The organism is Methylibium sp., assembly GCF_965279545.1.
Lineage (GTDB): Bacteria > Pseudomonadota > Gammaproteobacteria > Burkholderiales > Burkholderiaceae_C > Methylibium.
The window spans coordinates 1,802,290-1,857,375 of the sequence record NZ_OZ257250.1 but is presented as its reverse complement, the minus strand read 5'-3'; the positions used below and the strand labels follow the sequence as shown (position 1 = coordinate 1,857,375).

Annotated in this window: 57 protein-coding genes (2 of these 57 cut by a window edge); 31 read left to right on the top strand and 26 right to left on the bottom strand. The window is 68.9% G+C overall.

Annotated elements, in window-relative coordinates:
• Window positions 1-680, top strand: partial view of a TIGR00266 family protein gene (locus tag ACQY9S_RS08630; RefSeq protein WP_428424841.1) — the 3' portion only. 133 nt of this gene lie to the left of the window's left edge; 680 of the gene's 813 nt are visible here — the last part of the coding sequence; its start codon lies off the left edge, out of view; it ends in the stop codon at window positions 678-680.
• Window positions 681-686: 6 nt separating this feature from the next.
• Here the strand turns inward: ACQY9S_RS08630 and ACQY9S_RS08625 are convergent, their stop codons facing one another.
• The 3 genes from ACQY9S_RS08625 to ACQY9S_RS08615 form a co-directional block, all read right to left on the bottom strand.
• Entirely contained in the window at window positions 687-2,504 is a 1,818-nt protein-coding gene (locus tag ACQY9S_RS08625) for an aminopeptidase P family protein (protein WP_428424839.1), read from the bottom strand.
• A 127-nt stretch (window positions 2,505-2,631) separates the two neighbouring features.
• A complete protein-coding gene (locus tag ACQY9S_RS08620) occupies window positions 2,632-3,972 on the bottom strand; it encodes an NAD(P)/FAD-dependent oxidoreductase (RefSeq protein ID WP_428424837.1) in 1,341 nt (446 codons plus the stop codon).
• A complete protein-coding gene (locus ACQY9S_RS08615; protein ID WP_428424835.1) occupies window positions 3,969-5,348 on the bottom strand; it encodes a TAXI family TRAP transporter solute-binding subunit in 1,380 nt (459 codons plus the stop codon). Before ACQY9S_RS08615 ends, ACQY9S_RS08620 begins: the two co-directional genes overlap by 4 nt.
• 231 nt (window positions 5,349-5,579) lie before the next feature.
• Between ACQY9S_RS08615 and ACQY9S_RS08610 the strand changes: the two genes are divergently transcribed.
• Complete coding sequence (locus tag ACQY9S_RS08610; RefSeq protein ID WP_428424833.1) at window positions 5,580-6,863, top strand: EAL domain-containing protein; 1,284 nt, start codon at window positions 5,580-5,582, stop codon at window positions 6,861-6,863.
• 66 nt (window positions 6,864-6,929) lie between these two features.
• On the opposite strand, the gene ACQY9S_RS08605 is transcribed toward ACQY9S_RS08610, so the two are convergent.
• From ACQY9S_RS08605 to cspE, 13 genes are all read right to left on the bottom strand, one after another.
• Window positions 6,930-9,554, bottom strand: coding sequence for a diguanylate cyclase domain-containing protein (locus tag ACQY9S_RS08605; RefSeq protein ID WP_428424830.1), 2,625 nt, complete (start codon window positions 9,552-9,554; stop codon window positions 6,930-6,932).
• 113 nt (window positions 9,555-9,667) lie between these two features.
• A complete protein-coding gene (locus ACQY9S_RS08600) occupies window positions 9,668-10,018 on the bottom strand; it encodes an FKBP-type peptidyl-prolyl cis-trans isomerase (RefSeq protein ID WP_428424828.1) in 351 nt (116 codons plus the stop codon).
• Between the two features lie 75 nt (window positions 10,019-10,093).
• Window positions 10,094-10,774 carry a DUF1345 domain-containing protein gene (locus ACQY9S_RS08595; RefSeq protein ID WP_428424826.1) on the bottom strand — a complete coding sequence of 227 codons (681 nt, stop codon included), beginning with the start codon at window positions 10,772-10,774 and terminating at the stop codon, window positions 10,094-10,096.
• A gap of 65 nt (window positions 10,775-10,839) precedes the next feature.
• Window positions 10,840-11,367 carry a hypothetical protein gene (locus ACQY9S_RS08590; protein WP_428424824.1) on the bottom strand — a complete coding sequence of 176 codons (528 nt, stop codon included), beginning with the start codon at window positions 11,365-11,367 and terminating at the stop codon, window positions 10,840-10,842.
• A gap of 66 nt (window positions 11,368-11,433) precedes the next feature.
• On the bottom strand, window positions 11,434-13,095 hold the full coding sequence (locus ACQY9S_RS08585) for an L-lactate permease (RefSeq protein ID WP_428424822.1): 1,662 nt from the start codon (window positions 13,093-13,095) through the stop codon (window positions 11,434-11,436).
• Between the two features lie 212 nt (window positions 13,096-13,307).
• The gene (locus ACQY9S_RS08580) at window positions 13,308-13,700 is read right to left on the bottom strand and encodes a PPC domain-containing DNA-binding protein (protein ID WP_428424820.1); all 393 of its coding nucleotides are present in this window, start codon (window positions 13,698-13,700) and stop codon (window positions 13,308-13,310) included.
• A gap of 5 nt (window positions 13,701-13,705) precedes the next feature.
• Entirely contained in the window at window positions 13,706-14,254 is a 549-nt protein-coding gene (locus tag ACQY9S_RS08575) for a hypothetical protein (protein ID WP_428424818.1), read from the bottom strand.
• 378 nt (window positions 14,255-14,632) lie between these two features.
• Entirely contained in the window at window positions 14,633-14,905 is a 273-nt protein-coding gene (locus ACQY9S_RS08570) for a GNAT family N-acetyltransferase (protein WP_428424816.1), read from the bottom strand.
• A 67-nt stretch (window positions 14,906-14,972) separates the two neighbouring features.
• Window positions 14,973-15,506, bottom strand: coding sequence for a chromate transporter (locus tag ACQY9S_RS08565; protein WP_428424814.1), 534 nt, complete (start codon window positions 15,504-15,506; stop codon window positions 14,973-14,975).
• Window positions 15,503-16,093, bottom strand: coding sequence for a chromate transporter (locus ACQY9S_RS08560; protein WP_428424812.1), 591 nt, complete (start codon window positions 16,091-16,093; stop codon window positions 15,503-15,505). The genes ACQY9S_RS08565 and ACQY9S_RS08560 overlap by 4 nt, the downstream gene beginning before the upstream one ends.
• A gap of 39 nt (window positions 16,094-16,132) precedes the next feature.
• Entirely contained in the window at window positions 16,133-16,534 is a 402-nt protein-coding gene (locus tag ACQY9S_RS08555; RefSeq protein WP_428424810.1) for a DoxX family protein, read from the bottom strand.
• 87 nt (window positions 16,535-16,621) lie between these two features.
• The gene (locus ACQY9S_RS08550; protein WP_428425652.1) at window positions 16,622-17,950 is read right to left on the bottom strand and encodes an Hsp70 family protein; all 1,329 of its coding nucleotides are present in this window, start codon (window positions 17,948-17,950) and stop codon (window positions 16,622-16,624) included.
• A 119-nt stretch (window positions 17,951-18,069) separates the two neighbouring features.
• Entirely contained in the window at window positions 18,070-18,279 is a 210-nt protein-coding gene (gene cspE, locus ACQY9S_RS08545; RefSeq protein WP_428424808.1) for a transcription antiterminator/RNA stability regulator CspE, read from the bottom strand.
• 250 nt (window positions 18,280-18,529) lie between these two features.
• On the opposite strand from cspE, the gene ACQY9S_RS08540 reads away from it, so the two are divergent.
• Window positions 18,530-19,024: a cupin domain-containing protein gene (locus tag ACQY9S_RS08540; protein WP_428424806.1), complete on the top strand. Its 495-nt coding sequence runs from the start codon at window positions 18,530-18,532 to the stop codon at window positions 19,022-19,024.
• A 40-nt stretch (window positions 19,025-19,064) separates the two neighbouring features.
• On the opposite strand, the gene mnmH is transcribed toward ACQY9S_RS08540, so the two are convergent.
• A complete protein-coding gene (gene mnmH / locus ACQY9S_RS08535; RefSeq protein ID WP_428424804.1) occupies window positions 19,065-20,108 on the bottom strand; it encodes a tRNA 2-selenouridine(34) synthase MnmH in 1,044 nt (347 codons plus the stop codon).
• A gap of 39 nt (window positions 20,109-20,147) precedes the next feature.
• On the opposite strand from mnmH, the gene selD reads away from it, so the two are divergent.
• The 3 genes from selD (at window position 20,148) to ACQY9S_RS08520 (ending at window position 21,935) form a co-directional block, all read left to right on the top strand.
• Window positions 20,148-21,188, top strand: a complete 1,041-nt coding sequence (selD, locus tag ACQY9S_RS08530; protein ID WP_428424802.1) for a selenide, water dikinase SelD — start codon at window positions 20,148-20,150, stop codon at window positions 21,186-21,188.
• Window positions 21,185-21,445: an RNA-binding S4 domain-containing protein gene (locus ACQY9S_RS08525; protein WP_428424800.1), complete on the top strand. Its 261-nt coding sequence runs from the start codon at window positions 21,185-21,187 to the stop codon at window positions 21,443-21,445. Before selD ends, ACQY9S_RS08525 begins: the two co-directional genes overlap by 4 nt.
• A 184-nt stretch (window positions 21,446-21,629) precedes the next feature.
• Complete coding sequence (locus ACQY9S_RS08520) at window positions 21,630-21,935, top strand: high-potential iron-sulfur protein (RefSeq protein WP_428424798.1); 306 nt, start codon at window positions 21,630-21,632, stop codon at window positions 21,933-21,935.
• A gap of 87 nt (window positions 21,936-22,022) precedes the next feature.
• Here ACQY9S_RS08520 and ACQY9S_RS08515 read toward each other — a convergent pair whose 3' ends face one another.
• The 6 genes from ACQY9S_RS08515 to ACQY9S_RS08490 all read right to left on the bottom strand — a co-directional run bounded on the left by ACQY9S_RS08515 (window position 22,023) and on the right by ACQY9S_RS08490 (window position 28,339).
• Window positions 22,023-22,679, bottom strand: coding sequence for an RluA family pseudouridine synthase (locus ACQY9S_RS08515; RefSeq protein ID WP_428424796.1), 657 nt, complete (start codon window positions 22,677-22,679; stop codon window positions 22,023-22,025).
• A gap of 19 nt (window positions 22,680-22,698) precedes the next feature.
• Window positions 22,699-23,514, bottom strand: coding sequence for a phosphate/phosphite/phosphonate ABC transporter substrate-binding protein (locus ACQY9S_RS08510; RefSeq protein WP_428424794.1), 816 nt, complete (start codon window positions 23,512-23,514; stop codon window positions 22,699-22,701).
• 208 nt (window positions 23,515-23,722) lie between these two features.
• Window positions 23,723-25,726, bottom strand: a complete 2,004-nt coding sequence (locus tag ACQY9S_RS08505; RefSeq protein WP_428424792.1) for an alpha/beta fold hydrolase — start codon at window positions 25,724-25,726, stop codon at window positions 23,723-23,725.
• 74 nt (window positions 25,727-25,800) lie between these two features.
• Window positions 25,801-26,712: a Tim44 domain-containing protein gene (locus tag ACQY9S_RS08500; RefSeq protein WP_428424790.1), complete on the bottom strand. Its 912-nt coding sequence runs from the start codon at window positions 26,710-26,712 to the stop codon at window positions 25,801-25,803.
• A 113-nt stretch (window positions 26,713-26,825) separates the two neighbouring features.
• Window positions 26,826-27,302, bottom strand: coding sequence for a protein-tyrosine phosphatase family protein (locus ACQY9S_RS08495; protein WP_428424788.1), 477 nt, complete (start codon window positions 27,300-27,302; stop codon window positions 26,826-26,828).
• A complete protein-coding gene (locus tag ACQY9S_RS08490) occupies window positions 27,299-28,339 on the bottom strand; it encodes an LLM class flavin-dependent oxidoreductase (RefSeq protein WP_428424786.1) in 1,041 nt (346 codons plus the stop codon). The genes ACQY9S_RS08495 and ACQY9S_RS08490 overlap by 4 nt, the downstream gene beginning before the upstream one ends.
• Window positions 28,340-28,604: 265 nt before the next feature.
• Here ACQY9S_RS08490 and ACQY9S_RS08485 point away from each other — a divergent pair, with 265 nt between their 5' ends.
• From ACQY9S_RS08485 to ACQY9S_RS08450, 8 genes are all read left to right on the top strand, one after another.
• Window positions 28,605-29,270 (top strand): class I SAM-dependent methyltransferase, encoded by a 666-nt coding sequence (locus tag ACQY9S_RS08485; RefSeq protein WP_428424784.1) that lies wholly within the window; start codon window positions 28,605-28,607, stop codon window positions 29,268-29,270.
• Between the two features lie 145 nt (window positions 29,271-29,415).
• On the top strand, window positions 29,416-30,390 hold the full coding sequence (locus tag ACQY9S_RS08480; RefSeq protein WP_428424782.1) for an MBL fold metallo-hydrolase: 975 nt from the start codon (window positions 29,416-29,418) through the stop codon (window positions 30,388-30,390).
• Window positions 30,391-30,410: 20 nt separating this feature from the next.
• Window positions 30,411-30,686, top strand: a complete 276-nt coding sequence (locus ACQY9S_RS08475; protein WP_428424780.1) for a hypothetical protein — start codon at window positions 30,411-30,413, stop codon at window positions 30,684-30,686.
• A 107-nt stretch (window positions 30,687-30,793) separates the two neighbouring features.
• The gene (locus ACQY9S_RS08470; RefSeq protein ID WP_428424778.1) at window positions 30,794-32,653 is read left to right on the top strand and encodes an ABC transporter ATP-binding protein; all 1,860 of its coding nucleotides are present in this window, start codon (window positions 30,794-30,796) and stop codon (window positions 32,651-32,653) included.
• A gap of 131 nt (window positions 32,654-32,784) precedes the next feature.
• Entirely contained in the window at window positions 32,785-33,552 is a 768-nt protein-coding gene (locus tag ACQY9S_RS08465) for a hypothetical protein (protein ID WP_428424776.1), read from the top strand.
• A gap of 98 nt (window positions 33,553-33,650) precedes the next feature.
• Window positions 33,651-33,896 (top strand): hypothetical protein, encoded by a 246-nt coding sequence (locus ACQY9S_RS08460; protein ID WP_428424774.1) that lies wholly within the window; start codon window positions 33,651-33,653, stop codon window positions 33,894-33,896.
• Window positions 33,897-34,074: 178 nt separating this feature from the next.
• Window positions 34,075-34,389, top strand: coding sequence for a hypothetical protein (locus ACQY9S_RS08455; RefSeq protein WP_428424772.1), 315 nt, complete (start codon window positions 34,075-34,077; stop codon window positions 34,387-34,389).
• A gap of 158 nt (window positions 34,390-34,547) precedes the next feature.
• Window positions 34,548-35,084, top strand: a complete 537-nt coding sequence (locus tag ACQY9S_RS08450) for a pyridoxamine 5'-phosphate oxidase family protein (RefSeq protein WP_428424770.1) — start codon at window positions 34,548-34,550, stop codon at window positions 35,082-35,084.
• A gap of 10 nt (window positions 35,085-35,094) precedes the next feature.
• Here ACQY9S_RS08450 and dbpA read toward each other — a convergent pair whose 3' ends face one another.
• A complete protein-coding gene (dbpA, locus tag ACQY9S_RS08445) occupies window positions 35,095-36,516 on the bottom strand; it encodes an ATP-dependent RNA helicase DbpA (protein ID WP_428424768.1) in 1,422 nt (473 codons plus the stop codon).
• 499 nt (window positions 36,517-37,015) lie between these two features.
• Between dbpA and ACQY9S_RS08440 the strand changes: the two genes are divergently transcribed.
• Both ACQY9S_RS08440 and ACQY9S_RS08435 read left to right on the top strand, forming a co-directional pair.
• Window positions 37,016-37,501: a BON domain-containing protein gene (locus tag ACQY9S_RS08440; RefSeq protein ID WP_428424766.1), complete on the top strand. Its 486-nt coding sequence runs from the start codon at window positions 37,016-37,018 to the stop codon at window positions 37,499-37,501.
• 246 nt (window positions 37,502-37,747) lie between these two features.
• Entirely contained in the window at window positions 37,748-37,954 is a 207-nt protein-coding gene (locus ACQY9S_RS08435; RefSeq protein ID WP_428424764.1) for a hypothetical protein, read from the top strand.
• Between the two features lie 88 nt (window positions 37,955-38,042).
• Here ACQY9S_RS08435 and ACQY9S_RS08430 read toward each other — a convergent pair whose 3' ends face one another.
• Together ACQY9S_RS08430 and ACQY9S_RS08425 are read right to left on the bottom strand one after the other, a co-directional pair.
• A complete protein-coding gene (locus ACQY9S_RS08430) occupies window positions 38,043-39,065 on the bottom strand; it encodes an HpcH/HpaI aldolase/citrate lyase family protein (RefSeq protein ID WP_428424762.1) in 1,023 nt (340 codons plus the stop codon).
• Window positions 39,066-39,159: 94 nt separating this feature from the next.
• On the bottom strand, window positions 39,160-40,146 hold the full coding sequence (locus ACQY9S_RS08425) for a malate dehydrogenase (protein ID WP_428424760.1): 987 nt from the start codon (window positions 40,144-40,146) through the stop codon (window positions 39,160-39,162).
• A gap of 204 nt (window positions 40,147-40,350) precedes the next feature.
• On the opposite strand from ACQY9S_RS08425, the gene ACQY9S_RS08420 reads away from it, so the two are divergent.
• The 15 genes from ACQY9S_RS08420 to ACQY9S_RS08350 form a co-directional block, all read left to right on the top strand.
• Entirely contained in the window at window positions 40,351-41,127 is a 777-nt protein-coding gene (locus ACQY9S_RS08420; RefSeq protein ID WP_428424758.1) for a GntR family transcriptional regulator, read from the top strand.
• A 114-nt stretch (window positions 41,128-41,241) separates the two neighbouring features.
• A complete protein-coding gene (gene sdhC, locus ACQY9S_RS08415; RefSeq protein WP_428424756.1) occupies window positions 41,242-41,682 on the top strand; it encodes a succinate dehydrogenase, cytochrome b556 subunit in 441 nt (146 codons plus the stop codon).
• A 37-nt stretch (window positions 41,683-41,719) separates the two neighbouring features.
• Window positions 41,720-42,082, top strand: a complete 363-nt coding sequence (sdhD, locus tag ACQY9S_RS08410; protein WP_428424754.1) for a succinate dehydrogenase, hydrophobic membrane anchor protein — start codon at window positions 41,720-41,722, stop codon at window positions 42,080-42,082.
• 2 nt (window positions 42,083-42,084) lie between these two features.
• Window positions 42,085-43,875 carry a succinate dehydrogenase flavoprotein subunit gene (gene sdhA / locus ACQY9S_RS08405; RefSeq protein ID WP_428424752.1) on the top strand — a complete coding sequence of 597 codons (1,791 nt, stop codon included), beginning with the start codon at window positions 42,085-42,087 and terminating at the stop codon, window positions 43,873-43,875.
• 34 nt (window positions 43,876-43,909) lie between these two features.
• Window positions 43,910-44,614 (top strand): succinate dehydrogenase iron-sulfur subunit, encoded by a 705-nt coding sequence (locus tag ACQY9S_RS08400; RefSeq protein WP_428424750.1) that lies wholly within the window; start codon window positions 43,910-43,912, stop codon window positions 44,612-44,614.
• A gap of 19 nt (window positions 44,615-44,633) precedes the next feature.
• The gene (locus ACQY9S_RS08395) at window positions 44,634-44,921 is read left to right on the top strand and encodes a succinate dehydrogenase assembly factor 2 (RefSeq protein ID WP_428424748.1); all 288 of its coding nucleotides are present in this window, start codon (window positions 44,634-44,636) and stop codon (window positions 44,919-44,921) included.
• Window positions 44,922-45,000: 79 nt separating this feature from the next.
• Window positions 45,001-46,314 (top strand): citrate synthase, encoded by a 1,314-nt coding sequence (locus tag ACQY9S_RS08390; protein WP_428424746.1) that lies wholly within the window; start codon window positions 45,001-45,003, stop codon window positions 46,312-46,314.
• A gap of 76 nt (window positions 46,315-46,390) precedes the next feature.
• On the top strand, window positions 46,391-47,800 hold the full coding sequence (leuC, locus tag ACQY9S_RS08385; RefSeq protein ID WP_428424744.1) for a 3-isopropylmalate dehydratase large subunit: 1,410 nt from the start codon (window positions 46,391-46,393) through the stop codon (window positions 47,798-47,800).
• 56 nt (window positions 47,801-47,856) lie between these two features.
• A complete protein-coding gene (leuD, locus tag ACQY9S_RS08380; RefSeq protein WP_428424742.1) occupies window positions 47,857-48,501 on the top strand; it encodes a 3-isopropylmalate dehydratase small subunit in 645 nt (214 codons plus the stop codon).
• 8 nt (window positions 48,502-48,509) lie between these two features.
• A complete protein-coding gene (locus tag ACQY9S_RS08375) occupies window positions 48,510-48,806 on the top strand; it encodes a hypothetical protein (RefSeq protein ID WP_428424740.1) in 297 nt (98 codons plus the stop codon).
• 2 nt (window positions 48,807-48,808) lie between these two features.
• On the top strand, window positions 48,809-49,888 hold the full coding sequence (leuB, locus tag ACQY9S_RS08370) for a 3-isopropylmalate dehydrogenase (RefSeq protein WP_428424738.1): 1,080 nt from the start codon (window positions 48,809-48,811) through the stop codon (window positions 49,886-49,888).
• Between the two features lie 70 nt (window positions 49,889-49,958).
• On the top strand, window positions 49,959-51,092 hold the full coding sequence (gene asd, locus ACQY9S_RS08365; RefSeq protein ID WP_428424736.1) for an aspartate-semialdehyde dehydrogenase: 1,134 nt from the start codon (window positions 49,959-49,961) through the stop codon (window positions 51,090-51,092).
• Window positions 51,093-51,466: 374 nt separating this feature from the next.
• The gene (locus ACQY9S_RS08360) at window positions 51,467-53,845 is read left to right on the top strand and encodes a FimV/HubP family polar landmark protein (RefSeq protein ID WP_428424734.1); all 2,379 of its coding nucleotides are present in this window, start codon (window positions 51,467-51,469) and stop codon (window positions 53,843-53,845) included.
• Between the two features lie 43 nt (window positions 53,846-53,888).
• Entirely contained in the window at window positions 53,889-54,671 is a 783-nt protein-coding gene (gene truA, locus ACQY9S_RS08355; protein WP_428424732.1) for a tRNA pseudouridine(38-40) synthase TruA, read from the top strand.
• Window positions 54,619-55,086, top strand: partial view of a phosphoribosylanthranilate isomerase gene (locus ACQY9S_RS08350; RefSeq protein WP_428424730.1) — the 5' portion only. It continues 234 nt past the right edge of the window; the window shows 468 of its 702 coding nt (coding positions 1-468); the start codon lies at window positions 54,619-54,621; the stop codon falls past the right edge of the window. Before truA ends, ACQY9S_RS08350 begins: the two co-directional genes overlap by 53 nt.

The window sequence follows — 55,086 nt, the reverse complement described above, 5'->3', positions numbered from 1 at the left end:
ACACCGTGTTCGGCGATGCATCGGCGCAACAGGGAGGCTTCTTCGGCAAGCTGATCGGGGCCGGTAAACGTCTCGTTACCGGCGAATCGCTGTTCACGACGGTCTACACCAACAACGCGAGCGGCAAGCAGCGCGTGGCATTTGCCGCGCCGTATCCCGGCAAGATCCTGCCGATGGACCTGAAGACGTTCGGCGGCACGCTGATTTGCCAGAAGGACGCCTTCCTGTGTGCCGCGCGCGGCGTGAGCCTCGGCATCGCCTTCCAGCGCAAGCTCTCGGTCGGCTTCTTCGGCGGCGAGGGTTTCATCATGCAGAAGCTCGACGGCGACGGCCTGGCCTTCGTGCATGCCGGCGGCACCGTGGTGAAGCGCGAACTGCAGCCGGGTCAGGCCTTGCTGGTCGACACCGGTTGCGTGGTCGCCTACACGCAGAACGTCGGCTTCGAGATCCAGTACGTCGGCAAGGTCAAGACGGCACTGTTCGGCGGCGAAGGGCTGTTCTTCGCCAAGCTCACCGGGCCGGGCACGGTGTGGCTGCAGAGCCTGCCGTTCTCGCGACTTGCCTCGCGCGTGTTCGCGGCGGCGCCGCAGCGTGGCGGTTCGCGCGAGGAGGGCTCGGTGCTCGGCGGCTTCGGGGCCGGCGGGTTGCTTGGCGCGGTGCTCGGCGGCGATGAGGAATAGCGCTGCTCAGACCGGCTGCGTGCGCGCCTCGAGCCAGGCGAGCGCCGCGCCGCGGACGAGCGGGGCGAGGCGCTCGTGCACCATGGCGTGGTAGCGGTTCAGCCAGTCGCGCTCGTCCTCGCGCAGCAGCGTATGGTCGATGCTGCGCGTGTCGATCGGGCACAGCGTCAGCGTCTCGAACGCGAGGAAGTCGCCGAACTCGTCGCCCGGCGCCGGCACGTTCAGCACCAGGTTCTCGATGCGCACGCCCCAGCGCCCCGGGCGGTACAGGCCGGGCTCGATGCTGGTGACCATGCCGGGCTCCATCGCCATCTCGGGTGTCGGCACGGTCTTGCTGATCGACTGCGGGCCTTCGTGCACATTGAGGAAATAGCCCACGCCGTGGCCGGTGCCGTGGCCGTAGTCGAGCGATTCGGCCCACAGCGGTGCCCGTGCGATCGCGTCGAGCATCGGGCTCGGCGTGCCACGCGGAAAGCGCGTGCGGCTCAGCGCGATCGTGCCCTTGAGCACCAGCGTGTAGTCGCGCCGCATCGCCGCGGACGGCGTGCCGACCGGCCAGACGCGCGTGATGTCGGTCGTGCCGCCGAGGTATTGCGCCCCGGAGTCGATCAGCAGCAGTCCGTCGGCCGCGACGCCATCGGCGCGCGAGATCACCGCATGGGTCGCGGGCGTGGCGCGGTAGTGCGGCATCGCGCCGTTCACGTTGAAGCCGGCGATGACCGGGAAGCTCAGTGACACATAGTCCGGCTGCCGCGCGCGCTCGGCGCTCAGGCGCTCGTCGATCGTGAGCTCGGTGATCCGCTCGCGGCCGAGCGCGCCTTCGAACCAGGCGTAGAAGGCGCACATCGCGGCACCGTCGCGCGCCATCGCCTCGCGGATGAACGCCGCCTCCGGCGCGGTCTTGCGGCTCTTGGCGAGGGCGGAGGGGTTGATCGCTTCGATCAGTCGCACCGACGCCGGCACCGCTTCGCGCAGGCCCAGCGTCACGCGCCGCGGATCGACCAGCAGGCGGGCGTCGGCGGGCAGGGCGGCCAGGGCCGCGCGGGCCTGCTCGTAGGGGCGCAGCTGCACGCCGTCGGCGGCCAGCACGCCGGCCAGTGCGGCATCGACCTTGCCCGCGCCGATGAACAGCTGGACGGCATCGGCGGACACCAGGGCGTGGGCGAGGAAGACCGGGTTGTAGTCGACGTCGGCGCCGCGCAGGTTGAGCAGCCAGGCCAGGTCGTCCAGCGTCGAGATCAGGTGGTGACTCGCGCCGTGCCGAGCCATCGCCGCACGCAGCTGCACCAGCTTCTCGTTGCGCGACAGCGGCGCGTGCGGGGCGCGATGCTCGTAGACCGGCACGGCCGGCAGGGCCGGGCGCTCCGGCCAGGCGGTCGTGAGCGGATCGGAGTCGGTGCGCAGCGCAATGCGGGCGGCGTCCATGGCGTCGCGCAGTTGCTTGGCGACGGCGAGGCCGAGCACCGCAGCATCGACCGCGAGTGTCTGGCCGGGCCGCAGCGCGGACGCGATCCATTCGATGTGCGCGGCGGCTGTGCCGGTCGCGATCTTGACGAGCTCGATGCCGGTGCCCGCCAGCTGGGCCTCGGCCTGAGTCCAGTAGCGGCTGTCGGCGAACAGCGCGGCGCGGTCGGCCAGCACGACCAGCGTCGCCATCGAGCCGGTGAAGCCGGAGAACCACGCGCGAGCCTGCCAGTGCCCGGGCAGGTATTCGGACAGATGGGGGTCGCTGGACGGCAGCAGCACCGCGTCGATCCGCTGCACCGCCATCTGTTCACGCAGGCGCTCGAGGCGCAGGTGGATCGGAGAGCTGCGGGTGTCCATGGACTCCTTCATCGGGCCGCGGGCGAGACCGGGAAGGCCGTGCCGCCATCGAGACGATTCTAGGGAAACGGACCCGGCCGCGTCGGCGGCACGCCGCCACGGCGCCGACGGCGCGTGCACGGCCTGTTCAGGAACTTGCTCTCGGCGGATTCTCCGGGTCGGCCACCACGCGGGCCTGGCGCTCGAAGCTGAAGTAGGCCCAGGCCCAGTCGCTCAGCACCACCAGCCGGTTGCGGAAGCCGATCAGGAAATAGATGTGGACGAACAGCCAGAACAGCCAGGCGGCCGGTCCGCTGAACTGCACGCGACCGAGCATCGGCACGTCGACCATCGCGATCGCCGAGTGCCGGCCGATCGTTGCGAGGGCGCCGTAGTCCACGTAGCGGAAGGCTTGCGTCGTCTCGCCGCGCAGGCGCTTCAGCAGGTTGCGGGCCGCGGTGCGCCCCATCTGCTTGGCCGCCGGACTGACGCCGGGCACCGGCGTGGGCGGGCCCTTCTTCGGGTGGCTCTTCGCGGCCGCCAGGTCGCCGACGACGGAGATCTCCGGGTGTCCCGGCACCGCGAGATCGGCGTCCACCACCACCCGACCGGCGCGGTCGAGCGCGCAGCCGCAGCTGTCGGCCAGCGCGCGGCCGAGCGGCGAGGCGGCCACGCCGGCTGCCCACACCACCGTGTGGGTGTTGATGCGCTGTGCACCTTGCGGCCCCTCGTAGTCCAGGCCTTCGGCATCGATGCTGCTCACCTTGGCGTCGACCAGCACCTCGACGCCGAGTGTCTGGAGCTGCGCCAGCGCCTTGGCGGAAAGCTTCTCGGTGAATCCGCCCAGCACGCGCGGCCCGCCCTCGATCAGCACGACACGGGCACGCCGCGAGTCGATGTGGCGGTACTCGTCCGGCAGCGTGTGGTGCGCGATCTCGGCCAGCATGCCGGCCATCTCCACTCCGGTGGGGCCGGCGCCGACCACGGCGAAGGTCAGGCAGGCCTTGCGCCGCTCGAGATCGCGCTGGCGTTCGGCGCGCTCGAAGGCCATCAGCACGCGACGGCGGATGCGAAAGGCATCGGCCAGCGTCTTGAGCCCCGGCGCGTGCTGTGCCCAGTCGTCGTGGCCGAAGTAGCTGTGCGTCGCCCCGGCGGCGACGATCAGGTGGTCGTAGGCGATGCGGTCCTTGCCGCTGTCGAGCTCGACGCTGCGCGCAGCGGCATCGATGCGCGTCACCTCGCCGAGCAGGATGGTCAGGTTGCCGCGCTGCATCTCCTTGCGCAGGATGTGGCGGATCGGCCCCGAGATCGCAGGGGCCGAGAGGCCAGCGGTCGCCACCTGGTAGAGCAGCGGCTGGAACAGGTGGTGGTTGGTGCGGTCGACCAGCGTGATCTCGACGTCGGCCGGCGCCAGCGCGCGCACCGCCTCGATGCCGCCGAAGCCGCAGCCGATGATGACGACCCGTGGCCGGCCCGGCGTCAGGCTCATGCGGCGGCGGCGGGGGTCTGAGCCCCGAGCGCGCGCAGCTTCTTGCGCACCAGATCGATGTGGCTGCGCAGCGCGTACAGCTCGTCGGCATGCGACAGAGGCACCTGCAGCTGTTTGACGCGGGCGTCCAGGGCGTCGAGTTCGTCCATCAGCGGCTGTGCGTCCGCCGGTCCGCGCGGTGGATCGGACAGGCTCTCCTCGATCTGGCGCAGCCGGCCGTACCAGCGGAACACGCGCGAGCGGATGCGCAGCTCGTACAGCGGCGGGATCACGCGCGACAGCGGGATCAACACGACGATGATCGAGGCCAGCACCACCCACATGCGATCGATCAGGTTCGCGACCCAGAACGGCAGGTAGCGCTGCAGCCACGGTGGCCCGGTCTCGAAGAAGCGGTCGGCCTCCTTCGACATCGGCAACTCGGTCGCACGCCGGTTCGGGAACTCGCCGCGTGTCTGGAACCAGCCGGCGCCGCTGTGGATGGCGTTCGCCGCCTGCACGAACAGCTGCTGCAGTGCCGGGTGCGCACTGCTGCGGGCGACCAGCATCGCCGTCGGCGCGAGCAGGTCGACGTCCTGCGGCGGCAGGTCCTGGTCGAGCTTGACGACGCCGCGCGGCAGCCGCACCGGCGCGAGCATCGGCAGGCGGCGCGAATAGGCCTCGGCCTGGGCGAAGTCGAGCAGCCGGATGCCGGGTGTCATCAGCAGCATCTGAACCATTGGCGCCTCCGGCGCGGAAACGAAGGCCAGCGCGTCGAGTTCGCCGCCCAGCAGCGCCACCACCGCCGGCGTCTGGCTCAGCCGCTGGACGACGATGTCGTCGGGCGCCAGGCCGTTGGCGTCGATCAGCCGGCGCATCAGGTTGGTGATGCCGCTGCCCTTGGCGCCGATGTTGACGCGCCAGCCCTTGAGCTGAACCAGGTTGTCGAGCTGCTCGTGGCCCAGGAGCTTCTTCGCACTGGCCTCGCGATAGAAGACCCACAGCGGCTCGTAGAACAGGCTGCCCAGCGAGACCAGCTCGGGCGGCGGCCCCTCGTCGGCCTGCCGCAGTTGGCCGGCCCCACCTTGCACGAAGGCGAAATCGACCCCCGACGCCGGGTCTTCGAGCAGCCTCAGGTTCTCGGCCGCACCCTCGGTGTCGCGCAGCTCGACCTGGATGCCGTATTTCTTCAGCTGTGTCTGGTAACGCAGGCCGAACTCGGCATAGGCGCCGTTCGCCGGTCCGGTGGCCAGCACCACCCGCTTCGGCGGGCTCGGGTCCAGCGCCCAGTACGCCAGCGCCAGCAGTGCCACGACCAGCAGCACGAAGGGACCGGCCGTGACGAGCAGATCGCGGCTGCTCAGCACGGTGTTGCGCAAGGAGGGCAGGCGGGGCATCTGGTGGCGGGCAAGGGCGTCTCGGACCGGCATTCTCGTTCAGCGCATCGGGCTTGCCCACCGCGGCCTCCAGCGGATGGGTTCGGGGTGCCGCCGGTTTGCCGGGGCGTCTCCTCGGCCTGGCGCCAATCGGAATCCTCGCGGACCGAAATAGTGCTTCAGTCACGCTGTGCGTGACCGATAGCCGCTTGTAGCGCCTGCATGGCGCATTCCCTGCTTACGCTGCGCCTGATGTCTGCCGTCCTGCCTCTCACCACGAGTTTCGAAACCGCACTGGCTTGCCTGGGCGGCATCGAAGGACCGGCCGGCCGGCCTGTCACCGGCAGCCACGCAGGGCACCGCCTGGCCAGCCACTTCCAGCCGATCTTCAGCCTTTCGCACGGCCGCGTGGTCGGCCACGAAGCCTTGCTGCGTGCCACCGACGCCGCCGGCACCGCGGTCCCGCCGCCACGCTTTTTCGAGGGCCATGATTGCGAAGAGCTGCTGTGGCGCGACCAACTGGTGCGCACCATGCACATGGCCAACTACGCCAAAGCCGCGCCGCAGGCCCAGTGGCTGTTCCTGAATCTGCATCCGCAGGTGTTCCTGCAGTCGCCGCAGACGACCTTCGACGCCTGTGGCGAGGCGATGCCGCGGGCGCTGCGGCTGCAGCCCGCGCAGATCGTCGTCGAGGTGCTCGAGGACGCCGTGCGCGACGACGCCGATTTCGATGCCGCCGTCGAGACGATCCGTGCCCAGGGGGGGCTGATCGCACTCGACGACTTCGGCGCCGGGCACTCCAATTTCGATCGCGTGTGGCGGCTGCGGCCCGAGATCGTCAAGCTCGATCGCAGCCTGGTCGAGCGCGCAGCGCGCGACCTGCGCGCGCGTCGGGTGGTGGTCCAGATGACCTCGCTGCTGCACGAGTGCGGTGCCCTGGTGCTGATGGAAGGCGTGGAGACCGAGGCGGAGGCCTTCGTTGCGCTCGAAGCCGACGCCGATCTGGTCCAGGGCTATTTCTTCGCCCGTCCGCAGGCGGCGCTGGTCGAACCCGGCCATGCCTGCGACACGCTGAACGCGCTGTGGGACGGCTTCGGCGAGCGCTGGCGCGAAGAAGACTGCGGCTACCGCGAACGCATCGCACCCTACTTCAACGCCATCGGCTACGCCTCGGCGTTGCTGGCCGGCGGGCGTTGCCTCGAGGAAGCGGTGCAGTCCTTCCTGGAGCTGCCCGGCACCGAGGTGTGCTATTTGCTCGGTCAGGACGGCCGGCAGGTCGGCGTCAACCAGTGGGGCCAGAGCCCCTCGAACACCGGCAGCACCTTCGAGCCCTTCCGTGACACGCGCGGTGCGCGCTGGGCGCGCCGTCCGTATTTCCGCCGGGCGGTGGCCGCCGTCGGCAAGGTGCAGGTCACCCGGCCCTACCGCACGCTGCACGGCGCGCACCTGTGCGTCACGGTCTCGACGGCCTTTCGGGCTCCCGCCAGCCAGGGCGGTGAACTGCACGTGGTGTGCGGCGACCTGACCTGGTCTTGAGCCCCCGCCGCCGCTGTTGCGGTAGGCCCGCGGCGCTCGCGCGACCGCAGGCCGGCTGGTCTGCGGTCAGCGCGTCACGCCGTCGACCACAGCCATGTGCACGCAGGCCTTGCCAGCCCGCTTGGCCTCGTACATGGCCGCATCGGCGCGCTTGCGCAGGCTCCCGGGCGACTCGGCCGGCACATAGACCGCCATCCCCACGCTGGGCGTGGAAGTGACCTGCTGCCCGGCGATCACGTGCGGCCCGGACAGCACGGCGAGGATGCGCTCGCACTGCTGCAGGCGGTTTGCCTCGCCCCCCGCGTCCTCGAGGATCACGGTGAACTCGTCACCGCCGAGACGGCTCACGAGATCGGTCGTGCGCACGCAGGCCGTGAGTCGCCGCGCCACGGCGACCAGCAACTGGTCGCCAGCCTCGTGGCCCAGCGTGTCGTTGACGCGCTTGAAGCCGTCGAGGTCGAGGTAGATCAGCGCCAGGGGCCGGCCGCTGCGCTGCGCACGGGCGGCGGCCTGCTCGAGGTGCTCCTCGAAGTGGCGGCGGTTCGAGAGCTGCGTCAGCGCATCGCGTCGCGCCAGTTCGGCGAGCTGCCGCTCCTGGGCCTTGAGCATCGTGATGTCGCTGAACAGCCTTGCGTAGTGCGTGATGACGCCCTGCTCGTCGGCGATGGCGGTGACGTTGAGCCAGGTCTCGAAGCGGCTGCGGTCGGCGCGTTGCTGCGTGCTTTCACCGGCCCAGCGATGGTGTTCGCCCAGCGCGAACTCGATGCCGGGCAGCGTGGCGTCGCGCAGTGCGGGCAGGCCGGCTTCGGCCGCGTGCCGCCCGATCAGTGCGTCGAGGGCTTGGTCCGTCATCGTGACGAAGGCCGCATTGGCTTGCACGATGCGGTCGTCGCGATCGGTCAGCACGATGGCGTCACCGGTCTCCTGGACCACCCGCGAGGCCAGCCGCAGGCGATCGGCGATCACGCGCTTCTCGGTCACGTCGTCGGCGATCACGAGGATGTGGTCGATTTCGCCGTCGGCGCCCCACACCGGGGCCTTGGTCAGGTCAAGGTAGCGTTTGCCCATGCCGCCGGGCCGCTGGAGCTCCAGGTCGGCGTGGTACATCACGCGCGGGTCGGCGAGCAGGGCGTCGCTGCGCTGCGCGAGTTGCTGCGCCAAGCCGGCCTCGAGGAAGTCGCTCGCACGCCGGCCGATGACCTGGGTGGCCGGGGTGTCGAAGATGCGCTCGGCGGCCGCGTTCCAGTACAGGTAGCGCCCGAATGTGTCCGCGCGGGCACTCTTTGCGGCGACCGACAGCGGCAGCACGTCGAGCAAGGTGCGGAAAAAGCTCTCGCGCTCCGCGAGTTGTCGCTCGGCCAGCTTGCGGTCGTCGATGTCGCGCGTGATCAGGGCGACGCCCTCCTCGACCGGCACCACCTGAAAGTGCATCCAGCGCCCCTTCGCCTGCGTCGCGGCGGCCGGCGCTTCGACGGCCATCGGCTGCTGCCGCTCCAGCACGGTGAGCAGCAGGCGCAGCAGGCCGTCGTGCCGGATCGACGGGACCAGTTCGGTGGCGAGGTGTCCGATCATGGCGTCGCGCGAGAGCCCGAGCAGGGTCCCGGCCCGCGTGTTGGCGTCGGTGATCACGAAGTCATGCGCCTGTCCGTGCACGTTGCGCTCGGCGCGCAGCAGCCACAGCGCATCGAGGCTGCCATCGAGCGTGGCGACATACAGCGCCTTGGCCTGCCTTGCCTCGCGACGGCTGGTGTCCAGGCCGCGGGCCTGTTGCCACAGCGCGAGCGTACCGGCCACCACCAGCAGGGCGACCGTCGCCGCCCAGGTGAGGATGCGCCGCCGGGTTTCCTGGTAGCCGGCCATCACGCTGTCGGCCGCGACCGCCACGATGGCGATCAGAGGGTAGGTGTCGAGCTGGATCGCCGTGAAGAAGCGTGCCACGCCGTCGATCTGGCTGATCGACGGCTGCAGCGTTTCGTGCATGGCATGCCCGCGCCGCATGACCTTCTGCGCATCGACCTTCTCGCCGAAGCTGAGACTGCCGTCGAGCAGCCGCGAGCGGTTGACGTTGTCGAGGCCGATCACGGTGACGACGGTGCCGGGGGCTTCGCCATCGCCGAAGCCTTTGGTCAGCGAGGCCGGATCGACCATCGCGACGACAACGCCGTCGAATGCGCCTTCGCGGGCAAAGCGTCGCATCACCGGCATCATCCACCCGCCGTTCAGATGGTCGGGCTGGGGCACGCCAAGGGTCAGCTGCAGCGCGGGGTCCCGGACAAGCCGCTTGAAATCGTCTTCGTCGGCGAGGTTCAATGCCACGTCGGGCGACGTGCTGTCCTCGACGAAGCCGCGGCGGTCGGTCGTGAGCAGCGCACGCGTCGAGTCGAGCTGCACGAGGCCGGCCGTGCGCAGCCCGGACAGGCTCATCGGGTTGCTGGTCTCGCGCAGCGACTTGACCAGCAGCGTGGTCTGGTCGACATGGTCGAGCACTTCACCGACTCGCACCGCGAGCTTCTGCGCGCTGCGCTCGGTGTCGCGCAGCGCACGCTGCACCTCGTGCCGATACTCGCTGTTCAGGCTCAGCTGTGTCACCACGCCCAGCGCGATCAGTACCAGCACGGCAGCTGCCAGCAGGGCGCTGTGCAGCGTGACCGGCGCGGTGCGGGGCGCAGTGGGGGACGGGGACTCGTTCATCAGGGACGCGGGCAGCGGCGGTGCATGGCAGGCCGCGCCAGTGCGCGATGGTGCAATTTCGGCATCGATCCGGCCTCCTTGAATCGGGGCCCCGCCCCGAACCCGGCGCCGGGTCAGTCGATGGCCAGCAACTCGACCTCGAACAGCAGCGTCGCGTTCGGCGGGATCACGCCGCCGGCGCCGCGCGCGCCGTAGCCCAGCGCCGCCGGGATCACCAGCCGGCGCGTGCCGCCGACCTGCATGCCGGCCACGCCCTCGTCCCAGCCGCGGATCACCATGCCGGCTCCGAGCGAGAACTCGAAGGGATCACCGCGGTCCTTGCTGGAGTCGAACTTCTTGCCGGCGATGCCGTCGTTGTAGAGCCAGCCGGTGTAGTGCACACGAACGTCCTGTCCGGCGGTGGCGGTGGCGCCGCTGCCGTTGACGGTGTCTTCGTACTGCAGGCCCGAGGGGGTGGTGTTCATGGGTGCTTCCTTTGAAAAACGAGGGCCGCAGCATAGCCGGCGCGGCAAACGGCCTCGGCGGCGTGGGTGGACAGGCTACTGCAGCAGGGCCGCCAGCGCATTGACCGCCAGCGCCAGGATCAGCAGGTTGAAACCGAAGGACAGCAGGCTGTGCCAGAGCACGAGGCGACGCATCGCGCGCGTGTGCACCGTGACATCCGAGACCTGCGAGGTCATGCCGATGACGAACGAGAAGTACAGATAGTCCAGGTAGTCCGGATTCGCCGTGCCTGGGAAATCGAGCGCGGACCGCCCCTTGGGTGGGGGCCGCGTCTCGAGATTGCGGTGGGCATAGTGAAAGGCGAAGCGCACGTGGATCAGCAGCCACGACAGCACGATCGACACGACCGCCAGCAGGCCATGCGGCCAGCGGGCTCCCGCCGGCAGGTCGCGGTTCGTGAACAGCAGCGCGCCGATGGCGGTGACGCTGGCGGCGCAGCCGAGCACCACGACCGCCAGCATCGTGCCGCTGCTCTGGTCATTGCGTTCCACGTCGCCCGGCCTGGGAACGTCACCATGCAGGCCGAGCGTCAGGCCGGCGAGGAGCAGCGCCAGGCCGGCGAATGCGCACCAGCCGATCAGCAGCGCCTCGATCGGCGAGCCGCTGCTCCAGCAGGCACCCGCGACGCCGGTGCCGAACACGGCCGCCACCAGCAGGCGCCGGCTGGCCGACCACTGGTGCAGGCCGGCGCGCCAGGCAGGAGTGGGTTCTTGCATGACCGCGATGCTAGGGCCTGATGCCGTGGCCGGCGACCCCGTGTTTCCCGAGCCAACCCGGCCCTTCAACGGTGGCGTGGCGGCGCCGGCTTCAGCCGTCTCAGGGTCAGCTGCAGCATGCGCGCATCGCTGCTGGCACGGTGGCGCTGGAGGCCCGACTCGGCGATCACCTGCTGTTTCAGTGTGTCGAAGCGCCGCGCCTGGTCCTCGTCGAGCAGGCACAGCAGGTGCTCCAGGCGGAAGCTCGGCGTCAGCTCCGCAGCGTCGTAGAGGCGGGCCAGCCAGGGGTAGTCATGGGCCCAGCCGTCGCAATAGGCGACGCTGCCCCGCAGCCGCTGGTTCAGCAGCCGCGCCACCTCGGCGGCACTGCGGCCGTGCCGCAGGGCCAGTGCGCGCGGGATGTGGTGCAAGGCCTGGGCATCCGGGTCCCAGTGCTGCCAATCCGGCTCGGGACGGATCAGCGTGCACCAGCTGCTGCCGTCGGGGAGCACGAAGCCGACTTCGACCGGATAGCTGTCACGGCCGAAGCCCGATGCCTCGATGTCGAGGATCGTCGGCGCCGCAGGTTCGAGCGGAGGGGGTGGGGCCAGCACCCCCGGGCCGCATGCAAGTCGCGAGCCGGGGCGGCAAGCACCACCGGCGGTTTCAGCGGTGACGGGTCACTTCACGACCATCAGCGTGAAGGGGTACACATAGGCCTGCAGGGTGACCAGGATGCCGACCAGGCAGGCCAGCGCGATCGAGTGGAAGAACACGTAGCGCAGGATGTCGCCTTCATGGTCGAACCAGCGCGTGGCGGTCGACGCGACGACGATCGACTGCGCGTCGATCATCTTGCCCATCACGCCGCCCGAGCTGTTGGCCGCGCCCATCAGGTTCGGGCTCAGTCCGAGCTGTTCGGCCGCGACCTTCTGCATACCGCCGAACAAGACGTTCGATGCCGTGTCCGAGCCGGTCAGCGCCACGCCCAGCCAGCCCATCAGCGTGCCGAAGAACGGGTAGAACACGCCGGTCGACGCGAAGGCGAGCCCGAGGGTGGTGTCCAGACCCGAGTAGCGCGTGAGGGTGCCCAGTGCCAGCATCAGCACGATGGTCAGCAGCGAATACTTCACCAGCCAGATCGTCCGGCCGTAGGCCTTGAGCAGCGCCGCGATGCCGTATCCCATGATCAGGCCACCGACGACGGCGGCCAGCAGGATGCCCGAACCGGTGGCCGACAGCAGGTTCAGCACGTACTCGGCGGACTCGGCCGTGGGCTTCGGCACCACGGGCGGCACCTTCTCGATCAGCTTGTGCAGGCCGTCGATCGCGAACTTGGGCGCGAAGATGCCGTTGAGCCAGGCCTTCGTCGCCGGCAGGCCCCAGGCGAACACGAACACCGTCAGGATGACCCACGGTGTCCAGGCCTTGACGACGTCGGCGTGGGCATGGCGTGTCGGTGCCGAGGCCGGGCGGGCCTCTCCGCCGTCCTTCTCGTGACCCTTCAGAGAGACCGAGGTCCAGATCTCGGCCGGCTGCCAGACACGCAGGAACAGCACCAAGGCCGTCATCGAGCAGATCGCGGCGATCACGTCGACCAGTTCGGGCCCGATGAAGTTCGACACCAGGAATTGCGGGACCGCGAAGCTCAGGCCCGTGACCAGCACGGCCGGCCAGATCTGCCTCATGCCGCGCCAGCCGGCGAAGGCCCAGATCAGCCAGAACGGCACCAGCAGCGAGAAGAACGGCAATTGCCGGCCGATCATCGCCGACACCGCCATCACGTCGTAGCCATGCACCTTGGCCAGCGTGATCACCGGCGTGCCGAGCGCGCCGTAGGCGACCGGTGCGGTGTTCGCGATCAACGACAGGCCGGAGGCCGCGAGCGGCGAAAAACCGAGACCGATCAGGATGGCCGCGGTCACCGCCACCGGCGTGCCGAAGCCGGCCGCGCCCTCGAAGAAGGCGCCGAACGCGAAGGCGATCAGCAGCAGCTGCAGCCGCCGGTCCTCGGTGATGCCGGCGATCGAGTCCTGCAGCACCTTGAAGCTGCCGTTCTGCTCGGTCAGCTGGTGCAGGAAGATGATGTTCAGCACGATCCAGCCGATCGGCAGCAGCCCGGTCAGCCCGCCGAGCAGTGCGGCGCGCCCGGCCATGCCGGCCGGCATGCCGAACGCGAAGACCGCGATCACCAGGGCGCTCGCCAGGCCGGCCGCCGCAGCGACGTGGGCCTTCAGGTGCAGCAGGCCGAGGCCGATCAGCATCACCGCCACCGGCACGGCAGCCAGCAAGGTCGAGGTGAGCATGCTGCCGAAGGGGTTGTAGACCTGTTGCCAAACCATGTTCGTCTCCATTCGTGTTCTCTCTATCGAAAGGGTGCGATCGCCATGCGGCGGTCCGGCCGGGAAGATGGCAGGTCGGGGGTGGGCAAGGCTGACATGAAGTTGGCTGCCGCGAAGAAGCGCCGGGTTGCCGGATTCAACGGCTGTCTTGCTGTCGCCTGCGCGACAGCAGCGGACCGGCGCGGTGGAGTCCACCGATGTGCTCCGAAGGTTCAGCGGCGCGTGACATGCAACTCGGGGCAGCCGGTGCGGTCGTCCCGGATGCGCTCGAAATGGTGGCCTTCCAGCATTTCGATCAGCAGTTCGGCGGTGGTGTGCACTTCACAGCCGGCTGCCACATGGCCGCCGAGCACGCGGCCTCGCGCGTCGGCGATGCTCATGTGCAGATGCGCGCCGTTCACCGACAGCGAGCCGCTCAGCGTCAGGATCTCGACCGGCTCGCGCAGCCACAGCGGCGCGGTCGCGCCGGCCAGGCGCAGTGCAGTGACGCGCAGGCTGCCGATGCCGGCGATCACGAAGGCGGCTGGCCAGCCGCGCTCGACCGACAGCGCCTCGAGCCTGCACCGCAGGTCGTCTCCGGGTTCGAGCCGCAGCGTGGTTCGCATGCCGGTCAGCGCGCCGGCAGGGGCCACAGGCTCAGCGCGCAGAGATTGCGCACATGGCGCGGGCCGGGGCGCCGGTCGGCCAGCGAGCGCAGCGCCAGGGGCCCGGCCCGGGCGTCGAGCGGCCGACCGTCCTGCGAGTCGATCACGTAGACCTGGTCACCGAGCGCGCTGTTGTAGAGCTCACCCCACGAGAACACGGCGCGGTAGCCGTCGGTGGCAACGGCTTCGATCACCCAGGTGCGTGTGTCGTGGCGGCCGGCTTCGTCGAACCCGGCCAGGGTGAGCACGTCCCGCAGCAGCCAGCCACCGTAGTTCAGCATTTGTTCGTCGCGGGTGCCATCGCGCTCGATGGTGCGGCGCATGGCGATGCTGCGTGGCGGCAGCGCTTCGAGATCGCTGCGCCTGAGCCCGCGCGGGGCGGCGTCTGCCACGCGCGTCGACAGCAGCACGTCGGCCTCGCGCGGTGCGACGTCGGTGGAGCAGGCCAGCGCGCTGCTGGCGCCCGTGGCCAGGGCGGCAGCGAACAGGGCGTGCAGGGTGGTGCGCAGGCGCATCAGACGTCTCCGGTCCGGTTCTCGACTCGATGCTACCGCTCGCCACCCGGGCCTGCCGCCGGGCGGCAATGCCGCGAGTCCCGCAACGAAGAAGCCCCTGCCGCAAGGCAGGCGCTTCGGTGTTGGTGCTCCTGTTGGTGGGCTCTCCGCAGGGAACCCAGGGCCCGGAAGCTCGACCCGGTGTCCGCTGGCGGCAGGTGGGCGCCGGGGGGGGGGCGTTGCCATCCATCGCCATCGAACAGTCTTGATTGTCGGCAGCGAAGATGACAGGCCTATGCCGTGACTGGGGGATGCGACCCCCTCATTCCGGTCAGAAGTCGCGTCGGGGAGCGCCGCAGCGGTCGCGAGTTTCGTGGTGCGCTGCAGCAGCGCAAGCGTTCACGCACGCAAGGCTCGCGTCTGCGGGTGCCGTTCCATGTAGCTCGCGACGTAGCTGCACAGCGGCTCGACCTTCAGGCCCTGTGCCTGCACATGCGCCAGCGCCTCGCGCACCAGCGCGGCGGCCACGCCCCGGCCGCGCAGCGCCGGCGGCACGAACGTGTGGTGCATGACCATCACGCGGCCTTGCAGGCGGTAGTCGGCCACGGACAACAGGCCGTCGACGCTGGCTTCGAAGCGCGAGGCGCCGGCGTTGTGGGTGACGTGGATCATCGTGGAGCTTGGTGCGGTGCGGACCGTCAGTGTGCCCGCCCGCCGGTCGCCGTGCCGCAGGTGCCCTTCATACCCAACCCAGCGCGCCCAGCAAGGCGCCGGCCGCGATCATCCACAGCAGGTGCAGCCGGGTGCGCCAGACCAGCAGCGCGGCGGCGGCGGTCGTCAGCAGCGAACGCCATTCGCTCGGCGGTGCGGCCAGCAGCCAGCCGGTCGCGGCGATCAGCGCCAGCGTGATCGGCGCCATGCCGGCCTTGAAGGCCCGCACCGCACGCCAGTCCTGGCGTGCGTGTCCCCAGCGGTTGACCAGCAGCGCCAGCGTGACCGAGGGCAGCATGATGCCCAGCAAGGTGGCGGCTGCGCCTGCCAGGCCCGCCACCTGGTAGCCGAGCACGGCCACGAACAGCACGTTGGGGCCCGGTGCGGCCTGTGCGATGGCGATCGACGACGCGAACTGCGGATCGCTCAACAGGTGCTGCTCCACCACCATCCAGCGGTGCATGTCGGGGGCCACCGTGATAGCGCCGCCGATCGACAGCAGCGACAGCAGCAGGAAATGCCCGAACAGCGCGAGTAGCGTCGAGGCGTCGGGCAAAGTCATGCCGGCTCCTCCACGGTAGCGAGGCGCCTCCACGCCAGCGCACAGGCCGGCAAGCCCAGCGCCGGCAGCACCCAGACCAGTGGCCAGTGCAGCAACGCGATCGCTGCGAAGCAGGTCGCACCCAGTCCGGCCAGCGTCGGCAGGCCGAGGGGGCTGTCGCGCAGCGGTGCGGCCAGCTTGAGCGCCGTGCCGATGATCATGCCGGCCGCGACGGCACCCATGCCGCGCAGCGCACCGGCCACCAGCGGATGGCCGGCGAACTGGGCATAGAGCATGGTGGCCGCCAGCACGATGAGCAGCGGCACGGCCATCATGCCGGCCAGGGCGGCGAAGGCGCCGCGCGTGCCGAAGTAGCGGTCGCCCACCATCAGCGACAGGTTGCAGACATTGGGCCCGGGCAGCACCTGGGCGAGCGCGAGGGACTCGAGGAATTCGGCCTTGGTCAGCCAGCGCTTGTCATCGCACAGCACGCGCTGGGCGACCGCCAGCACGCCGCCGAAGCCCTGCAGCGCGAGGCCGGTGAAGGCGGTGAAGAGTTCGGTGCAGGAGGCCGGGCGTGCAAGGAGCTCGGGGTCATCGGGATGCATGCGAGCGATGGTAGTCGCCGGCCGCACCGCGCCTTGGCTTCAACCGGCCTTGTCGAGCGCCTTCGGTCCGGCGCCGAAGGCCACCACGAACAACAAGCCTCCGGCGATCGCCAGATTCTTGTAGAAGTTGATGCTCTGGGCCATCTGCTGGTCTGCCGGCGCGGCCCAGAAGTTGTGAAAGACGAAGGCGGTGACGAGCGTGAAGAGCGCGAGCACCAGCGCTGCCCAGCGCGCCTTGTAGCCGAGCAGCAGCGCGAGCGCGCCCCCCACTTCCACGGCGATGGCGCCCGCTGCGCCAAGGGCCGGCAGCGGCAGGCCCTGGGCGGCGATGTAGCCGACCGTGCCTTCGAAACCCGCGAGCTTGCCGAGACCGGCGGGGATGAAGAGCGCGGCGATCAGGATGCGGCCGAGCAGCGGGCCGAACTGCTGGAAGAAGTTCATGGGGTCTCCTGGGTGAAGGGCAGGCTTGCCCCGTTGAGCTGCCGAGGCCCGCGCAGGCTAGCACCGCACTGCCTGCGGGAGCAAGGGTCAGCGCTGCGCCTGGTGCGCGGCGGCGAACCAGCGTTGCGCGTGCAGGCCCAGTCCGGTCGCCACGCTGGCGAGCCGGTCGCCGCGCACGGCCTGTGCGCCTGGAAACGCCGCGGCGAGGCGCTCCGTCAGCAGCGCGAGGCCGGTCGAGCCGCCGGTGAAGTAGAGCGCATCCACCGACGCTGCGCGTGAGCCGGCCTGCCGCACCGTCTCGCGCGCGGCATCGACGATGCGCTCCACGTCGGCTTCGATCGCCGCGGTGGCCTGCGACGCCTCCAGCGAGACCGCCAGACCCGGCTCGACGATGCCGAGGTCGACCCGCGTGCCGGCGCCGTCGGCCACCGCGATCTTCGCGGCCTCGGCACGCGCCAGCAGTTCGTGCCCGAGCCGCTCGGTCACCGCGCGCATCAGGCGGCGGTGATGGCGTGGGTCGGCGTAGAAGCTCGCCATGTGCTTGAGCTCGGCGACGCGCGCCGGCTGGTAGACGGTGTTGATCAGGTGCCAGGTCGCGAGGTCGAAGTAGACCGCGCTCGGCACCTCCCGAGGCGGCACGTCGCCGCGGGCCGGGCCGAAGGCGCCGCAGCCGAGTTCGCGAAGGAGGGTGGCAAGTTCGATGCGGCGGTCGAAGTCGGTGCCGGCGACGTGCACGCCGTGGCTGGCGAGGATGTCGTCCTTGCGGTCCGGCCGGTGCATCCGGTCGGGCCCCACGCGCACCAGCGAGAAGTCGGAGGTGCCGCCGCCGATGTCCGCCACCAGCACGCACTGCTCGTGGGCTGCCTGGCGCTCGTAGTCGAAGGCGGCCGCGATCGGCTCGTACTGGAACACCACCTCGCGCAGACCCACCGCGCGCGCGGCGGCCTCGAGCGAGGCCTGGGCCTCGGCATCGCGCTGCGCGTCGCCGTCGACGAAGAAGACCGGCCGGCCGATCACGGCATGCGCGATCGGCGTCCCCAGCGCCGTTTCGGCCGCATGCCGCAGATGGCGCAGGTAGCCGGTGATGACGTCGAGGTACTTCACCGCATGACCGCCGCCGACGTCGGTGCTCTGCTCGACCAGACTGGAGCCGAGGATGCTCTTCATCGAGCGCATCAGTCGCCCGTCGTAGCCGTCCACATAGGCCGCGACCGCGGCACGCCCGAAGGCGCGCGGCGGCTCCGCCCCGGGCGGCAGCGACTCGTGTTCGGCAAAGTAGAACACCGCCGTCGGCATGGTGGGTTCGCCGGTTTCGAGCGCGACGAGCCGCGTGCCCCCGCCGGCTGCGGGGATCGCGATGGCCGAGTTGGAGGTACCGAAATCGATCGCGCAGTAGGGGGGACGCGGATTGGGCATGGTGGTGGCGTCTGGCAAGGGGGCGATTCTGGGGCGGTCTGCCGCCACGGCCCCGCGCGCACGGGCAAGAAAAAACGCGGCCGAAGCCGCGTTTTCAATGGAGCATCGAGCTCGCTGATTTACAGCGGGCGAATGTTCGCAGCTTGCGGGCCCTTCTGGCCTTGCTTCACTTCGAACTCGACGCGCTGGTTTTCCTGCAGCGTCTTGAAGCCCGCGCCTTGGATGTCGCGGAAGTGCGCGAAGACATCGGCGCCACCGCCGTCCTGGGCGATGAATCCAAAGCCCTTGGCTTCGTTGAACCACTTCACGGTGCCGGTTTGCACGCTCATATACGTTCCTGTCGATCAAAAAGTAAGGCACGGCAACATGCCGTGCTCATGCAGAGACACTCAAGAAACGTTACCTGGGGGAGACAAACCAGACAGTCGACGAGAACCGCCGACCGGATTGAGCAAACACCTAAGAACCGCGATCTTGCGTATATCTACGGAGGAGAGTGTAGCTGATTGCGCTGCTCATGCCAGGGCGCCGCCATGACGCCACAATCCGTTTCACTGCTGCAACACGCTGGAGCACCGCATGGGCCTTGCCGATTCCCACGACCCGCACCGCTGGCAGCACGACGGCGTGCGCGTGATCCCGGCCGGTCAACTCGACCCGAACACGGCGCAGACACCGGGCATGGACCGCAAGGCAGCGATCACCTTCGCGCGTGTCGGTGCGCAGAAGCTGTGGGCCGGCACCGTGCACATCCATCCCAACGCGAGGACCGGTGCCCACCACCATGGCCCGCTCGAGAGCGTGATCTTCGTCGTCAAGGGGCGTGCGCGCATGCGCTGGGGCGAGCGGCTCGAGTTCACTGCCGAGGCCGGGCCCGGCGACTTCATCTACGTGCCTCCCTTCGTGCCGCACCAGGAGATCAATGCCAGCCGCGACGAGACGCTCGAATGCGTGCTGGTGCGCAGCGACGGCGAGGCCACCGTGGTCAACCTCGACATCGAAGCGGTCGAGAAGCCGCAGACGGTGCCGTGGGTCGATCCGATCCACAGCGGCGCCAAGCAGCCAGGCGCCTGACGCGCGTTTCGCCTTCCCGGGCGGACCGGCACGCTCCGAGTCAGCCGGCGGCGATGCGCTTCGCCAGAGCGGCGATACCGGCTTGCGACAGGTCGTCCGTCGCGATGCGACGCGCACCGCCCAGCTGCTCGAAATGGCGACCCTGCGAGCGGGCGTACAGCGGGTCGTAGTGCTGCGTCATCAGCGCCTCGAACAGCGGCGGCAGCTTGAGCGCCAGTGCCCAGGCCTGCCACTGCGCCAGCGTCTCGTTGGCGAGCATGCCCTTCAGCAGGCCGAGCTTGTCGGCCAGGCGCTGGGGGTCGTCGCCGAGCCAGGCATAGTCGCGCAGCAGGTAGGCGAGCCGGGCCTCGGCCGTGGCCTCGATCTGAACCGCCGGGCTGGCACGCAGCCGCGTCAGCAGCGCATCGGGCAGGCTGACGCGGCCGATCCTGCGGCTTTCGGCCTCGACCCAGACCGTGCGCGCCAGATCAAAGCCGGCGAACGCAGTGGCCAGCCGCGTCTCGAAGGCCTTCTGTGATGGCTGCTCGGTGCCGGGCAGCGAGCCGAGCACGGAGCCGCGGTGCGCGGCCAGCTCCTCGAGGTCGAGCACCTGTTCGCCCAGCGCACCGAGCGCCTGCAGCACCCGTGTCTTGGCGCTGCCGGTCGGTCCGCACAGCACGCGCAGCGGCAGCGTCGGCGCCAGCGCCGCGATGCGCGCGATGACATGCGCGCGCCAGGCCTTGTAGCCGCCCTGCAATTGCTGCGCATCCCAGCCGACCAGGCGCATCCAGGTCACGAAGCTGCCGCTGCGCATGCCGCCGCGCCAGCAGTACAGCAGCGGTCGCCACCCCTTCGGCCGGTCGTGGAACGCCGTGTCCAGATGGCAGGCGATGTTGCGCGCGACCATCGCGCCGCCGAGCTTGCGCGCCTCGAAGGCCGACACCTGCACGTAGAGCGTGCCGACAATGCGGCGCTCCTCGTCGTCGAGCACCGGGCAGTTGATCGCGCCCGGGATGTGGTCGAGCGCGAACTCGGCCGGCGAGCGCACGTCGATCACGGCATCGAAGCCGGCGAGGTCATCGACGGTCGTCGGGCGGTGGCTCATCGCCGGGCGACCCGGTTCGGTTTGATCGACACTTGCGTCATGGAATCCATCCGTCTCACTTCCTTCTCGCACGGTGGCGGCTGCGGCTGCAAGATCGCGCCCGGCGTGCTGGCCGACATCCTGTCGCGCACGCCGGCGGGGCTGATCCCGCCCGAGCTGCTGGTCGGCACCGAAACCGCCGACGACGCGGCGGTCTACCGCCTCAACGACAGCCAGGCACTGGTCGCGACCACCGACTTCTTCACACCGATTGTCGACGAGCCCTTCGACTTCGGTCGCATCGCGGCGACCAACGCGATCTCCGACGTCTACGCGATGGGCGGCACGCCGATCCTGGCGCTGGCCCTGGTCGGCATGCCGCTGGACAAGCTGCCGCTGGCGGTGATCGGCCGCATCCTCGAAGGCGGCGCGAGCGTATGCCGCGAGGCCGGCATCCCGATCGCCGGGGGCCATTCGATCGACGTGCCGGAGCCGATCTACGGCCTGGTCGCCCTGGGCCTCGTGCACCCGGAGCGCGTGCGCCGCAATGCCGACGCGCAGGCCGGCGACGTGCTCGTGCTCGGCAAGCCGCTCGGCGTCGGCGTGCTTTCGGCGGCGCTGAAGAAGGGCCGGCTCGATGCCGCGGGCTACGCCGAGATGCTGCGCCTGACCACCCAGCTCAACCGGGTCGGCAGCGAACTCGGAGCGCTGGACGGTGTGCACGCGATGACCGATGTCACCGGCTTCGGGCTGGCCGGCCATCTGCTCGAGGTCTGTCGCGGCTCGGGGCTCGCGGCCGAGGTCGATCTCGCGGCGGTGCCCTGGATCGGCATCGCCAAAACGTATGCGCAGGAGGGCATCGTCACCGGCGCCTCGGCGCGCAACTGGGCCGGGTATGGCGAACAGGTGCACCTCGGCCAGGCGGCCGAGCCCTGGCAACGTGCCCTGATCACCGACCCGCAGACCAGCGGCGGCCTCCTGGTGTCCTGCGCGCCGGCCGCGCTCGACGCGGTGCTGGCCTGCTTCCTTCGGGCCGGCTTCGCGGCGGCAGCGGCGATCGGCCACCTGCGCGCCGGCACGCCGGGCGTGCGCTTCGCATGAGCGGCGGCATGCAGACCATGGCCTTCGTGTTGCGAGGCGAGTTCATCACCCTCGATGCCCTGCTCAAGGCCACGGGCCTGGCCGACAGCGGCGGCGCTGCCAAGGCCTTGATCCAAGCAGGCAAGGTGCGGGTCGACGGCCGGGACGAGCTCCGCCGCGGCGCCAAGCTGAGGGCCGGCCAGGTCGTCACGGTTCCTGGCATCCGGGTGTGCGTGCAGCCGGCGTCGAGCGGGGGGATGCCGAGCGACGAAAGCTAGGGCCTGCCAACGCCACCGGAGGACACGCGTCGCGGCCAGACGCGAGCGATTCGCACTCCGTCTGGAATTGCCGGGGTTTGCGATCCGAGCGGGCAAAATGTCAGGGCAGGTTCTTAGCATGCAGGGTCCGCCGGATCCGATCGGTGCGACGCCGTATGCAACCCGTTCCCATCAGGAGACTTCGATGACAGCCCGACGCCAGTTCATCCAATGGATTCCCGCCGCCGGCCTCGCCGTGCTGGCGGCTCGCCACGCGCAAGCCCAGACCAAGCTCGACGAGAAGGACGCTCAGGCCGTGGCGCTCGGCTATGTGCAAGACGCCACCAAGGCCGACAAGGCTAAGTTCAAGACCTATGCGGCCGGTCAAAAGTGCGCCAACTGCCAGCTTTTCCAGGGCAAGGCAGGTGATGCGACCGGCAACTGCCCGCTGTTCGCCGGCAAGCAGGTGGCGGCCGCTGGCTGGTGCAGCGCCTACGCGAAGAAGGCCTGACCGGAAGGACCTGGCGAGCGGGCTGGCTCATCTCGACCGCCGGGCCCGCTGGCGGCGTCGCAGCGCGCCGCCATGCTTCACGGTGCCCTAGAAGGGCGCTGCCAATGCGAAGTGCAATGGCGCGCCCGACACCGGGTGCGCAAAGGCGAGTTCGCTCGCATGCAGCAACAGGCGGGTTGCAGGCATTTGCTCTGCCGCGCCATAGAGCGTATCGCCGACGATCGGGTGCCCGATTGCCCACAGATGCACGCGCAATTGATGGGTGCGGCCGGTCTGCGGCTCGAGTTCGAGCCGCGTGGTCTCGCCGGCGGCGTGGTGTGACAGGACGTGCCAGCGCGTGCAGGACGGCTTGCCCTGTTCGCGGTCGACCTGTTGCCGGGGCCGGTTCGGCCAGTCGGCCCGCAGCGGCAAATCGATGCAGCCCTGCGGAGCTTCGACGCGGCCCCAGACCACCGCAACGTAGCGCTTGATGACCTCGCGCCGCTCGAACGCCATGCTCAGGCAGCGTTGCACCGCGGGGCTGCGCGCGAACACCATCAGGCCCGACGTGGCCTGGTCGAGGCGGTGCACCACCAGCGTGTCGGCCCACAGCGCCTGAAGGCGCGCTGCGAGGCAGTCCTGTTTCAGGGTGCCGCGGCCCGGCACGGCCAGCAATCCGGGGGGTTTGTCGACCACCAGCAGGTGCTCGTCGCGGTACACCACCCGCGGTGCGTCGGCTGGCGCGGACCGGGCGGGCGGGTTCACGCCAGGAGCGCGCTCGCCGTCAGAGCCCCAGCCAGACGCCGATCGCCATCATGGCGGCTTCGTCGTAGGTCGCAAAGCCCTGGTACTTGGTCGGCTCGAGCTTCTTGCGGCCTTCCTCGCTGCCGTCCAGCGACAGCAGGTAGTCGCGCACGATGCCGATCTGCTCGGCCGTCAGCGCGGGGCTCGCGATCACGTGCTTGATCGGCACCGGCCTGGACTTGAACAGCACCCGGCCGCCCTTGGCCTGCCAGGCCTTGATGACCGACGACGACGCGGTCGCACCGACGTGGGTGAGGTTGTTCTCGACGAAGAAGGGCACCGCATCCTGGTAGCGGGTGTAGGTGAAAGCGACGCCCTTGGGGTCGCCGATCGCATCGCGCAGCGAAGCGCGCACCATCCACGACGTGATCGAGTCTTCGTCCGGCGCACCCAGGCGCAGACCCTTCACGTCGACCAGCGACTTCAGCGGCGAGTCGGCCTTGACGAGGAAGTTGGCGCTGTACTGCTCGTAGCCTTTCGTGACCGCCACGAGCTTGTAGCCCGATTGCTTCATCGCGACGATGGACAGGTGGGCCGGATGCACCATCGCGAGGTCGTAGGCCTTCTCGGCCAGGCGTTTGCGCAGTGTCGGGTAGTCGCCGACCGGCTCGATCGTCACCGGCTGCTTCAGCAGCTTCGACAGGTCGGCCGCGATGGCCGCGTACTTGGCGGCAATCTGGTCGCTCGGCACGCGGTAGGTCACGCCCTCGTTGACTGCGAACACCAAGGCGTGAGCCCAGGGGGCGGCCAGCAGCAGGCACGCTGCCAGGGCGCGACGAAAGCCTCGTGATGCCATTCTTTGTTCTCCTCCGGTGTGTCGGCGGCGGGCCGCGTGGTGCCGGGTGGTTGCGGACCCGGGCCACCCAAGCGGGCATTAGAGCGCAGGGGGACCGTATTGAGGCGCCGATGAATGCGGGCAGGCCCTCAAATTCTCGAAGTCGTGTCACTCTTGGCGCCCGCGTGAGGCCGCGCGGCGTCAGAGCCGGCCTCGCGGTCACGTCTGCTTACTTCAGCAGCGTCTCCTGTATGAAGCGCAGCATCGCGTAGAACTGGTAGTCCGCGTTCTCCTTGCGCCGGAAACCATGGCCTTCGTTCTCGGCGCGCAGGTACCACACCGGGGTGCCGACGCTGCGCACGCGCTCGACGATCTGCTCGGCCTCGGTCCAGGGCACGCGCGGGTCGTTCTTGCCCTGGATCACGAACAGCGGCTTCCTGATCATCCGGGCGTTGTTCAGCGGCGAGATGCGCTCGAGGAATTCGCGCATGGCCGGATCGCGCTCGTCGCCATACTCGACGCGCCGCAACTCGCGCCGGTAGCTCTCGGTGTTGTTCAGGAAGCTCACGAAGCTGGAGATGCCGACGATGTCGATCGCTCCTTTGATGCGGTCCGCGAAATGCACGCTCGCGGCCAGGCTCATGTAGCCGCCGTAGCTGCCGCCCACGACCAGCACCCGTGAGGCGTCGAGATCGGGCTGCGTGGCGATCCAGTCGAGCAGCGTGCCGAGGTCCTTGACCGAGTCCTCGCGCTGCATGCCGTTGTCCAGGCTCAGGAAGGTCTTGCCGTAGCCGGAGGAGCCACGCACGTTGGGCTCGACGATGGCCACGCCCAGCTCGTTGATGAGGTAATTCCAGCGACCCAGGAAGCCCATCGTCGCCTGGGCCTCGGGGCCGCCATGCACCAGCACCACCACGGGCCGCTTGCCGGCAAAGCGTGTCGGTGGCGGACTGAGCACGGCCGACATCGGCAGCCCGTCGAAGCTCGTCCATCGGACGATGCGTTGGTCGGGAAAGGCGGCGGTATCCAGACCCGGCGGCACGTGCGCGCGGGTCCACGACTGCACGCCGCCGCTCGCCACATCGAGCACATGGAGCTGGCCCGGTCCCTGGGCGCTGTCGACCGCGAGCGCCAGCCGCTGCGTCTTCGGCTTGAAGCGCAGAGCGTTCACGCTGCCGGCCGGGAGGGCGGTGCTGCCGCGTTCGCGCAGCGTCCGGCCGTCGAACAGGCGCAACTCCTCGCGACCGTCGACGTTCATCTTCAAGGCGATCAGCGCACCGTCGTCGCTGAGGCTGGCGCCGCTCACGTCCCACGGAATGCCGGCGGTGATGCGCTGGAGTTCGCGGCTCGCGAAGTCGTAGCGCATCAGCTCGCGGAACTCGCCGGCCCGGTCGCTCAGCACGTAGAGCGCCGCGTCGTCGGGCGTGAAGCCCACGGGCAAGTGCGTGGCCTTCAGCGCATCGCCGGCATCCGGCAGCAGCCGGGTCGGTGCACCGCTGGCCAGATCGATTAGCCAGATCTGCGATTCGTTGGCGGAGCGGTAGTTGGTGATCGCCAGACGCCGGTCGTCGTGCGAAACCTCGCCGCCGAACCAGCCGGTGCCCGGCAGCTCGGCCAGCTTGCGCCGGCCCTCGGGTTGCAGCGGGTCGACCAGCCACAGCGTCGTGCCCGGGTTGGCGCGCGTGCCACCTTCGGCGGTGCGGTCCAGCGGCACCGAGGTGTAGAGCAACTGCGACCCCTGGTGCAACCAGGCGACGGTGTCGTGGCGCTGGTCGGGGTCGGTCAGCAGCGTGACCGTGCGGGTGTCCAGGTCCAGGCGGTAGAGCTGCTCGGCCTCGTTGCCGCCGGCGCTGCGCGAGAACACGAGATAGCGCCCCTGGCGTGGCTCATAGCTGGCCTCGGTCACCGGGTCGGCGAAGTCGGTCAGCTGCTCGGGGCTGGCCAGCGGCGAGGCCACGCGGAACAGCTGCGCGGTGTTCGCGCCGGCCTTGCGGTGGGAAACCAGCATCTCGTCGCGCAGCGGATGCCAGTCGACGAAGCCGTGGCCGCGGAAGTCGGTGTACTTCTCGACCTGCTGCACGAGCGGCATCGGGATCGGCGGGATGCCTTGCACCACGAGGTTCTCGTTCGGCAGCAGCGAACCGGCTGCCGGCGAGCGGGACGGCGGCGTGCTGCAGGCCAGCAGCAGGACGGCGGTGGCCAGCGATGCGGCGAGGGCAAGTGCGCGGGGCATGAACGGGTGGACTCCTCACGAGAAACAAGGGGCCGCGGCCCCTTGTCGATCGACGAACGAAACGACGCTGCGGCTCAGTGCCGCTGCTGGATGCCTGCGATGGCCCACGGGCGGCTGTCATCGTCAGGCTTCACGAGATGCCAGACCTCGTCGAAGTCGCTCGCCGCCGCCTCGCGCAGTTCACGGATCAGTCCGTGGAAGCGCACGCTGACGATCTGGCGGCCGTCTTCCTTTGCCACGTCGAGAACTTGCGCATCGACCTGCACCACGTCGGTTTGCTGCCCCAGGTCACCGCGCTCCTGCAGCTCGAGCCGGATCGTCGCGAACAGCTCGGGCGTCGTGAAATGGCGCAGATCGGCCAGGTCTGCCGTGTCGTTGGCTGCCTGCAGGCGGATGAAGATCATCTTGGCAAGGCGCTCGAAGCCGGCCGCGTCGAAGTCGGCCGGCAGGGCGCCAACGCCGGCCGGCACCGCGGCCGACAGGCCTGGATCGGCATTGCGCTGCAGCGGCGCCGCTGCAGCAGGCGCGGGCCATGCCACCTGCGACCTGCCAGCGCTTGCACCCGCATAGGCAGGCTGCGGCATGGAACCGCCGGCAAAGCGGCGCAGCAGAAACCGGATCGCGACCGCCCCGGCGACGGCGAGCAGCGCCAGCATCAGGAAATTGCCGAAGGCTTCGCCCATGCCCAGATGGCTCATCAAGGCCGCGATGCCCAGGCCGGCCGCCAGACCGGCGAGCGGCCCCATCCACGAGCGCTTGGGCGCCGCGGCAGCGCCGGCCGCTGCCGGTACGGCCGGGGACGGCGCGGCCTGGTTGGGCGCGACGGCGGGCTTGGCCGGCAGTGCGTCGGGCGCGGTGCGTTGCGGCAGGTTGCGCTGCATCCCGGCCGAACCACCGCCGCCCAGGCGCTTGGCCTGTGCGATCGACGGTGCCAATGTCGCCGCCATCGACAGAGCTACCACCGCTCCGATCCACCAACGCTTCATGTCTTTTCCCTTCGGGTACTGCCTGCGGGCCGATCGCCGATCGGCAACCGCGCCGCAGTATGACGCAGGGCTGACGGCGGAGTTCCCGCTTGCCTGGAACTTCGAAGCCCTGCTCAGAACGCTTCGATCCAGCCCGATTGGCGTGCCGACTCGGGGTTCGATCCGGCGGCCTGCACGCGCTGCAGCGCTTCGTCCGCCGACAGACCGAGCCGCTTGAGCAGGCAGGCGCCGGCGGTGCCGGTGCGGCCGATGCCGGCTGCGCAGTGCAGCAGCAGCACTTCGCCGGCGCCCAGTGCGGTGGCCAGGGCCTCGATGCCGTCCTTGAACGTCTGCAGCTCGCGGGCGACGCCGAAGTTGCGCATCGGGATCGCCTGCCAGCCGCAAGGCAGGGTGTGCGCTTCGATGGCAGCGAGGTAGTGCGGCGACAGCTCGGCGATCTCGTCGCGCGGGGTCAGGCAGACGATGCGGGTGAGCCCGGCAGCGCGTGCTTCGGCAACGAACTCCGGCCACGGCGCCAACCGCCCCGGCATCGGCGCCAGCCACAGGCGACCGGCGACGCCCGGCGGCAAAGGCAGTGCGCGAAAGCTCATGCCGTCGCATCCGTGGCAGCGTTCGCGGCGCGCGGTGCCAGGCCGAATTCGCGCGCGAGCAGCGCATACGAACGACGCCGCACCGCCGGATCGTGGGCCCAGGTGTTGATGACGAGTTCGTCGAGTTCCAGCGCGGCGGCGAGGTCGCGCAGCTGGGCGGCGACCCGGGACGCGCTGCCGACGAAGGCCTTGCGCTGGCCGGCTTCGACGCCCGGAGCTTCGTCGGCGCTGAAGCCGCGCGCGGCCACCTCGTCGGGTGGCAGCAGCGGGCCGAGACGACCGCGTGCGCGGTCGGCACGCCAGCGGTCCCGGCTCAGCGCGTGGTGGCGTGCCTCGGCCTCGCTGTCGGCGGCCAGCGCCCACACGCAGATCGTGGCCTGCGGTGTCGGGTGCCGCTCGCTGGGCTGGTAGAGCGTGCGGTAGAGCTCGAGCGCCTGCTCCACGCCCTGGCCGTCCATGAAGAAATATGCGAAGGCATAAGGCAGCCCGAAATGCGCGGCCAGCCGGGCGCCGTAGTCGGAGCTGCCGAGGATCCAGAGCTCGGGCACGCGCTCGAAGCCGCTCGCCGCCGGAGCGCGCGGGTGCGCGACGATGCCGCGGTGCTGGCGCCCCGCGGTCCAGGCCTGCAGATCGCGGACCTGCTCCGGGAACCGATCGGCGGCGCCCTGGGCATTGGGGTTCAGGGCGAGCGCGGTGCGCATGTCGCCGCCGGGCGCACGGCCCACGCCGAGGTCGATGCGACCCGGCGCCAGCGCGTCGAGCACGCGGAACTGCTCGGCCACCTTCAAGGCCGCGTAGTGCGGCAGCATCACGCCGGCACTGCCGATGCGGATGTGCCGGGTGCGCGCCGCCACGGCGGCCATCAGCACCTCGGGCGCGGTGCCGACGATGGTGGGCAGGCTGTGGTGTTCGCTGAGCCAGAAGCGGTGGTAGCCGAGGGCTTCGCAGTGCGGCGCGAGATCGAGCGTGTCGCGCAGGGCGGCATCCTCGCCGGCGCCGGCCAGCGCAATGGATTGGTCGAGAACCGAGAGCTTCATGACGACGGGGCGCTGCTTGAGAACGTGGCGGACGGAGCCGATTGTCAGGATTGCGGCGGTTCCTGGCTGCCGCGCCTTGCCTCGACACTGTCGTTCGCGGGGTCGGACGCCGCGGGCCCGCCCGCGTGCTAGCCTCGGTCCACCTGCCCGACTTGCGTTTCGGTGCGGGCTTTGTCGTCCCTGCATCGACCGTGTCGCCCGCGGCCCGTGCGCGTTCGATCCGAACGACAGCACAGCGCGCTCGCTCGCGTCACGAGGGGCTCCGATGCCCGGTTACCAGACTCAGACGCAGATCCTCGCCGTCGGCGGCGTCCGCATGAAGATCCGCTCGCTGCTGGACCGCCGGCAGTTCTTCGATCCCCAGGGCGAGGCGGAGCGTGCCGGCATCTCCTCGGCCGCCTGGCCGCTGTTCGGCATGGTCTGGCCTTCGGCGCTCGTGCTGGCGGCGCAGATGGAGCACATACCGCTCGGCACGCGCAGCGTGCTGGAGCTGGGCTGCGGCCTCGCGCTGGCGAGTCTGGTGGTGCAGCGCCGCCGGGGGCAGGTGACGGCCAGCGACCACCATCCGCTGGCCGAGGACTTCCTGCTCGAGAACCTGCGCCTGAACGCATTGCCGGCGCTCCACTACGAGCGCGGCGACTGGTCGGCCGTCAATCCGGCGCTCGGCCGCTTCGATCTGATCATCGGCAGCGACATCCTCTACGAGCGTGGACAGCCCCGACTGCTGTCGGAGTTCATCGAGCGCCACTCGCGCGATGTGGCCGAAGTGATGATCGTCGACCCGGACCGAGGCAACCGCAGCCAGTTCAACCAGCACATGCAAAAGCTGGGCTTCGAGCGCAGCGAACGCAGGATCACGCAGCTGCCCGAAGGCGCGGCCTACAAGGGCCGGGTGCTGAGCTATCTGCGCAGCGCGAGGCCCGTCGCCTGAGGGGCGCACGGCGAGTGCATCGTCGCGGCGGGCGGCCGCCTCACGCGGCACTTGGCGACGGCTCCCGCTACAGTGGTGACAGGAGACAAACTGGGCATGCCGGGCCGTGGGCCCGGGGCGTGCCAGCCACCCAGGCCAACAGACGATGGCGTTGTTCATCAGGACCTTGCTCGTGCTGCTTGGCGTGGCGGCCCTGGCATTGGCGAGTGCCTGTGGCACTGCGGGTACGGTCCTCGGCGCAGACGGTCCCGCTGCCGCGCCGCGCGCCATCGAGGTGGCGGCCGGCGTGTACATGGTGCGGGGTGCGTCGGGGGAGATCGATGCCGCCAACCGGGGCCGGGTGGGCAACGCCGGCTTCATCGTCGGCGACGGCGGGGTCATCGCCATCGACAGTGGAACGTCCTATCGCCACGGGCAGGCGCTGCTGGCGGAGATTGCGCGGGTGACCGACAAGCCGGTGCGCCTGCTGCTGCTGACGCATGCGCGCCAGGAGTTCCTGTTCGGTGCCCTGGCGTTTCGCGAGCGCGGCATCCCCATCCACATGCAGCGCCAGGCTTCGCGTTTGATGACGGCACGCTGCGAGGGCTGCCTGAAGACGCTGAACCGCCTGCTCGGCGAGGAGGCGATGCGCGGCACGGCGATGTTCAAGCCCGATGTCGAGTTCGACACGACGCACGAGCTGAACCTGACCGGCCGGCCGGTGCGGGTGCTGTACTACGGCCACTCGAGTGGACCGGGCGACATCGCGGTGCTCGACGTGCGCACCGGCGTGCTGTTTGCCGGCGGCCTGCTCGACCAGCACCGCATTCCCGATGTGCAGGACAGCGAGCTCGGTGGCTGGCGGCAGGCCCTGCAGGCGCTGCGCGGCCTGCCGCTGCGCCAGATCGTTCCCGGCCATGGCGCGGCGGGCCCGGCCGGGCTGATCGACGGCGTCGATCGCTACCTGACGCAGCTCGAAACCCGGTTGCTGGAGTTGACCGGGGCCGATGCCGCGCTGAGCGAGGTGCCCGACGCCGCAGCGCTGCCCGAGTTCAAGGACTGGGATCAGTACCAGACGGTCCACCGTCGCAATGCGTCGATCCTGTTCGTTCGCATGGAACGCGAACAGTTGGTGAAGTAGCAGGCACCAGGAGCGTATCGATGCACGAGACCCTGCTCAGGAGCCGCACGCTGGCGGGGCTGTTTTTCGCCGCGGTGCTGCTCGCCGCGGCGCTGCCCGCGCACGCGGCGCCCGGTGGCTTGCCGACCCATGTGGCTCACACGGACTCGTCGCCCGAATGGAAGAACCTGCGTGCCAGGCTGTTCCAGACCGTGCGCAAGCAGGTCGAGGTGCTGGAACTGGTGCAGCAGCCGCTGAGCCCGCAAGGGGCTCGCGGACACGTCCCTGCGGTCGGCCGGCGCGCCGGCATCGGCTAACCTTGCCGACTGGCCCTTGCACGCGCCGCCACCGCGGCGCCGGCCTGGTCAGGCCGCGTTGCCACTGCGCATGGCGGCCCGCCACCCCCCCCTCACGGAGACCCTGCGTGTTCGGCGCGTTCGAGAAACTGCTTCACCCCTATCCCGATGCGGCGCCGCAGCCGCCGCCGAACGGCCTGCTGCCCTTCCTGTGGCACAGCACCCGCGGCCTGCGGCTCTGGCTGCTGGCGATGACGCTGTTGACGGCCGGCATCGGTGCCTTCGAGGCGCTGCTGTTCAGCATGCTCGGCCGCATCGTCGACTGGCTCGCCGTGGTGGAGCCGTCGCGCCTGTGGGCCGGGCAGGGCGGTACGCTGGTCTTGCTGGCGGCGGTACTGATCGGCAGCACGCTGCTGATCGCGCTGCAGTCGCTGATCAAGCAGCAGGCGCTGGCGGGCAACTTCCCGATGCTGCTGCGCTGGAACTTCCACCGCCTGATGCTCGGGCAGAGCATGGGCTTCTACCAGGACGAGTTCGCCGGCCGCGTGGCGACCAAGGTGATGCAGACCGCGCTGGCGGTGCGCGACACCTGGATGATCCTGGCCGAGCTGCTGGTGTTCGTGGTGATCTATTTCGTCACGCTGCTGCTGGTGCTGGGCGGCTTCGATGCCTGGCTGCTGTTGCCCTTCGTCGGCTGGGTGGCGCTCTATGTCGCGGCGCTGCGCTACTTCGTGCCGCGGCTCGCGCGCGTTGCGCAGTCCCAGGCCGACGCGCGCTCGCTGATGACGGGGCGCATCACCGACGCCTACACCAACATCGCGACCGTCAAGCTGTTCTCTCATGCCGGTCGCGAGGCCGGCTACGCGCGCAGCGCGATGCAGGAGTTCCTCCGCGCCGTGCAGGCGCAGATGCGGCTGGTCACCGGCTTCGAGATCGTGAACCACGCGCTGAGCATGGCGCTGATCCTCGGCACGGCGGGCGCCACGCTGTGGCTGTGGACGCAGGGCCGGGTCGGCGTCGGGGCGCTGGCCGCGGCAACCGCGATGGCGTTGCGCCTGAACGGCATCTCGCACTGGGTGATGTGGGAAATGGCCGCTCTGTTCGAGCACATCGGCACGGTGCAGGACGGCATGAACACGCTCTCGAGGCCGCATGCGGTGGTCGACCGGGCCGATGCGCGGCCGCTGCAGGTGAGCCGTGGCGAGGTCCGGTTCGAGAACGTGAGCTTCGCCTACGGTGGCGACCGGATGGTGATCGAGAATTTCTCGCTGCACATCCGCGCCGGCGAGAAGATCGGCCTCGTGGGGCGCTCCGGTGCCGGCAAGTCGACCATCGTCAACCTGCTGCTGCGCTTCTACGACGTCGAGCGCGGTCGGGTGCTGATCGACGGCCAGGACATCGCGGGCGTGACCCAGAACAGCCTGCGGGCACAGGTCGGCATGGTCACGCAGGACACCTCGCTGCTGCACCGCTCGGTGCGCGACAACATCCTCTATGGGCGGCCCGATGCGACGGACGCCGACATGGTGCTCGCGGCCCGGCGAGCCGAGGCACACGAGTTCATCCAGGGGCTGAGCGACCCGACGGGCCGCGCCGGCTACGACGCCCATGTCGGCGAACGCGGGGTGAAGCTCTCGGGCGGGCAGCGCCAGCGCATCGCGATCGCCCGGGTGATGCTGAAGGACGCGCCGATCCTGCTGCTCGACGAGGCGACCAGCGCGCTCGACTCGGAAGTCGAGGCCGCGATCCAGGCCAGCCTCTACCGCCTGATGGAAGGCAAGACGGTGGTGGCCATCGCGCACCGCCTGAGCACGATCGCGGCGATGGACCGGCTGGTCGTCCTCGACAAGGGGCGCATCGTCGAAGAAGGTGACCACCGCAGCCTGCTCGCGCGAGGCGGGCTGTACGCGCGACTGTGGGCGCACCAAAGTGGCGGCTTTCTGGGCGAGGAGGCCGAGGACGATGCCCCCGCCGATGCACTGGCGTGAGGCACTCCTTTGCACTGAGGCGGATCGGGCATCAATTCCCCCTGATCGCGGGGGCGCATGCAACGAGCGCTTGTCGCAGCCGTCCTTCATGATGTATTCCATAGACCAACGGTCAATACAGGGAGCAGGCAATGCGTGAGGTGATGCGTGACTTTGCGGCGTCGACGTTGTGGCGAGTCAGCGCCTTCCAGCGCGTGCGGGCCGAAACCGGCACCAGCGGCTTCATGCGCCTGAGCGGCGGGCCGACCCTGCTGCCGACCACCCTGCTGTCGGACCTCCGCCAGCTCGAGGAGGATCTGCAGGAGGGCGACGCGCTCGAGGTCATTGCCGCGTGCATCCGGCACCGCGAGCCGGCCTTGCTGTGCCTGCAGCACGAGCAACTGGTGTGGCCGGTGACGATCTTCCCGAACGAGCGGCTCTACCACTCGCCGCGCGACATGGCCGGCGCCTCCGCCGACGGCTTGGCCGAGCTGAAGGTGCTGACCGTGGAGCCGCCGGGCGTGCGGCCGCCGGGGCACTGGATGCACGAGCGCATCGGTCAGGCCGAGTGTTATCGCGCGCTGGCGCCGCTGCTCTGGACCATGGCGCTGAACGGTCCGCGCCGGACTTTGCTGGCCGAGATCGGTGGCACGGCGGCCTACCGCGTCGTCGACCGCTCGGCGATCGGCGGCCTGAGCGCGCCGGGCGCGCTCGGCTCGGCGATCGAGCGCCTGCGGCGCGAGTCGGTGTCGCTGCGCGACATGGTGCGCTGGCCCGGCATGAACCTCGAGCGTGGCGCGCGCCTGCTCAATGCGCTCTACCTGACGTCCAGCCTGATGATCACGCGCACCAACCCGGCGGCTCGGTCCGAGCCCGGCCTGCTGCGCGGCTTGTTCGGCGCGGGGAAGTCGCGCCGCTGACGCCGGGCTCTCGACGGTGCGCGGCCGCACCGCGCGAGACGGTCGAGGTACAGGGTGGGGCGCTCGACGGTGTGTTTTCCCAGGCGATCCGGAGCGGCGTGTCGCGCGGCACCCTGCAGGCCTTTGCGATGTTCACCCGCTTCGGCAACACCGTGACGATCGTCCTGTTGTGCATCGCGGTGGCCTGCGGGCTGCTGATGAGCGGCATGCGCTGGCTGGCCCTTGCCTGGGTGTTGGCCACCGGCGGCAACGGCCTGCTCGACACGGTGCTGAAAGGGGTGTTCGAGCGGCCGCGGCCGGTGCACGACCACGGTCTGGTCCACGCGCTGAGCATGCCTGGGTGAACTCTCCGAGAAAGAGATCACCATGCGCCCCCGAACCGCTCGGGCCTCGGTGATAGGTGCAGTCCCCGGCGAAGGCCCACGCGGCAGCGGCCTTGCACCGAGCGTGCCATCATTTGAACCGGCTGAAGCGGTCCGAACGAAGGGGCAGGGCATGTGTCGGCGTCTGGCAGCAGCAATCGTGTCGTCCGTCTCGCTGTGGGGTGTCCCGCACGGCATGGCATGTGCCGAGGAGGAGGCCACGCAGTACGTGAGCTTCGTCGAGGACTTCACGGCCCAGTGCGTCGCACGCAACGGTGTGCAGATCCTCGTGAAGAGCAGCCACCCCACGCGCAGGCTGCGTGTCTGGCTGGACCGCTATCACATGGGCACGGGGACCGGCGACCGCTCGCGCACCGATCTCGAGCCGGGCGGCGAGCCGCAAGCGCTTGGCTGCTCCCGCAGCAGCACCGGCCCCCAGGAGTGGCGCATCGTGCGCGGTGTCTTTCTCGACTGACATCGTCGCGCGGGCGACAGCGCCGCTGGCGGCCTTGTTCCGCCTCCTTGCCTTCGTTCTTTGTAGGACAGGGCCGACGTGCGGGAGCGGCCCTTGCCGATAGCTGGCGGTCGCGCTCGCGACGACCATGAATGCCCGTTCAATGCAAGGAGTGGTCCATGAACATCGAAACACAAGAAACGGCCGACCTGAACCAGCTTGCCAGCCTGATCGACGGCATGTCGATCGCGATGCTCTGTGGTGTCGAGCGAGACGGTGCGCTGGTGAGCCGCCCGATGACACCGCTCGAGATGGATGCGGACGGCGTGTTGTGGTTCTTCACCGACGCAAGATCGCAGAAGAGCGAGCGGCTGATCCCGCTGAACCTGAGTTTTTCCGACGAGTCGCACTCGATCCACGTGTCGATCTCGGGCCACGGCGAGGTGGTGCGTGATCGCGAGCACGTCAAGCGCTTGTGGACTCCCTACGCCAAACCCTGGTTTCTGGAGGGGCCGGAGTCGCCGCACCTCGTGCTCCTGAAATTCGTTCCGCACACTGCAGAGTACTGGGACGCGCCGCACAGCAAGATGCTGAGCCTGGTGGCGATGAGCGCCCCGGTTGCAGCGGGCCGCCCGATCGGCCGGGAGGTGCGTGCGGAACGAAACGACCTGCAGCCGCGGCGGCGGGCCGTTGCGGCAACGGCGGCCAGACCCTAGGCAGGGCACCTCATTCTTGAAGCGCGCGTGCCTTGATCCGCTTGCCCTTGATCCGTCCGCCGTCGAGCTTGCGCAGGGCGACCTCGGCAATGCCGCGTTCGACGGCGACGTAGGTCGAGAAATCGGTGACCTTGATCTTGCCGACCTGCGCGGCGCTGAAACCGGCCTCGCCGGTCAGCGCCCCCAGCACGTCGCCGGGACGGATCTTTTCCTTGCGCCCGCCGAGGATTTGCAGCGTGACCATCGGCGGGACCAGCGGTCCCGCGCCGGACGGCGACAGCTCACTCAGCGGATGCCACTCGGAGTCCCGGCCCTGCAGCTGGTCGATGCGGGCCACGTGGGGCATTTCGTCCAGGCTCGCCAGACTGAGCGCCCAGCCTTCCTGGTCGGCGCGTCCGGTCCGTCCGATGCGATGGATGTGCACTTCGGGGTCGGGTGAGATATCCACGTTGATCACCGCCTCGAGCTGCTCGACGTCGAGCCCGCGCGCGGCCACGTCGGTGGCGACCAGCACCGAGCAGCTGCGGTTCGCGAACTGCAGCAAGACCTGATCGCGATCGCGTTGCTCCAGGTCGCCGTGCAGCGCCAGCGCTTGCAGGCCCTGGGCGGTCAGCACGTCCACCAGATCGCGGCATTGCTGCTTGGTGTTGCAGAACGCCAGCGTGCTGCCCGGACGGTAGTGGTCGAGCAGCAAGCCAACGGCGTGAAGCCGCTGGTCGTCGCGCACCTCATAGAAGCGCTGTCGGATCTTGCTCGCCTCGTGTTGCGCCTCGAGCTTGACATGCTGCGGCTGGCGCATGAACTGTGCACTCAGCTTGGCGATGCCGTCCGGGAAGGTCGCCGAGAACAGCAGCGTTTGGCGCCGGGGCGAACAGTGCTTCACCACGGCGGCGATGTCGTCGAAGAAGCCCATGTCGAGCATGCGATCGGCCTCGTCCAGCACCAGCGTGCTCAAGGAGGCGAGCACGAGGCTGCCGCGCTCCAGATGATCGATGATGCGTCCGGGTGTGCCGACGACGATGTGGGCACCGTGAGCCAGGCTGGCCAGCTGCGGCCGCATCGTCGCGCCGCCGCACAGCGTGAGGATCTTGGTGTTCTCCTGGCTGCGCGCCAGGCGGCGCAGCTCCTGCGTCACCTGCTCGGCCAGTTCACGCGTCGGGCACAGCACCAGGGCCTGCACGTCGAGGCGGCGCGGATCGAGCCGTGCCAGCAGTGCGAGCGCGAAGGCCGCGGTCTTGCCGCTGCCGGTCTTAGCCTGCGCGATCAGGTCGTGGCCGGCCAGCGCGATCGGCAGGCTGGCGGCCTGCACCGGCGTCATGTGGAGGTAGCCGAGCTGTTGCAGATTGGCCAGCACGGCCGGCGCCAGCGACAAATGACTGAAGGGCAGGCCGCAAGCGCCGGATGCGGCGTCGGTCGAACGGAGTTTTGACATCCCCTGATTGTCGGGCTTGGGCGCTGCGGGCCTGCGCGCAGCGCCGACCGGCCCTGCGGACCCTGGAAGCAATCGGTGTCGGGCTTCTTCATCCGGCAGCTCCAGCGAAAGCCGTCCACCCCCTGCCTGGCCGAGCGTCGCAGCACCGCCGTGGGCTCGTTCGCTATTGGCGTCGGGCAGAGCGGATCGGAGAAGGATGGACAGGGCTCGATTCGTCTTCACGGGCACGCTCCTGTCGGTGGGGCACGGTACGTTCGGCCCCAGCGCATGGTTGCACCATCCTGGCGCGGCGCGGGCGAGCATCCCGCCCGGAATGCGGCGAAGCGTGGGAATCGTCCGACACCGCCAAGCGGCGCGCTCCGATGGCTGCGCGCTCGTTCGACCCCTAAGCTGACCCTATCGAAACCGCCTTTGCCCAGGCACCGCTGGTCCTGCGGCAGATTTCGAAGGCGTTGCGTCCAGCAAGCCTTCGCACACCTCGCACAAGGAGATAGAGATGATGAACAAGCGCAGTCTCACGATGTCGGCATCCACCGTCCTGCTGGCCGCACTGGCGCTGGCCGGCTGCAACCGCAATGCCGAGCAGGCCCAGGCCCCCGGCAAAGACAGCACCGTGGCACAGACGGAACAGCGCATGGAGCAGAAGGTCGACCCGGCTCAGGCCGGCGCGGAGCGCGGCGCGAACAATGCGGCCGAGGTGAAGGATGGCGCCCAGGACGCTACGCAAGCCACCAAGAACGCCGCGGCCGAAGTGGGCGACAAGGTCGGCGACGCGATGATCACGACAACGGTGAACGCCGAACTGGCGAAGGATCCGAAGCTGAGCGCGCTGAAGATCAATGTCGACACGGCGGACGGCAAGGTGGCGCTGCGCGGCACCGCGCCGGACGCGGCTTCGCGCGATCGGGCCACCCAACTCGCCTTGGCTGTGAAGGGCGTGGTGAGCGTCGACAACCAGCTCAGGATCGAGGCCGCCAAGAGCTGAGCCTCGCAACGGCCGGTCGATCAGCCGGCGGGCACCGGGCGGTCGGGGCCGCGAAGCGCACTGCGGGCGCGGACTCGAAAGGGTTCGCGCCTGCAGTGCCGTATGCGGGCTGGCCCGGTCAACTGTGCCGTGGCTTGCGCCGTTGAGGAAGTGGTGCGAGGTCGTGCGCGTCTCGCGGGCCGGTCGGCCCGGCGAAGAGTTTTCTATCGGAGGACGCAAGGCCTCGCCGCAGCAGGAGGCCGCCGTATGAGTTCCCTATCCGAAACACGCTACGAGATCCGCTTCCAGTCCCTGTTCCGGGAGGGTTGTGCGCTGACCTTTCCGTGCGATGCGCAGGGCCATGTGCAGATCGACGCGCTGAGCAAGCGCGCGCGCGACAACTACCTGTATGCGCGTGCGGTTGTCGGGCGGGAGTACGCCGCACCGACGGTGCTGGTGCTCGGCACGCACTGAGCGCGTCCGGCGCGGAGGTCGCGGCTGCGGTGCGCCTCGGCCAGGTCAGGGCGCTTCGGCCGGCGTGACGCGGCCGAGGGGGGGCGTTTCAGCCAGCCGCCGCGGACGGCTCCGCGAAGAAGGCGGCATGCGCGGGCTCGGGCAGCGAGCGGCCGGTGCGGGCGGCGCGCTCCAGCACGTGCCAGTGGTAGCGATAGCTCGCGCGATCTTGCAGCAGCCCGCGGTGTGCGATAGGCGCCCAGTCGGCTGCCTGGGCGGCGAGCAGGATGTCGAGCGCCGCCTCGATCTCGGCCGGTACCGGTGCGAAGGCCTCGATGATGGGCCGGATCTGGTTGGGGTGGATGCTCCACATGCGTGAGTAGCCCAGGTCACGGGAAGCGCGAGTGGCCGCCTGTGCGATGGCCTGCGTGTCGCTGTACTCGGTGACCACGCAGTGTGATGGCAGCTTGCCGGCGGCATGGCAGGCTGCCGAGATCTCCAGCTTCGCGCGCAGCACCAGCGGGTGGCTGAACTGCCCCGCCAGGCTCATCCCGAAAGCCGGGATCGCACCGTGGTGGGCCGAGACGAAATCCATCAACCCGAAGGACAGCGATTCGATCGCCGGCAGCGCCGCGATCGCCACCACGTCGCGCAGCGCGCCGTGCGTCTCGACCAGCGCGTGCACCGGGATTGCGCGGCTCACGCCCTGCTCGCGGCAGGCGGCCTCGATCGCGTCGACGGCGTCGCGCAGTTCGTCGATGCTCTGGGCCTTCGGGATCATCAGGTAGGCCAGCCGGTCGCCGGCGCGCGCGAGCAGCGTGTGCACGTCCGCGACGAAACTCGGGTGCGGATACGGATGGACGCGCACGCCGACGCGGCCGTAGCGATTGGCAGCGCTCGTCACCAGCTCGGCCGCGAGCAGCGCGTGCTCGTGTTCGCCACCGACCGGGGCACCGTCTTCCAGGTCGAGCGTGACGTCGAACAGGGCCGTGTCGGCCATCTCCGATTGCAGCGCCAGCGCCTTGCGCATGCGCGGCTCGACGCCGGCATAGTGGTCGCAGACCGGCAGACTCGGGCCGCGCTCGTGCGCACCGAACAGCGCTTGCAGGGGGTGGACGCGGGGGCGGTTCATCGGGGGCAACTCCGTGCTGGATACCGAGGCCGAATGAAAAAGGCCGATCCGTGCGACGGGATCGGCCTCGAGCGGGCGTCGCGAAGGCGAGGGCTCAGAGCAGGTGCTTGACGCCGTCCTGTTCGCCTTGCAGCTCGGCCAGGGTCTTGTTGATGCACTCTTGCGAGAAGGCATCGATGGCGAGGCCTTCGACGATCTTGTACTCGCCGTTGGCGCAGGTGACCGGGAAGCCGAACATCACGTCCTTCGGAATGCCGTACTCGCCGTTCGACGGCACGCCCATCGTGACCCAGGCGCCGTTGGTGCCCAGCGCCCAGTCGCGCATGTGGTCGATCGCCGCATTGGCCGCCGATGCGGCCGACGACAGGCCGCGGGCCTCGATGATCGCCGCGCCGCGCTTGCCGACCGTCGGCAGGAACACGTCCTTGTTCCACACCTGGTCGTTGATCAGGTCCTTCACCGAGGCGCCGTCGATGGTGGCGAAGCGGTAGTCGGCGTACATCGTCGGCGAGTGGTTGCCCCACACGGCCAGCTGCTTGATCGACGACACCGGCTTGCCGGTCTTGGCGGCGATCTGCGAGGCGGCGCGGTTGTGGTCCAGCCGCAGCATGGCGGTGAAGTTCTTGCGCGGCAGGTCCGGCGCGGCCTTCATCGCGATGTAGGCATTGGTGTTGGCCGGGTTGCCGACCACCAGCACCTTGACGTTGCGCGAGGCGACGGCGTTCAGGGCCTTGCCCTGCGCGGTGAAGATGGCGCCGTTGATCGACAGCAGCTCGGCACGCTCCATGCCCGGGCCGCGCGGACGCGAGCCGACCAGCAGCGCGTAGTCGGCGTCCTTGAAGGCGGTCATCGGGTCCCCGTGAGCCTCCATGCCGGCCAGCAGCGGGAAAGCGCAGTCTTCCAGCTCCATCATCACGCCCTTGAGCGCCTTCTGGGCCTTCTCGTCCGGGATCTCCAGCAGTTGCAGGATCACGGGCTGGTCCTTGCCCAGCATTTCGCCGGAGGCGATGCGGAACAGCAGGGCGTAGCCGATCTGGCCAGCAGCACCGGTGACGGCCACGCGGACGGGTTTCTTGCTCATGTCGAAGCTCCGGAAGAAAGGTCAGGGCAGGGAGAGGGCGGCGGGAAGCACACGGCGAGGCAATGCCCCTGCCGGTGACAGCCCACAAGTGTAAAAGCAATCTAAGGGGGAACCCGGGGTGCGTCAACATTCTTATGTCTTATATAAGACATCTTTCATGGGTCTGCTGGACGTTCAGGGGGGCGCTGTGATGCAATCGGCGGCATGGCTGCCGCCCTGCCTTCCCCTTTGCCTGCCGAGGACGCGTCGCTCGAGACGTCGGGGCCGGCCTTCAGTCCGCTGTACCAGCAGATCAAGGCACTGATCACGCGCAGCCTGCAGGGCGGCGAGTGGCGCCCCGGCGAGGCGATCCCGAGCGAGATCGAACTCGCGGCGCGCTACAAGGTGAGTCAGGGCACGGTGCGAAAGGCGATCGACGAACTCGCGACCGAGAACCTGGTGGTGCGCCGCCAGGGCAAGGGCACCTTCGTCGCGACGCACGCCGAGCAGCAGGTGCAGTACCGTTTCCTGCGCCTGGTGCCCGATGCCGAGGGCAAGGTCGGCGTGGTCGAACGACGCTTCCTCGATTGCCGGCGCGTGCGGGCCACGGCCGAGGTGGCGCGCGCGCTGGAGCTCAAGGCGGGCGAAGCGGTGATCCAGGTGCGGCGCCTGCTGTCCTTCGGCGGGCGCCCGGTGGTGCTGGACGACATCTGGCTCAACGGCGCGCTGTTCAAGGGGCTCACGGCCGAGCGGTTGGCCGAATCACGCGGCGCGCTGTATGCCACTTTCGAGACCGAATTCGGCGTGCGGATGATTCGCGCGGAAGAAAAGTTGCGGGCCGTCGCGGCGACAGCCGCGGAGGCGGAACTGCTGCAGGTGGCGCTCGGCGCGCCCTTGCTGAGCGTGGAGCGGCGCACGCTGACCTACGGCGACCGGCCGGTGGAACTGCGCCGCGGCCTCTACGACACGACGATGCATCACTACAGGAACGAGCTGAGCTGAACCGGAACGGAACAGAATCCGGCGTCGGATGCGCCCCGGCTGCAATCCGTCTGCTGCGATGCAACAATGCAATAAACTCGCCGGGTTTCACAGACTAAAACAAGGTACATGGGTATGGCAGACACCAGCGTGAAATCAGGCCGGCCGCGTCCGGTCTACCGCAACATCAACGTGAGCCAGATCGTCGGCTACCGGTTGCCGCCCGCAGGCATCGTGTCGATCCTGCACCGCATCAGCGGCGCCGTGATGTTCCTGCTGCTGCCCTTCATCGTGTGGCTGTTCGACACCAGCCTGAGCTCCGAAATCTCGTACGAGACCTTCACCAGCGCCTTCGTGGCCGGCATCGGGTTCGTGCCGGGCTGGTTCGTCAAGCTGGTGGCGCTGGCGCTGATCTGGGCCTATCTGCTGCACTTCATCGCCGGCGTGCGCCATCTGTGGATGGACATGACGCATGCCGTCAGCAAGGAAGTCGGCCACAGCTCGGCGCTGGTGACTCTCGGGCTCAGCACCGTGTTGACCCTGGCGCTGATGGGCAAGCTGTTCGGCTGGTACTGAGAAGAAGAAAGAACAGAGACAACGCGGATCGATCACCATGACACAGAACTACGGATCCAAGCGCATCGTCGTCGGTGCGCACTACGGCTTGCGCGACTGGCTCAGCCAGCGCGTCACTGCCTCGCTGATGGCGATCTTCACGGTCGTGCTGATCGCGCAGGTGCTGTTCGGCGCGCCGATGGGCTACGAGCGCTGGGCTGCCATCTTTTCGTCGCAGTGGATGAAGGTCTTGACCTTCGTCATCATCGTCTCGCTCGCATGGCACGCCTGGGTGGGCGTGCGCGACATCTGGATGGACTATGTCAAGCCCGTGGGTGTGCGGCTGGTGTTGCAGGTGTTGACGCTCTCGTGGCTGGTCGGCTGCGCCGGCTGGGCGATTCAAGTGCTCTGGAGGCTGTGAAAATGATGCAATCCCTCCCGACGCGCAGGTTCGACGTCGTCATCATCGGTGCCGGCGGCTCCGGCATGCGGGCCTCGTTGCAGCTGGCCCGCGCCGGACTGAACGTGGCCGTGCTGTCCAAGGTGTTCCCGACCCGCTCGCACACCGTGGCGGCGCAGGGCGGTATCGGTGCCTCGCTGGGCAACATGTCCGACGACAACTGGCACTACCACTTCTTCGACACCGTCAAGGGCTCCGACTGGCTCGGCGACCAGGACGCGATCGAGTTCATGTGCCGCGAAGCGCCCAAGGTCGTCTACGAGCTCGAGCACTTCGGCATGCCGTTCGACCGCAACCCGGACGGCACGATCTACCAGCGCCCGTTCGGCGGCCACACGGCCAACTACGGCGAGAAGCCGGTGCAGCGCGCCTGCGCCGCGGCCGACCGCACCGGCCACGCCATGCTGCATACGCTGTACCAGCAGAACGTCAAGGCGCGCACCAACTTCTTCGTCGAGTGGATGGCGCTGGACCTGATCCGCGATGCCGAAGGCGACGTGATCGGCGTCACCGCGCTCGAAATGGAGACCGGCGACGTCCATGTCCTGCAGGGCAAGACCGTGCTGCTCGCGACCGGTGGGGCGGGGCGCATCTTCGCCGCCAGCACCAACGCCTTCATCAACACCGGTGACGGCCTGGGCATGGCGGCCCGTGCCGGCATCCCGCTGGAGGACATGGAGTTCTGGCAGTTCCATCCGACCGGCGTGCACAACGCCGGCGTGCTGCTGACCGAAGGTTGCCGCGGCGAAGGCGCGATCCTGCGCAACAGCAACGGCGAGCGCTTCATGGAACGCTATGCACCGACGCTGAAGGACCTGGCGCCGCGCGACTTCGTGTCGCGCTGCATGGACCAGGAGATCAAGGAAGGGCGCGGCTGCGGTCCGAACAAGGACTACATCCAGCTCGACATGACGCACCTGGGCGGCGAGACCATCCTGAAGCGCCTGCCCAGCGTGTTCGAGATCGGCCACAACTTCGCCAACGTCGACATCACCAAGGAGCCGATCCCGGTGGTGCCGACCATCCACTACCAGATGGGCGGCATCCCGACCAACGTCCACGGCCAGGTGGTGGTGCCGAACAATGGCAAGCCCAATGAGATCGTCAACGGCCTGTACGCGGTCGGCGAGTGCGCCTGCGTCAGCGTGCACGGTGCCAACCGGCTGGGGACGAACTCGCTGCTCGACCTGCTGGTGTTCGGCCGGGCGGCCGGCAACCACATCGTCGAGTTCAACGAGAAGAACAAGTCGCACAAGGCTTTGCCGAAGGACGCCGCCGACCGGACGCTGGCACGGTTGGCCCGTCTGGACGGCAGCCAGAGCGGCGAGTACGCGCAGGACGTGGCCAACGACATCCGCACGACGATGCAGCAGCATGCCGGGGTGTTCCGCACGCAGGCCATCCTCGACGAAGGCGTCACGAAGATCGCCGCCGTGGCGGCGCGCGTCCAGAGCATCGCGCTGAAGGACAAGTCGAAGGTCTTCAACACGGCCCGCATCGAAGCGCTGGAAGTCGAGAACCTGATCGAGGCCGCGCAGGCCACCATCGTGTCGGCGGCGGCGCGCAAGGAAAGCCGCGGTGCGCACACCGTCAACGACTACGGCGACACGGCGGAGCATCCGAACGGCCGCAACGATGCCGTGTGGATGAAGCACACCCTCTGGTACAGCGAAGGCAACCGGCTCGACTACAAGCCGGTCAACCTGAAGCCGCTGTCGGTCGAGTCGATCCCCCCCAAGGTCCGCACGTTCTGATCCCTCAGAGCCGAGCGCCCCAGGAAGCGAGAACATGAGCAAGCGCACTTTCCAGATCTACCGCTACGACCCGGACACCGACGCCAAGCCGTACATGCAGACGCTCGAGGTCGAACTCGACGGTTCCGAGCGCATGCTGCTCGACGCCTTGAACAAGCTCAAGGCGGTCGATCCGAGCCTGAGCTTTCGCCGCTCCTGCCGCGAGGGCGTGTGCGGCTCCGACGCGATGAACATCAACGGCAAGAACGGCCTGGCCTGTCTGACCAACATGCGCAGCCTGCCGGGCACCGTGGTGCTCAAGCCGCTGCCCGGGCTGCCGGTGATCCGCGACCTGATCGTGGACATGACGCAGTTCTTCAAGCAGTACAACTCGATCAAGCCCTACCTCGTCAATGACGAGGTGCCGCCCGAGAAGGAGCGCCTGCAGTCGCCCGAGGAGCGCGACGAGCTCAACGGCCTGTACGAGTGCATCCTGTGCGCGAGCTGTTCGACCTCCTGCCCGAGCTTCTGGTGGAACCCCGACAAGTTCGTCGGCCCGGCCGGCCTGCTGCAGGCCTACCGCTTCATCGCCGACAGCCGCGACCAGGACACCGCGGCGCGCCTCGACAACCTCGAGGACCCGTACCGGCTGTTCCGCTGCCACACGATCATGAACTGCGTCGATGTCTGCCCCAAGGGCCTGAACCCGACCAAGGCGATCGGCAAGATCAAGGAATTGATGGTGCGCCGCGCCGTTTGACCTCGACAGGCATGTCCGCATGACGCCCGCACTCGACGACCCGCTGCTGAGCGCCGCTGCCCTGAGCAAGCTGCGCTGGCGTTGCCGGCGCGGGCTGCTCGAGAACGACCTGTTCATCGAACGTTTTTTCGTCCGGCATGAAGGCTCGCTGACGCAGCGCCAGGCGCTGGGCCTGGAGGCGCTGATGGACCTGGCCGACAACGACCTGCTGGATCTGCTCCTTGCGCGCAAGGAGCCCGAGGCTGCGCTCGACCGGCCCGAAGTGCAGCTGGTGCTCGGCCAGCTGCGCATGCCGCGATCGGTTTGAGGCGCCGCTGCGCCTGTTCATTTTCGTCCCTCGCTCTTTGCCCCTCGTCTCTCCAGAAGTCTCTAGCCAAGGAACTGCCATGACACCGTCCGACGTGAAAGCCACCCTGTCGTTCTCCGACGGCAGCCCGAGCATGGAATTGCCGATCTACAAGGGCAGTGTGGGCCCGGACGTGATCGATATCCGCAAGCTGTACGCCCAGACCGGAAAGTTCACCTACGACCCGGGTTTCCTGAGCACGGCCTCCTGCCAGTCCGCCATCACCTACATCGACGGCGACAAGGGCGAACTGCTGTACCGCGGCTACCCGATCGAGCAGCTGGCCGAGAACTGCGATTTCCTCGAGACCTGTTACCTGCTGCTCAATGGCGAGTTGCCGAGCGCCGCCGAGAAGGCGAAGTTCGTCAAGACGGTCAACGGCCACACGATGGTCAACGAGCAGATGCAGTTCTTCCTGCGCGGCTTCCGTCGTGACGCGCACCCGATGGCCGTGCTGACCGGCTTGGTGGGCGGGCTGTCGGCCTTCTATCACGACAGCACCGACGTGCAGAACCCCGAGCATCGCGCGATCGCCGCGATCCGCCTGATCGCGAAGATGCCGACGCTGGTCGCGATGGCCTACAAGTACTCGATCGGCCAGCCCTACATCTACCCCAAGAACGAGCTGAGCTACACCTCGAACTTCATGCGCATGATGTTCGGCACGCCCTGCGAGGAATACGAGCCGAACGACGTGCTGGTGCGCGCGATGGACCGCATCTTCATCCTGCACGCCGACCACGAGCAGAACGCGTCGACCTCGACGGTGCGCCTGTGCGGCAGCTCCGGCACCAACCCCTTTGCCGCCATCGCGGCCGGCGTGGCCTGCCTGTGGGGGCCCGCCCACGGGGGCGCCAACGAAGCCTGCCTGAACATGCTGGAGGACATCCAGAAGATGGGCGGCGTGGCCAAGGTCGGCAAGTTCATCGAACAGGTCAAGGACAAGAACTCGGGCGTGCGCCTGATGGGCTTCGGGCACCGTGTCTACAAGAACTACGACCCGCGTGCCAAGCTGATGCGCGAAACCTGCCACGAGGTGCTCGGCGACCTGGGCCTGAACAACGACCCGCTGTTCAAGCTGGCGATGGAGCTGGAGAAGATCGCGCTGGAAGACGACTACTTCGTCTCGCGCAAGCTCTATCCGAACGTCGACTTCTACTCCGGCATCGTGCAGCGCGCGATCGGCATCCCGGTGACCTTGTTCACCGCCGTCTTCGCACTGGCCCGCACGGTCGGCTGGATCGCGCAGCTCAACGAGATGATCGGCGACCCGGAGTACAAGATCGGCCGGCCGCGCCAGCTGTTCGTCGGCGCCACCGCCCGCAACGTCAAGCCGATTGACCAGCGCATTTGACGCCGGATCCGCTCTGTTCAATGGAACCCCGGCCTCGCGCCGGGGTTTCTTGTTGTTGACGCCTAAAATCATGGGTATGGGACGCACTCTGTACGACAAGCTGTGGGACGAGCACGTCGTCCATTCCGAGGACGACGGCACCGCCGTGCTCTACATCGACCGGCATCTGGTGCACGAGGTGACGAGTCCCCAGGCCTTCGAGGGCCTGGACCTGGCCGGCCGCAAGATCTGGCGGCTGTCGGCCAACCTGGCGGTCAGCGACCACAACGTGCCGACCACCGATCGATCGGCCGGCATCGCCGATCCCGTCTCCCGCCTGCAGGTCGACACGCTGGACGCCAACTGCGATCGCTACGGCATCACGCAGTTCAAGATGAACGACCGGCGCCAGGGCATCGTCCACGTGATCGGGCCGGAGCAGGGCGCCACGCTGCCCGGCATGACGGTCGTGTGCGGCGACTCGCACACCAGCACGCACGGCGCTTTCGGTGCACTGGCGCATGGCATCGGCACCAGCGAGGTGGAGCACGTGCTGGCCACGCAGACGCTGCTCGCCAAGAAGGCGAAGAACATGCTGGTCAAGGTCGACGGCGTGCTTGCGCCGGGCTGCAGTGCCAAGGACATCGTGCTGGCGATCATCGGCAAGATCGGCACCGCCGGCGGCAACGGCTACACGATCGAGTTCGGTGGCTCGGCCATCCGGGCGTTGAGCATGGAGGGCCGCATGACGGTGTGCAACATGGCCATCGAGGCCGGTGCGCGCGCTGGCCTGGTGGCGGTGGATGACACGACCATCCAGTACGTGAAGGGTCGGCCGTTCTCGCCAGCGGGTGTGGAGTGGGATCACGCCGTCGGCTACTGGCGAACGCTGCGCTCCGACCCGGACGCGCCTTTCGACCGCGTGGTCGAACTCGACGCGGCACAGATCTCGCCGCAGGTCACCTGGGGCACCTCGCCCGAGATGGTGCTGGCGATCACCGACCGCGTGCCGGATCCCGACCACGAAAAGGACGCCAACAAGCGCGGCGCGATCGAGCGCGCGCTGGCCTACATGGCGCTGGAGCCGAACAAGCCGATCGGCGACATCCGCATCGACAAGGTCTTCATCGGCTCGTGCACCAACTCGCGCATCGAGGATCTGCGCGAGGCGGCAGCGGTCGTCAGGCGCGTCGGCGGCCGCATCGCGGTGAACGTGAAGCTGGCGCTGGTCGTGCCCGGCTCGGGCCTCGTGAAGGCGCAGGCCGAGCGCGAAGGGCTCGATGCGGTGTTCAAGGCTGCCGGCTTCGAATGGCGCGAGCCGGGCTGCTCGATGTGCCTGGCGATGAACGCCGACCGGCTCGAGCCCGGCGAGCGCTGTGCCTCCACCAGCAACCGCAACTTCGAAGGCCGCCAGGGCGCCGGCGGTCGCACCCACCTCGTGAGCCCGGCGATGGCCGCCGCCGCGGCGATGGAAGGGCACTTCGTCGACGTCCGGCGCATCGCCTGAGATCGATTGCCGGCTTCCCGCCTCCTCGACACCGAATCCCCGAACCTCCGATCATCATGCAGCCGTTTCGTATGCACAGAGGGCTGGTCGCGCCGATCGACCGCGAGAACGTCGATACCGACGCGATCATCCCGAAGCAGTTCCTGAAATCGATCAAGCGCACCGGCTTTGGCGTGAACCTGTTCGACGAGTGGCGCTACCTTGACCACGGCGAGCCGGAGCAGGACGCCGGCATGCGGCGGCCCAATCCGGACTTCGTGCTCAACCAGCCGCGCTACGGGGGAGCCTCGGTGCTGCTCGCGCGCAAGAACTTCGGCTGCGGATCGAGCCGCGAGCACGCGCCGTGGGCGATCGACCAGTACGGCTTTCGGGCGCTGATCGCGCCGAGCTTCGCCGACATCTTCTTCAACAACTGCTTCAAGAACGGCCTGCTGCCGATCGTGCTGCCCGAGCAGCAGGTGGCGCGGCTGTTCGACGAGGTGGCGGCTTTCGTCGGCTACGAACTCACGATCGATCTGGAGCGCCAGGTCGTCGTCAAACCCGACGGCAGCGAACTGGCGTTCGAGGTCGAGCCCTTCCGCAAGCACTGCCTGCTGGGCGGCCTGGACGACATCGGTCTGACCTTGCGCCATGCCGACAAGATCCGCGCCTACGAGGCCGAACGCCTGCTGCGCAAGCCGTGGCTGGCGCATTCGCTGTAGGGGTGGGGATGGGCGCAGCCGACTCGCGCGTGTTCCGGGTTCTGCTGCGCCATTGGTGGTTGGCCCTGTTGCTGATGGGCGTGAGTTTCGTGCTGTTCGGCATCGCGTCGCTGAACCTGTTGGCGGTGCTGCAGGCGAACCTGCGTTTCTTGCTGGAGCACGGCGTGGATGCGGTGCGTGAAGGGGCGCTGCAGCAGCTGCTGGAGCTGGTCGCCTACGGCTATGCGGCGGCGGCGTTTTACGTGATTTTCAAGGTGTGCGAGAAGGCGCTGGTCGTGCGCATCACGCACCGCAAAGAGGATTGAGCATGAAGATCGCCGTGTTGCCGGGTGACGGCATCGGTCCGGAAATCGTCGATGAAGCCGTCAAGGTGCTGCACGCGCTCGATCTGCGTTTCGAGCTGGAGGCGGCGCCGGTCGGCGGTGCCGCCTACGAGGCGGCAGGCCATCCGCTGCCGGAGAGCACGCTGAAGCTCGCGCAGGCGGCCGATGCGGTGCTGTTCGGCGCCGTCGGCGACTGGAAGTACGACAAGCTCGACCGCCCGTTGCGCCCCGAGCAGGCCATCCTGGGGCTGCGCAAGCATCTGGGCCTGTTCGCCAACTTTCGCCCGGCGATCTGCTACCCGCAGCTGACCCATGCGTCGAGCCTGAAGCCCGAACTGGTGGCGGGGCTGGACATCCTGATCATCCGCGAACTGACCGGCGACATCTACTTCGGTCAGCCGCGCGGTCGCCGCAGCGCACCCGATGGTCATTTCCCCGGAGCCGAGGAAGCCTACGACACGATGCGCTACAGCCGCCCGGAGATCGAGCGCATCGCGCACGTCGCCTTCCAGGCGGCGCGCAAGCGCGGCGGCAAGCTGACCAGCGTCGACAAGTCCAACGTGCTGGAGACCTTCCAGTTCTGGAAGGACGTGGTGACCGAGGTGCACGGCCAGTATCCGGACATCAAGCTCGACCACCTGTACGTCGACAACGCCGCGATGCAACTGGTGAAGGCGCCCAAGGCTTTCGACGTCATCGTCACCGGCAACATGTTCGGCGACATCCTCAGCGACGAGGCGGCGATGCTGACCGGCTCGATCGGCATGCTGCCCAGTGCCTCGCTGAATGCGAAGAACCAGGGCCTGTACGAACCCAGCCACGGCAGCGCGCCCGACATCGCCGGCAAGGGCGTCGCCAACCCGCTGGCCACGATTCTCAGCGCGGCCATGATGCTGCGTTACAGCCTGAACCAGCCGCAAGCGGCGGCGCGCGTCGAGGCGGCCGTACAGGCCGTGCTGGAGGACGGCCTGCGCACCGGCGACATCCACAGCGAGGGCACGCGCAAGATCGGCACGAAGGAGATGGGCGACGCCGTGGTCGCCCGCCTCAAAGCGCAGGGCTGAACTCTGCCGGTGGGCGCGGTGCCGGTGCGCCGCGAATGGAATTCGAACTTTTTGTGAGCGAGAGATTGAGATGGCAACGACCGTAGTGGGCCTGGTGGGCTGGCGGGGCATGGTGGGTTCGGTGCTGCTGGATCGCATGCAGGCCGAAGGCGACTTCGCCCTGATCGAGCCGGTGTTCTTCAGCACCAGTAACGCCGGCGGCAAGGCGCCATCGATGGCCAGGAACGAGACGACGCTGAAGGATGCGCGTGACATCGAAGCGCTCAAGCGCTGCGATATCGTCATCACCGCGCAGGGCGGCGACTACACGACCGAGGTGTTCACCCCGTTGCGTGCTGCGGGCTGGAAGGGCCACTGGATCGACGCCGCCTCGACGCTGCGCATGAAGGACGATGCCGTCATCATCCTCGACCCGGTCAACCTGCCCGTCATCAAGAATGCGCTGGCCAAGGGCGAGCGCAACTGGATCGGCGGCAACTGCACGGTCAGCTGCATGCTGATGGGTGTCGGTGCGCTGTTCAAGGCCGGGCTGGTCGAGTGGATGAGCTCGATGACCTACCAGGCGGCCTCCGGCGGCGGCGCGCAGCACATGCGCGAGTTGCTAACGCAGTTCGGCACGCTGAACACCGAAGTCCGGGCCCTGCTCGACGACCCGAAGAGCGCGATCCTCGAGATCGACCGCCGCATCATCGACAAGCAGCGCAGCCTGTCGGCCGAGGAGACGCAACACTTCGGCGTGCCGCTGGGCGGCTCGCTCATCCCGTGGATCGACAAGGACCTCGGCAACGGCGTGAGCCGGGAAGAATGGAAGGGCTTTGCCGAGACCAACAAGATTCTCGGCATCGGCGAGGGCTTCGGCACGCCGGCGATCCCGGTCGACGGATTCTGCGTGCGCGTCGGCGCGATGCGCTGCCACAGCCAGGCACTGACCTTCAAGCTCAGGAAAGACGTGCCGCTCGCCGATGTCGAGGCCCTCATCGCGCAGGACAACGAGTGGGTCAAGCTGGTGCCGAACACACGCGAGGCGACGATCCGCGACCTGACCCCGGTGGCGGTGACCGGCACGCTGGGCATCCCGGTGGGCCGCGTGCGCAAGCTGGCGATGGGGCCGGAGTATCTGGGTGCCTACACCATCGGAGACCAGTTGCTGTGGGGGGCCGCAGAACCCTTGCGGCGTATGCTGCGCATCCTGCTCGAGGCGTGAGGCGCCGACGGCCATTGCATCGAGCGGCTTGCGTGCGTTGCAGGGCGACAACGAAGCTGCGTGGCGCGCGACAGCCACCACGTTGGAACGAATGTCACGCGGAGCATGAGCTTGTCAGCGTATCCTCTTGATGTTATTGTGATTTCGATAAATTCACCTCGGTTTGTCGGGCATGCTGCTTCGACATCGGGGGGCTACGAGGAGCGTCACGCGACGCTCGGATCTCGCATTTGGGAGGCGCCTTGAAAGAACGTAAGAACCGCGTCGGGCAGGCTCGTGCACCCAGAACCCTGAACGCCATCGCTGCTGCAGCACTGGCGGTCTCTGCTTGGATGCCGATAGACGCGGCTGCGCTGGGCTTGGGGCGTCTGTCCGTGCAATCGTCCCTCGGCGAAGCGCTGAGGGCCGAGATCGACGTGACGGCGTTGACGCCCGAAGAGGCGTCCAGCCTGAAGGTGCACATTGCGCCGCCGGACGCTTACCGCGCGGCGGGTGTCGACTACAACGCAGCCCTGGCCTCCGCCAGCGTGACACTGCAGCGGCGTGCCGACGGCCGGCCCTATCTGCGCGTCATGGGCGACCGTCCTGTCGGTGAGCCCTTCGTCGATGTGATCCTCGAACTGAACTGGTCGTCAGGACGGCTGGTGCGCGAGTTCACCATGTTGTTCGATCCGCCGGCCACGCGGGCTGCCGCACCGGCCTCGGCGCCAACGGTCATCTCGCCGGCGCCGTCCTCTTCGACCGCTGCGGCGCCGCTGCCGCCGCGCGCTGCGGCGCCCAGTCCGTCGCCCGCGGCAGCGCCGGCTCCCGCGCCTGCACCGCGTCCTGCCGCGGCTCCGGCGCTTCGCGCTGCAGCCGAGCCGTCTGCGTCCGCTGCGACCGAATACCGCGTCAAGGCGGGCGATACGCTTTACCGCATCGCCAGTCGCACTCAGCAGCCGGGTGTTTCGCTGGATCAGATGCTCGTGTCGCTCTATCGCAGCAACCCGGACGCCTTCCTCGGCAACAACATGAACCGGCTCAAGGCCGGTGCGGTGCTCACCGTGCCCAGTGCCGACCAGGGCAAGGCGGTCTCGCCGTCGGACGCGCGGCAGGTGATCCAGGCGCAGAGCGCCGACTTCGGTGCCTATCGCGAGAAGCTCGCCGGTGGCGTGCCGACCACGGTTGCTCAGGACAGCAGCCGCTCCGCTGCCGGCAAGGTGCAGGCGGAAGTCCAGGATCGCAAGACCGCCAGCGGCGGGGCTCCCGACAAGCTGACCTTGAGCAAGGGTGCGGTCGGCGCCAGCAAGCCCGGCCCGGAAGATCAGTTGGCCAAGGGGCGCGAACAGAAGGACAGCTCCACCCGCGTCGCCGAGTTGTCCAAGAACGTTGAAGAGCTGAAGAAGCTGCAGGGCGCGGCGGCGGCCGGGTCGGCGGCTTCGGCCGGGGCCGCGAAGCCCGGGGCGCTCGCCGTGCCCGCTCCGACGGTCGTGCCGCCGGCGCCCAAGCCGGCGCCTGTCCCCACTCCGACACCGCCAGCACCCGCACCTGCGCCTGCGCCGGTTCCCAGCCCCGCGCCGGCTGCGAGCGCCGAGGCGCCGGCGGTCGTGGCGTCCGCTCCAGCCACGGTCGCAGAGCCGCCTGTGGCTGCGCCCTCTTCGCCCGCGCCGGCAGCCGCCGCCAGCGAGCCGGCAGTGGCACCTGCTCCGACGCCGACACAAGGGCCGAGCTTCATCGACGGTCTGCTCGAGAACCCGCTGCTGTTGCCGGGCGCGGGCGTGCTGGTTGCGCTTCTCGCGGGGTTCGGCTTCTACCGCATGCGGCAGGGTAAGCGGGACAGCGGGGAGACCTCGTTCCTCGAGAGCCGTCTGCAGCCCGACTCGTTCTTCGGCGCCAGTGGTGGACAGCGCGTGGACACCCGCGATGCAACCGGCGTCCCGTCGTCGATGAGCTACTCGCTGAGCCAGCTCGATGCGATCGGCGATGTCGATCCGGTGGCCGAAGCCGATGTGTACCTTGCCTATGGTCGCGATCTGCAAGCCGAGGAAATCCTGAAGGAAGCCATGCGCTCGAGCCCCGAGCGCATGGCCATCCGCCTGAAGCTGCTCGAGGTGTACGCGAAGCGACGCGACACGAAGGGCTTCGAATTGTTGGCGACGCAGCTCTATGCGCTGACCGGCGGTGAGGGTGAGGATTGGACGCGTGCCCAGCAGCTCGGTGTGGGTATCGATCCCGAGAACCCGATGTACCAGCCGGGCGGACGCCCGCCCGGCGTTTCGGCCGATGGTGGTGCGGTGGTCGAGGCGCTCGGTGCCAGCACGATGCCCCAGTCGGTGTTGCCGTCGCCCTCGCGCTTCGATGCACAGCGCTCCGAGATCCTCGAGGATCCGGGTGTCGACCTGGATCTGGACGTCTCGGTCCCCGGCGCGCTGGACGAGACCCCGAGGTCGATGCCGGAGCGCACGCAACCGCTCCCGACCGCGGCGGCTGGGGATCTCGGTTTCGACTTCGAGCTGCCGTCGCTGTCGCTCGATGCCCCATCGGACCCGGCCGCGACGCCGGGAGTCGAACAGGCCCTGCCGGACCTCGGCAACTTCGATCTGCCGGGTGACGTGGCGACCGACGAGGCGCTCGCGCGCAAGCTCGAACTCGCCGAGGAGTTCCGCCAGATCGGTGATCTCGAGGGCGCGCGCGACCTGCTTCAGGAAGTCGTGGCCCGCTCCAGCGGCACGCTCAAGACCAAGGCCCAGAGCATGCTGAAGGACATCGGCTGAACCGGGCCGGTTCGGTCGCACTGCACTTGCCGGGCTCCGGGCCATGCGTTTGGCCCTGGGCCTGAGCTACCGGGGCAACGCCTATTTCGGTTGGCAGAGTCAGCCGGGGGGACGCACGGTGCAGGACCGGCTCGAGGCGGCGCTGTCGCGCTTTGCCGACCGGCCGCTGCGCACCGTGTGCGCCGGGCGCACCGATACCGGCGTGCATGCGCTCAATCAGGTGATCCACCTCGACACCGGGATCGAGCGCGAGCCCTTCTCGTGGGTGCGTGGCACCAACCGCTACCTGCCCGACGACATTGCAGTGCAATGGTGCCGGCCCGTCGGCGACGGCTTCCACGCGCGCAACAGCGCGCGCGGCAGGCGCTATGCCTACTTGTTGCTGGAGTCGGCGGTCCGGCCTGCGATCGAGGTGGGCGCCGTGGGCTGGGTGTTCCGGCCGCTCGATGCCGAGGCGATGCGGGCGGCGGCCGCCCACCTGATCGGCGAGCACGATTTCAGCGCCTTTCGATCGGCCGAGTGCCAGGCGGCCAGTCCCGTGAAGACCTTGCGGCGCATCGAAATCGTTCGCCGCGGTGCCTACTGGCGCTTCGAGTTCGAGGCCAGCGCCTTCCTGCACCACATGGTGCGCAACCTGATGGGTTGCCTGCTGGCCGTGGGGCAGGGTGCACGCGCGCCGCAATGGCTGGCCGAGGTGCTGGCCGGGCGAGACCGTAGACTGGCGGCGCCCACCTTTGCCCCGGACGGGCTGTACTTCCTCGGGCCGCACTACGATGCAGGCCTCGACCTGCCCGAACGCACACCGGCCTTCGATTGGTTGCCTTGAGCACCCCATGCGCACCCGCATCAAGATCTGTGGCCTGACCCGAGAGGCCGATGTCGACGCGGCCGTCGAGGCCGGTGCCGACGCGGTCGGCTTCGTGCTGTACGCGAAGAGCCCGCGCGTCGTCACGCTGGAGCGGGCCGCAGCCCTGGCGCGGCGGCTGCCTCCCTTCGTCATGCCGGTCGGCTTGTTCGTGAATGCGGCACCGGGCGAAATCGCTGCGGCCTGCCAGGCGATCCCCGCAGTCCTGCTGCAGTTCCACGGCGACGAGACGCCGGCGCAGTGCGATGCCGCCGGGCGACCCTATCTCCGGGCCGCCCGCATGGCGCCGGGTTTCGATTTGTTAAACTTTGCGCAGCAGTTCTCGAACGCCCAGGCCCTGCTGCTCGACGCTCACGTCGACGGCTATGGCGGCGGC

Coding starts and splice junctions, on each gene's coding strand:
- ACQY9S_RS08625 (WP_428424839.1), bottom strand. CDS start 2,504: ATGGACACCCGCAGCTCTCCGATCCACCTGCGCCTCGAGCGCCTGCGT.
- ACQY9S_RS08620 (WP_428424837.1), bottom strand. CDS start 3,972: ATGAGCCTGACGCCGGGCCGGCCACGGGTCGTCATCATCGGCTGCGGC.
- ACQY9S_RS08615 (WP_428424835.1), bottom strand. CDS start 5,348: ATGCCCCGCCTGCCCTCCTTGCGCAACACCGTGCTGAGCAGCCGCGAT.
- ACQY9S_RS08610 (WP_428424833.1), top strand. CDS start 5,580: ATGTCTGCCGTCCTGCCTCTCACCACGAGTTTCGAAACCGCACTGGCT.
- ACQY9S_RS08605 (WP_428424830.1), bottom strand. CDS start 9,554: ATGAACGAGTCCCCGTCCCCCACTGCGCCCCGCACCGCGCCGGTCACG.
- ACQY9S_RS08600 (WP_428424828.1), bottom strand. CDS start 10,018: ATGAACACCACCCCCTCGGGCCTGCAGTACGAAGACACCGTCAACGGC.
- ACQY9S_RS08595 (WP_428424826.1), bottom strand. CDS start 10,774: ATGCAAGAACCCACTCCTGCCTGGCGCGCCGGCCTGCACCAGTGGTCG.
- ACQY9S_RS08585 (WP_428424822.1), bottom strand. CDS start 13,095: ATGGTTTGGCAACAGGTCTACAACCCCTTCGGCAGCATGCTCACCTCG.
- ACQY9S_RS08580 (WP_428424820.1), bottom strand. CDS start 13,700: ATGCGAACCACGCTGCGGCTCGAACCCGGAGACGACCTGCGGTGCAGG.
- ACQY9S_RS08575 (WP_428424818.1), bottom strand. CDS start 14,254: ATGCGCCTGCGCACCACCCTGCACGCCCTGTTCGCTGCCGCCCTGGCC.
- ACQY9S_RS08570 (WP_428424816.1), bottom strand. CDS start 14,905: ATGATCCACGTCACCCACAACGCCGGCGCCTCGCGCTTCGAAGCCAGC.
- ACQY9S_RS08565 (WP_428424814.1), bottom strand. CDS start 15,506: ATGACTTTGCCCGACGCCTCGACGCTACTCGCGCTGTTCGGGCATTTC.
- ACQY9S_RS08560 (WP_428424812.1), bottom strand. CDS start 16,093: ATGCATCCCGATGACCCCGAGCTCCTTGCACGCCCGGCCTCCTGCACC.
- ACQY9S_RS08555 (WP_428424810.1), bottom strand. CDS start 16,534: ATGAACTTCTTCCAGCAGTTCGGCCCGCTGCTCGGCCGCATCCTGATC.
- ACQY9S_RS08550 (WP_428425652.1), bottom strand. CDS start 17,950: ATGCCCAATCCGCGTCCCCCCTACTGCGCGATCGATTTCGGTACCTCC.
- cspE (WP_428424808.1), bottom strand. CDS start 18,279: ATGAGCGTGCAAACCGGCACCGTGAAGTGGTTCAACGAAGCCAAGGGC.
- ACQY9S_RS08540 (WP_428424806.1), top strand. CDS start 18,530: ATGGGCCTTGCCGATTCCCACGACCCGCACCGCTGGCAGCACGACGGC.
- mnmH (WP_428424804.1), bottom strand. CDS start 20,108: ATGAGCCACCGCCCGACGACCGTCGATGACCTCGCCGGCTTCGATGCC.
- selD (WP_428424802.1), top strand. CDS start 20,148: ATGGAATCCATCCGTCTCACTTCCTTCTCGCACGGTGGCGGCTGCGGC.
- ACQY9S_RS08525 (WP_428424800.1), top strand. CDS start 21,185: ATGAGCGGCGGCATGCAGACCATGGCCTTCGTGTTGCGAGGCGAGTTC.
- ACQY9S_RS08520 (WP_428424798.1), top strand. CDS start 21,630: ATGACAGCCCGACGCCAGTTCATCCAATGGATTCCCGCCGCCGGCCTC.
- ACQY9S_RS08510 (WP_428424794.1), bottom strand. CDS start 23,514: ATGGCATCACGAGGCTTTCGTCGCGCCCTGGCAGCGTGCCTGCTGCTG.
- ACQY9S_RS08505 (WP_428424792.1), bottom strand. CDS start 25,726: ATGCCCCGCGCACTTGCCCTCGCCGCATCGCTGGCCACCGCCGTCCTG.
- ACQY9S_RS08500 (WP_428424790.1), bottom strand. CDS start 26,712: ATGAAGCGTTGGTGGATCGGAGCGGTGGTAGCTCTGTCGATGGCGGCG.
- ACQY9S_RS08495 (WP_428424788.1), bottom strand. CDS start 27,302: ATGAGCTTTCGCGCACTGCCTTTGCCGCCGGGCGTCGCCGGTCGCCTG.
- ACQY9S_RS08490 (WP_428424786.1), bottom strand. CDS start 28,339: ATGAAGCTCTCGGTTCTCGACCAATCCATTGCGCTGGCCGGCGCCGGC.
- ACQY9S_RS08485 (WP_428424784.1), top strand. CDS start 28,605: ATGCCCGGTTACCAGACTCAGACGCAGATCCTCGCCGTCGGCGGCGTC.
- ACQY9S_RS08480 (WP_428424782.1), top strand. CDS start 29,416: ATGGCGTTGTTCATCAGGACCTTGCTCGTGCTGCTTGGCGTGGCGGCC.
- ACQY9S_RS08475 (WP_428424780.1), top strand. CDS start 30,411: ATGCACGAGACCCTGCTCAGGAGCCGCACGCTGGCGGGGCTGTTTTTC.
- ACQY9S_RS08465 (WP_428424776.1), top strand. CDS start 32,785: ATGCGTGAGGTGATGCGTGACTTTGCGGCGTCGACGTTGTGGCGAGTC.
- ACQY9S_RS08450 (WP_428424770.1), top strand. CDS start 34,548: ATGAACATCGAAACACAAGAAACGGCCGACCTGAACCAGCTTGCCAGC.
- dbpA (WP_428424768.1), bottom strand. CDS start 36,516: ATGTCAAAACTCCGTTCGACCGACGCCGCATCCGGCGCTTGCGGCCTG.
- ACQY9S_RS08440 (WP_428424766.1), top strand. CDS start 37,016: ATGAACAAGCGCAGTCTCACGATGTCGGCATCCACCGTCCTGCTGGCC.
- ACQY9S_RS08435 (WP_428424764.1), top strand. CDS start 37,748: ATGAGTTCCCTATCCGAAACACGCTACGAGATCCGCTTCCAGTCCCTG.
- ACQY9S_RS08430 (WP_428424762.1), bottom strand. CDS start 39,065: ATGAACCGCCCCCGCGTCCACCCCCTGCAAGCGCTGTTCGGTGCGCAC.
- ACQY9S_RS08425 (WP_428424760.1), bottom strand. CDS start 40,146: ATGAGCAAGAAACCCGTCCGCGTGGCCGTCACCGGTGCTGCTGGCCAG.
- ACQY9S_RS08420 (WP_428424758.1), top strand. CDS start 40,351: ATGGCTGCCGCCCTGCCTTCCCCTTTGCCTGCCGAGGACGCGTCGCTC.
- sdhC (WP_428424756.1), top strand. CDS start 41,242: ATGGCAGACACCAGCGTGAAATCAGGCCGGCCGCGTCCGGTCTACCGC.
- sdhD (WP_428424754.1), top strand. CDS start 41,720: ATGACACAGAACTACGGATCCAAGCGCATCGTCGTCGGTGCGCACTAC.
- sdhA (WP_428424752.1), top strand. CDS start 42,085: ATGATGCAATCCCTCCCGACGCGCAGGTTCGACGTCGTCATCATCGGT.
- ACQY9S_RS08400 (WP_428424750.1), top strand. CDS start 43,910: ATGAGCAAGCGCACTTTCCAGATCTACCGCTACGACCCGGACACCGAC.
- ACQY9S_RS08395 (WP_428424748.1), top strand. CDS start 44,634: ATGACGCCCGCACTCGACGACCCGCTGCTGAGCGCCGCTGCCCTGAGC.
- ACQY9S_RS08390 (WP_428424746.1), top strand. CDS start 45,001: ATGACACCGTCCGACGTGAAAGCCACCCTGTCGTTCTCCGACGGCAGC.
- leuC (WP_428424744.1), top strand. CDS start 46,391: ATGGGACGCACTCTGTACGACAAGCTGTGGGACGAGCACGTCGTCCAT.
- leuD (WP_428424742.1), top strand. CDS start 47,857: ATGCAGCCGTTTCGTATGCACAGAGGGCTGGTCGCGCCGATCGACCGC.
- ACQY9S_RS08375 (WP_428424740.1), top strand. CDS start 48,510: ATGGGCGCAGCCGACTCGCGCGTGTTCCGGGTTCTGCTGCGCCATTGG.
- leuB (WP_428424738.1), top strand. CDS start 48,809: ATGAAGATCGCCGTGTTGCCGGGTGACGGCATCGGTCCGGAAATCGTC.
- asd (WP_428424736.1), top strand. CDS start 49,959: ATGGCAACGACCGTAGTGGGCCTGGTGGGCTGGCGGGGCATGGTGGGT.
- truA (WP_428424732.1), top strand. CDS start 53,889: ATGCGTTTGGCCCTGGGCCTGAGCTACCGGGGCAACGCCTATTTCGGT.